Below are 56156 nucleotides of genomic sequence, written 5' to 3' on the forward strand. Positions count from 1 at the left end.
CGGCACCTACCACTGCATCACGGTGAACTTCAACGCCACCATCAACCTCCTCAACGGGCAGCGCTGCTGAGCCCGCGCGAAGCGCGCATCCGGCGGTGACCAGGCGCGATCACCGCTCAGAGCTCGAAAGCGAATCCAAAGCCACCCTCTGTAGCCTCTGACGCCCAAGATCACGCTGAAGAGGGAAAACCATGCTCAAGAAGCTCACCGCCACAGCCGCCCTGGTCCTGGGCATCGTCGCGGTTCCCGCGGCCGCGCACGCCGACCCCGCCCCGATCACCAAGTGCTACAGCGGCCAGATGACGGGCAGCTCCGGCGACGGCGGCTTCGCCAGGTGCAACGCGGGCTACGGCTGGGTCCGCGTCCGGATCGAGTGCTGGAACGACTACAGCAAGAAGGCCGTGTACTACGGCTCGTGGGTGGGCCGCAACCAGGAGTCCTACGCCTGGTGCAACAGCCGCTACCCCAACCTGGGGAAGATCGGCCACGAGAAGAGGAACCTCTAGCCCGGTGCGGGAAGGGCCGTGGCGATGAAGTCGAGGACGCGCCTGAGCCCGTCCCGGAACTGGTCGTCACGGCTCAGGTGCGGGTGACGCGCCTCCATCACGATCTTGGTGAAGATCGGGTACTCCCCGCTCTTCACCAGCCCCTCGATGTACGGGTAGTTCCGCGTCATCCACTCCGACTCGCTGAGCCCGCTGCGGCGGACCTCCCTGGCCGAGCTGATCTCCTCCCGGACGACGCCCTCGATGTAGCTGTTCAGCATGGCCATGAGGCCGAGGTTCTCGTCGATGGAGACGAAGGGGTCGAGCACTCCCATCATCCGTTCGATCAGGAGCAACTGGTTGGGGCCGAAGCTGGGAAGTGACCGCTGAACGGCGCCGATCCAGGGGTGCCTCAGCCACATGGCCCGCAGCCCGTCGGCGTAGCGGGTCAGGTCGGCCCGCCAGTCTCCTGAGGGCATGCCCGTGACGTCGATCTCGCCCTGCATCCGGTCGGCCATGAGCTCGACCAGGTTGTCGCGGCTCGGAACGTACCGGTAGAGAGACATCGCGCCGGCGCCGATCTCGGCGGCGATCCGCCGCATGGTGGCGGCCTCCAGCCCCTCGGTGTCGGCGATCCGGATCGCCGCATCGGTGATCTGCGCGCGGCTGTAACCCGGCTTCGGCCCGCGGGCCGGGCGCTCGGGCAGCATCCAGATGTTCACGTACTCGGCGTCGGTCACCGCTCCACCCTTCCCTACTTGCGTACATGGTACCCAGTAATTTACGCTGGCCGCGATAATCGCGTACAACGTACCCAGTGGAGAGGTCATGGCTGATCCGATCGTGCTCGCCGAAGGACTGCGCAAGTCCTTCGGCGACACCCATGCGCTGCGAGGGCTGGACCTGAGCGTCCCGAAAGGAACGGTCTGCGGCGTGCTCGGCCCCAACGGCGCCGGGAAGACAACCGCGGTGCGCATTCTGGCGACCCTGTCCGATCCCGACGCCGGGCACGCCCGCATCGCCGGATACGACGTCGTGCGCGAGGCCGACAAGGTGCGCGCCAAGATCGGGCTCGCGGGCCAGTACGCCGCCGTGGACGAGAAGCTCACCGGCCGCGGCAACCTGCGCATGTTCGGCCGTCTCTCCCACCTGTCCCGGGCCGGGGCGCGCCGGCGAGCCGACGAGCTGCTCGACCGCTTCGGCCTGATGGACGCCGCCGATCGGCAGGTCAGCGGCTACTCCGGCGGCATGCGCCGCCGCCTCGACCTGATCACCAGCCTCATTCTGCGCCCCGAGGTGCTCTTCCTGGACGAGCCCACCACCGGCCTGGACCCGCGCAACCGCGGCGAGATCTGGGACAGCATCCGCGAACTCGTGGCGGACGGCACGACCGTGCTGCTCACCACCCAGTACCTGGACGAGGCCGACCAGCTCGCCGACGACATCGCCGTCGTCGACCACGGAAAGGTGATCGCCACCGGCACGCCCGACGAGCTGAAGGCCACGATCGGCGACCGCCTCGACGTCACCCTCGAAGACCCCGCCGCGACGCCCGCGGCGGCGACCGTCCTGAACACCCTCGCCGGCAGCGAGCCCACCGCGACCGACGGCCGGCTCACCGTCGCCCTGCCCCCCACCGGCCTCCGCCTCGCCGACATCGTGCGCGGGCTCGACCACGCCGGAGTCGCCGCCGCCGACGTGAGCCTGCGCCGTCCCACCCTCGACGAGGTGTTCCTGCGCCTCACCGACCGCAAGGAGCCCGTCCGATGACCGCTCTCACCTCGTCCCTGGGCCGCCTGCGCTGGACGCTCACCGACGGGCTGACCCTGGTCGGCCGCGAGCTGGGACGGCTGCGCAACAATCCCGGCGAACTCGTCGTGGCGCTGATCTTCCCGGCCGTCATGGTGGTGCTGTTCGGGTACGTCTTCGGCAGCGCGATCCAGGTGCCGAACGGCGGCGACTACCGCGAATACCTCATGCCCGGCCTGTTCGCGATGGTGACCTTCTCCGCGGTGATGGGGGTCATGACGCGCATGGCCGGCGACGCCTCCCGCGGCGTGATGGACCGCTTCCGCTCCATGCCGATGGCGCGCCTGGCGGTGCCGTTCGGGCAGACCGGCGCCGACCTGCTGATCGGTCTGCTGATGCTGGCCATCATGGTGGGCGCGGGCCTGCTGGTGGGCTGGCAGCCGCACAACGGCCTCATCCCCACGGCCCAGGCGTTCCTGCTGATGATCGTGCTGCGGTACGCGCTGAGCTGGGCAGGCGTCTACGTGGGCCTGGCGGTGAAGAACGAGCAGGTCGCCGACGCGATGGTGCCGCTGTTCCTGCCGTTCACGATGCTGTCCAACGCGTTCGTCCCGACCGGCGGCATGCCGGGCTGGCTGCGCTTCCTGGCCGACTGGAACCCGGTCAGCGCGCTCACCGCCGCCTCCAGGCACCTGTTCGGCAATCCGGGCGCCCCGTCCGGGGACGTGGCCTGGCCACTGGCGCATCCGGTGGCCACCGTCCTGCTCTGGTCGGCGGCGCTGCTGGTGGTGTTCGTCCCGCTGTCGCTGCGCGCGTACTCACGCCGGGGGCGGTGACGCGTGGTGATCAAAGAACGTGTGATGGTCGAAGAAGCGGACCGCGATACGGCGGTGCGCCGCGTGCAGGAGGCGTACGCCCAAGGACACCTCACCCACCAGGAGATGAACGAACGCCTGCACCAGGCGCTCACCGCCGCAACCCCCGGCCAGCTCGCCGCCGCGCTCCCGGACGGCGAGGAGCGGGCGGGCACGATCGCCGCCGTCAGCGGGCTCATCCTGCGGCGCGGCGCCTGGCGCGTGCCCAGGACGCTCAAGGTCGAGTCCGCGCTGGCGAAGGTGCGCCTGGACCTGTCGCGCGCGATCATCGACCATCCCGTGGTCGACATCGAGCTGCGGCTCGGCACCGGCGCGGCCCTGATCACGGTCCCCCGCGACGCGACCGTCGACCTCGACGGCCTGGCCGCCGGGTGGAAGGACCCGCGCTACAGGGCCGGGCGGCACGGCACGGCAGGACCGACGATCCGTATCTCGGGCGCCATGGGCCTCGGACGCCTGACGATCCGCCACGCCCGCCGCTGAACCCATCGGCCAAGGGTGCGAGCAGGTTCTTGGCCGATCGGACAAGGTTCGGCGCCATCTCTTCACGCACTGTTGAGCCCATGGACAATTCGTGGGGCTCGGTGCGCATCCACCGCGACCCGTACGGCACCCCGCTGCTCGACGCCACCAGCGAACCCGCCGCCTACTTCGGCCTCGGCTACGCCCAGGCGCAGGACGACCTGCCGGGTGTGCTGCGCCAATACCGGCTGGTCCGCGGCGAACTCGGTGAGCCGGAGCGCGACGCCAACCAGCGTCGCTGGCAGGTGCTCGAAGAGGCCAGGCGCGGGTTCGACAGCCTCCCGGCCGACCTGCGCGAGTGCTATGTGGCGTTCGTCGCCGGGATCGCGGCGTGGATGGACGAGCACCCGGCCGACGTGCCCGCGTGGGCGCCGCCGCTGGAGCCCGCGCTGCCGATCGGCGTCAACCGCACGGTGATGCTGTACTGGATCATCGTCGACGCCGTCACGGCGCTGCGCGCGGCGGGCCTCACCCCGGCGGCCCCGGCCTCCGAACTGGACCTCGCCCTGGTCCCGCCCGGCTCCAACGCCTGGGTGCTCAGGCCGTGGCGGACGGCGGCCGGGGAGACGATCCTGGTCAGCGACCCGCACCTGCCCTTCGGCGGCGCCTTCGAGATGTACGAGGCCGTCGTCAAGGGCGGCGACCTGCACTACACCGGGTTCGGCTTCCTGGGCGCGATGCTGCCGCCGCTCGCCCACAACGCCGACGTCGCCTGGGGCCTGACGACCGGCGGGCCGCGCGTGTCCGACGCCTACCGCATCGAGGTGGACGGCGACGTCTACCGCTACGACGGCGAGACCAGGAAGGTCCTGGAGTACGGGGGCCATCCCCACGTGCTGCACAACGGCGTGATCGCCCCGGTCGTGGCCAGGGACGACGCCGCCGTCTACGTGGTGTGCACGCCGTACATGGGACGGGCGGGACAGACGGAGCGGCAGTTCATGGCGATGCTGCGGTCCCGTGACACCGGCGAGCTGCGCGCGGCGCTCGACGCCTGCGACTTCCCGCCGCAGAACCTGCTGGCGGCCGGCTCCGCGGGCGACTGCTTCTACCTGCGCACCGGCCGGGTGCCCGTGCGCGGCTTCGAGGAGCGGGGCGTGCTGGACGGCAACACCTCGGCGACCGCCTGGCAGGGAGTCCGCCCGGCGGCCGAGCTGGTGCAGCTGGCCAACCCCGTGTCCGGATACCTCCAGAACTGCAATACCGCGCCCGACACGGTGGCGCCCGACCCGGCGCTGTCTCCCGAGCACTGGCACCGCGACGCCTTCAACGATGAGGCGGGCCGCGACACCAGCAGAGGCAGGCGCAGCGTCGAGCTGCTGAGCAGGGCCTACGCCACCGACGTCGAGGAGGTGACCGCGTGGGCGATGGAGGACCGCTGGATGGACACCCCGCTGTGGCAGGCCAAGCTCGCCGACGCCGCTGCGGCCGACCCCGCGCGCGTCGCCGGGTGGCCCGGCGGGCATCGCCTGCTGCTGCGCAGGCTGCTCGGCTTCGACGGGCACGCCGGTCCTGACTCGGTGGACGCGATGGTCTGGCTGGCCTGGCGTTCGGCGGGTGAGGATCCGCTCGACGCGCTGGAGAAGGTGGCGCCGGCCGTACCGGAGGAAGCGTATGGCGCGGCGCACGAGCTCGCGCCCGGGGTGCCCGGTCGCGGGGGCGCGCTGCTGGAGCTTGAGGTGCCGCTGCGCGCCACCTACTTCTCCGGCGGGCGGGCCTATGCGGGCGGTCCCTGCCTGCGGATCGTGGCTTTCGGCCCGTACGGCATGCGGTCGTGGAGCGTGTCGATGCCCGGCCAGGCCGAGCTGTACGGCCGCGGCGAGGTCAAGCCGATCGTGTTCGACCCCTCATGAGGCTCTATCCCGTCCTCGCCGTCGGCATGCTGGCGATCACCGACGCCTTCGTCAACCAGGCGCTCAGCGTGCTCGCGCCGGACATGACCAGCTCGCTCGGCGTCTCGGCGAGCGCGCTCGCCACGTTGATGGCGATCCAGCTGCTGGCCGTCGGAACCGCGCCGTTCCTGATGGCCGCGCTGGTCGGCGGCCGGCCGCGGCGCGCGGTGATCTCCATCGTCACCGGCTTCGTCTGGAGCCTGTCGACGATCGCGATGGCGTTCGCGAACAGCGTGTGGATGGTCGGCGTGCTGCTCGTGCTGAGCGGCCTGGCCAACGGCAGCCAGCTCGCGCTGCACTCGCCCCTCCTCGCCGACCTGTACGAACCCGCCGTCCGCGGCCGGGTGCTCGCCCTGTACGGCGCCGCCACCCCCGCCGGGGCGATCCTGAGCCCGCTCACCGTCTCGGCGCTGGCCGGATGGCTGGACCTGGACTGGCGGGCCGTGTTCGTGGTGCTCGGCGTGGTCTCGATGCTGGGCTGCCTGTTCGCGCTGCGGCTGCGCGATCCGGGCATCGGCCGGTTCGAGGCCCCGGCGGGCGGCGGCGGGCTGCTGCGGTCCAGGACGTTGCGGCGGGTCTTCGCGTGCTTCGTCGCGTTCGGCATGCTGCTGGTGCCCGCGGCGACGTTCCTGTCGATCCATCTCAAGGAACGCTGGGGGCTGGAGACCGAGGCGCGCGGGATCTTCACCGCGGTCTGCTCGGCCGCGACGATCGTGGTGCTGGTGACGCTCGGGCGGCGGCTCGACGGGATCTTCACGTCGGACCCGCGCCGGGTCCCCTACGTGATCGCCGTGCTCCTGGTCTGCTGCGGCTCGGCGTTCGCGCTGGGGGTCAGCGCGCCTAATGTGGTGTTGTGCCTGATCGCGTTCTTCGTCGGGCTGATGCTGACGCCGCTGATCCTGCCGATGATCACGCTGATCATGGTCTCGGTGACCGCGCCCGCGCAGCGCAGCTACACCGCCAGCTTCTTCGGCATCAGCCTCGCGGTGGGCGGGCTGGCCGGCGCCTGGCTGATCGGCTCCGGCGGCGCCCTCGGGATGGCGATTCCGGCGCTGGTGGCGGGCCTGATCATCGCCTCGGCCGCGCGCACGATCCAGCATGATCTTGTCCCGGTGAAGAAGGAGAATCTCAGTGTCTAGTGTCTTCGGCGACTCCAGGTACGCGACGCTGCCGGACGGGCGGCGGCTGCACCACGTGACCCAGGGCTCCGGCGGGCCGGTCGTGGTGCTCGAGTCCGGGCTCGGGGCGACCCGCACCGAGTGGGGGCTGGTGCTGCCCGCCCTGGCCAAGCACACGACGGTGGTGGCCTACGACCGGGCCGGGCTCGGGCGCAGCGACCGCGACCCGGCCCGGCGCGACCTGGAGCGCATGGTGGCCGACCTCGGGCACCTGCTGGATCACCTGGGGGCGGGGCCGTACATTCTGGCCGGTCACAGCCTGGGCGGGCCGATCATCCGCAGTTACGCGGCCGCGCACCCCGAGCGGGTGGCCGCGCTCGTGCTGATCGACCAGGCGGCCGAGGACCTGGACATCTACTACGCGCGGCGCACCAGGGCCGTCGCCCTCGCCCTGCAGTCGGTGCTGATCGTCCTGTCCCGGCTCGGCGTCAAGACCATCACCTCGGAGGTACGCCGAATCCTGCGCCTGTTCCCGCCGGACATGCGGGCCGAGGCGGTGGCCGAGATGACGCGTGCGTCGGAGCTGCGGGCCACCCGGGCGGAGTACGAGGCGCTCGCGGAGGGGCTCGCCCCCCTGCGCGACTCCACCCGCCCGCTCCCGCCGGTGCCCGTGACGGCCATCAGCGGCGCGCTGGCCCCGACCGCGATGGAGCGGCGCGTGCGGCCGGACCTGATCGCCAGCCATCGGCGGCTCGTCGCGGCCCTGCCGTACGGCAGGCATGTCGTGGCGGGGAAGTCCGGGCACATGGTCCCGCAGGACGAGCCCGAGCTGGTGATCGAGGAGATCGTCCGCCTTCTGCCGTGAGGTCAGGCGGCCGGGTCGATGGTGACCCGGAGGTGTTTCATCAACGGCTGGTCGCTTTGGGTGCTGTGGTCGGTGATGGAGCACAGGACGTTCATCTCGGGCATGTATCCGGCGCAGCAGCCTTTGGGCAGGTTGTGCTGGACGGCGAGGTAGCCGTGCAGGGAGCGGGTGGTGCCGTCCCTGGCGGTGCTGGTGACGTCGACGGGATCGAACTGGCCGATGCCGTGTTCGCGCATGTCGTCGGCGTTCATGAAGACGAGGGTGCGCAGGTTCTTGATGCCGCGGTAGCGGTCGTTGCCGGAGTAGATCGTGGTGTTCCACTGGTCGTGGGAGCGCATGGTGCCCAGGATCAGCGTGCCGGGCGCCGGGACGACGTCGGGCAGCCGGGCGGTGGAGAACTCCGCCTGGCCGGAGGGCGTGAGGAAGACCAGCTCGCGGGCGGGCTGCTTGATGCGGAAGCCCATGGGCAGGCGGACCCGGCGGTTGAAGTCCTCGAATCCGTCCAGGACCTGGGCCATGGTGTCGCGGATGCGGTCGTAGTCCTCGACGTACCAGTCCCAGGGGGTGTCGCTGTGCGGGAGGGCGGCGCGGGCCAGGCCCGCGATGATGGCCGGCTCCGACAGCAGGTGGTGTGAGGCGGGGCGCTTCATTCCGACCGACAGATGCACCATGCTCATCGAGTCCTCGACCGAGGTCTGCTGCACGCCGCCGCGCTGCACGTCCTTCTCGGTGCGGCCCAGGCACGGCAGGATGAGCGCCCGGCGGCCGTGGACGAGATGGCTGCGGTTCAGCTTGGTGCTCACGTGGACGGTCAGCTCGCACGAGCGCAGCCCGGCATGGGTGTAGGGGGTGTCGGGCGCGGCCATGGCGAAGTTGCCGCCCATGCCGACGAACACCTTCACCTCGCCCCGGTGCATCGCCTCGATGGTGGTCACCACGTCCAGGCCGTCGGCGCGCGGCGGGTCGATGCCGCACACCCGCGCCAGCCGGTCCAGGAACTCCTTGGGCGGCCGGTGGTCGATGCCGCACGTCCGGTTGCCCTGGACGTTGCTGTGCCCGCGCACCGGCGACGGCCCCGCGCCCTCCCGGCCCAGGTTGCCGCGGAGCAGGAGCACGTTGACGATCTCCCGGATGGTGTCGACGCCGTGCTCGTGCTGGGTGACGCCCAGGCACCAGCTGATGATGCTGCGGTCGGCGCCGCGATACACACGCGCGGCCCGCAGGATGTCGTCGCGGCCGAGACCGCTCTGCCGTTCGATCTCCTCCCACGGCGTGGCCGCGCACAGGGCCTTGTACTCCGCGAACCCGGTCGTGTGCCGGTCGACGAACTCCTGGTCCACGGCCCCGGGATCGCTCTCCGCCCGCTCCAGCGTCGCCTTGGCGATGCCGCGCATGAGCGCCATGTCGCCGCCGCTGCGTACCTGGAGGTTCAGGGTGCTGGTGCGGGTCGCGCGGAACAACGCCATCTGCGTGAACTCGTGCGGGATGATCGTCCGGGTGGCGCCCGCCTCGATCATCGGGTTGACGTGCACGATCTGGGCGCCGCGGCGGTAGGCCTCGGCGAGGCTGGTGAGCATCCTGGGGGCGTTGGAGGCCGCGTTGACCCCCATGACGAACAGCGCGTCCGCGCTGTCCCAGTCCTTGAGGTCGGCGGTGCCCTTGCCGGTGCCGAGCGAGGCGTGCAGGGCGCGGCCGCTGGCCTCGTGGCACATGTTGGAGCAGTCGGGCAGGTTGTTGGTGCCCAGTTCGCGGGCCATGAGCTGGTAGAGGAAGGTGGCCTCGTTGCCCAGCCGGCCCGAGGTGTAGTAAGCGGCCTGGTTCGGGTCGTCCAGTTCGCGGACCGTCCGGCCGAACAGCTCGAACGCCTCCTCCCAGCTGATGGGGACGTAACGGTCGGACGCGGCGTCGTAGGACATCGGCTCGGTCAGGCGGCCCTGGTCCTCCAGCGCGAAGTCGCTCCACCGCGACAGCTCGCTCACTGTGTGGGCGGCGAAGAACTCCCGGCCGACCCGCTTGCCGGTCATCTCCCACGTGACGTGCTTGATCCCGTTCTCGCAGATGTCCAGATGCAGGCCCTGGGTGTCCGGCCACGCGCACCCCGGGCAGTCGAAGCCGCCGTTCTCGTGGTTCATGCGCAGCACGGCGCGGGGGCCGTCGACGAGTTCGCGCTCGTGCACCACGAACTCGGTCACGGCCTTGGCCGCTCCCCAGCCGGCGGCCGGGTGGTGGTAGGGACGGGACTGCGGCGGCCCCTCTGGCACCGGTCCAACGCTGGGCTCTTCGCTCATTTCACCAGTTAAGCCCAGTGCCCGGTTGCTACCCGAAAGTCTGGTTAATTCCATACTTCGTGGATCGCGTTTCCATGGCAGGAGTTTGCCTTTCCAGGCCGCCGCGCACCTGGAGAAGCGCGGCATGTCCGCCGAGGCGGCGCGCGACCTGACACGACCACGAGTGCGGGAGTTCCTGGGCTAGGAGCTCGGGCGGGGAATGGGTGTGCAGGGCTTCACCGTGCTGCCCGCCTTGGCCAGCCAGGTGCCGAGCTGCCAGGGAGCGGGACCCCCGGGCGTCTCCGAGTACTCCAGCACGACCGTCTCACCTGGCCGGATGTGCTCGGGGGAGATCAGGAGCTCCCGTTGGGAGAGCACCCGGGTGGCCTGGAAGGAGCGCCACGTCCGCACCTCACCGGGCGTGGGCGTTCCCTCCGAGTCGTAGGCCGCGTCCACGCTGTCGAACCGGGGCGTCTCGGCGCACCACGTGTTCGTGGGCAGGAACGTCACGTCGGCCGTGACGCCGGCCGCGGCGAGGTCGGCCTCCAGCGCTCCGGGGTCGCGCAGTTCGTTGACGGCCACCGTGATCGTGCCGTCCGGGTTCGTGGTCACCGCGTAGGCAGGGGTGCCGGTCACCACGATCAGCGGGGTGGCCACGACCGCCGCCGCGGCCCCCGCCGCGACCAGCAGCCGGGGGGCGGTGAAGCGGCGTCTGGGGCGCATGCCGTTCAGCAGCCGCCGCCTGGCTCCGGCGAGATCCTCGTGGGTGCCGGGCTGGACGGTCGCCCACATGCTCTTGAGTTCGTTCATCGTCATTCTCCTTGTCCTGGCCGCAACGCTTGGCGGATCTGGGCTCGGGCCCGGTTGAGCCGGGAACCGACGGTGCCCAGCGGGATGGCGAGCGCGTCGGCGATCTCCTGGTAGCTCAGCTCGGCCCAGGCGACCAGCAGCAGCACGTCGCGATCGACCTGTTTGAGCTTCAGCAGCGCCCGCGCCAGCGGCAGGTTGACGGCCAGCGTGTTGACGCCGTCCTCGACCTGCGTGTTCGCGGTCTGCGCCGGGTGCACGCCGGTGCGGAGGTAGGCGCGGTAGAGGCTGGTCTCGGTACGCCGCCGCTTGCCGATCACATTGGAGGCGATGCCGTACAGCCAGGGGCGGGCGTCGGGGCGGCCCCGGTCATATGCGCCCCGACGCTGGAAGGCGGCCAGGAAGGTGTCGGCGACGACGTCCTCGGCCTCGGCGGGCCCCAGCCGCCTGGTCACATAGCGATGCAGTAACGGTGCATACCTATCGAAAAGGTCGGCGAAGACCTCCGGCTCGGTCAGCGATCTCTCGATGAGAGCCGCGTCATCCAAGGCCGCGTCATCGACGTTGACGTCTTCGCGGGCGAGTGTCATGCATGTCGGCCTTTCCTGGTGTGTACGGTCACCTGTACTTACCGCGCCAGGCCGAAAAGCTTCACCCCGCCGGCCGGACGGGATGCCGTCGAAGGTCCCGGCCGGCACCGGGGCGGGGATCGCGGGCAACGCCTGCGGCAGAAGAAGCACCCGCACAGGGTCACGAAGTGGCCCTAACGGCGACCCACCCCTCACTGGTTGTCCCCAAAAAGGAATGGCCCTTAAGGCTTTTGGGGCTTTTGATGCTTTAGGGCCGCACAGACGCGAGCAGATACGCTGGCCCGCAGGAGGGCGGTGTGATGTCACATCCCTGGCGGGGCTGGTGCTTGATCCGGCCCGGCCTTCTGCTTTTCGGCGGCACCGTCGGCAGGAACGACCTGCACGCGCACCACGCGGTCCAACTGATCGTGTCCGCGCAGCCGTTCACGATGGGCGACGCCCACGGTGGAGAGCTGACCACGCAGATCGCGATCGTCCCGCCCGACATCCGCCACGCGGTGCGCAAGGGGGCGCACGAGGCCCTGCTCGCGCTCCTGGATCCCCGCAGCTCGCCCGGCCGTTCCCTGCTGGCGCGCTTCGGGGCGGGATCCACGGCGTCGCACTGGGCGCCGGTTCTCCAGGATCCGCCGGTCCCGGCCGAGGGCATCCTGCCGCTCATGTTCGCCGCGCCGGCGGCCGGTCATGCTCGCTCGGCCGAGGCGGCGGCCGCGCTGCGGACGGTGGAGGGGTGGACCGGCCACAGCGCGGCCGCGGGCGCCCGCCTCCACCCCGCGGTGGAGGCGGCGATCGCGGTGATCCCCACGCTTCTGCGGCGCGGACCGGTACGGCTGCGCACGGTGGCGGACGCGGTCCACCTGTCGCCGAGCCGGCTGGCGCACCTGTTCGGCGCGCACGTGGGGATCCCGCTGCGGCCGTACGTGCGGTGGCTGCGCCTGCAACAGGCCATCGGCCTGGTGGCCAAGGGACAGACGTTGACGACGGCCGCGCACAGCGCCGGCTTCACCGACGGCCCGCACTTCACCCGGGTTTTCCGCGACACCTTCGGGACGACGCCCTCGGAGCTGGCCGCCGCGATCGACTGGCTGCCCTGAAGCCGGTGCCCTGAGCTGGTGAACGGTCCCCGCAGACGCTCACCAGCTCGCTAGCGCAGCTCGCGCTTGAGGATCTTGCCGGTGGCCGAGATCGGCAGGGTCTCGCGGAACTCGATGATCCGCGGGTACTTGTAGGCCGCCATGTTCTCCTTGGCCCAGCCGATGAGCTCGTCCCCGCTCGCCGTAGCGCCGGGCGCCAGGATGACGTACGCCTTGACCTCCTCGCCGTGCGAGTCGTGGGGCACGCCGACCACCGCCACCAGCGAGATCGCCGGGTGCGTCATCAGCACCTCCTCCACCTCGCGCGGGTAGACGTTGAAGCCGCCCCGGATGATCATGTCCTTGGTGCGGTCGATGATGGAGTAGTAGCCCTCCTCGTCGCGGGTGGCGATGTCGCCGGTGCGGAACCAGCCGTCCCGCATGACGTCCGCGGTCTCCTCGGGCCTGCCGTAGTAGCCCTTCATGATGTTGTGCCCGCGGACGGCGACCTCGCCGGGGCCTTCGCCCTCGATGGGGTTCCACTCGTCGTCCACCAGCCTCATCTCCACGCCCCAGATGGGGAAGCCGATGGTGCCGGGCTTGGTGGGCCGGCTGAGCTGGTTGAAGCTGGCCGCCGGGGAGGTCTCCGACAGGCCGTAGCCCTCCAGGATGGGGATGCCGAAGGTGGACTCGAAGTCCTTGAGCACCTCGATCGGCAGGGAGGCCGCCCCGGACACCGCCACCCTCAGCGTCTTGGGCACCTCGTCCCCGTCGCTGTGGATCTTCGAGAGCATCGCCCAGTACATGGTCGGCACCCCGGCGAACATGGTCACCTTCTCCCGGCACATGAGTTCCAGCGCCGCGCCGGGGTCGAAGCGCGGCAGCAGCACCAGGGTGCCGCGCCTGCGCAGGCAGACGTTCATGACCGAGACCTGGCCGAAGGAGTGGAAGAGGGGCAGCACCGCCAGCGAGACGTCGCCTTCGGGGTCGGCGGGGAACATCCCGTCGCTGACCATGGTGTTGATCAGCAGGTTGGCGTGGGTCAGCACGGCGCCCTTGGCCTGGCCGGTGGTGCCGGAGGTGTAGAGGATGGCCGCGGTGTCGCCGGGCTCGGTCTGGACCGTCTCGAACTCCGCGGACATGCCGCCCAGCGCCGCCCAGAACGACTCGCCGTGCTCCGACTCGGTGGCCAGCGGCGTCGTGGGCAGCACGATGAACTGCTCGCACCCGTCGGTGGCGTCGAAGGCCTCCCGCCCGCGCGCGCCCATGGGCAGCTCGGGCGTGCCGTCGAAGCAGAAGAGCGCCTTGGCGTCGCTGTCGGCCAGGTGGTAGGCGATCTCCCGCGGCTGCAGCAGCAGGTTGAGCGGCACCACGGTCGCCCCGGCCTTGAGGATGCCGAAGTAGACGAAGGGGAAGTAGGGCACGTTCGGGCAGAGCAGCGCGACCTTGTCACCCTTGCCGATCCCCCGAGCGACCAGGAGGTTGGCCACCTGGTTCGCGACAGAATCCACCATCGAGTACGGCAGGCGCAGGTCCCCGAAGACCAGGGCGGTGCGGTCCGGAACATGGCGGGCACTGTCTTCCAGAATGATCGACAGATTGAGCATCGCGACCCTTTCCTCGATGCCAAGACACGGAACTTCGTACGGTCCAGAATGCCGCGAGGGTGGGGGAAGCACTTGTACGAACGTGCCGTCCTGTGGGCCAGGCGCCATCCCGAGTGCCCGGGGATCGTCAACCTCGACGGGCCGCGGTCGGCGGAGAACGATCCCGGCAACTACCCGGGCATGGACCCCGTGGCGCGGGACGAGGCGCTGGCCCGGCTCAAGGCCGCGTTCGACGCGCAGGCCGCGAGCATGGGACGGCCGCTGCCGGTCGAACTCCTGCCCATGGTCCCCGCCCGCGCCCGCGTGGAACGCGACGGCGAGGTCTACGCCCGGCCCGGTGCCGATCTCCTCGAAGCGGTGCGGTACGCCCCGGAGTTCCGCGACACGATCCCGCCGCTGCGCGAGGTGACCTGCCCCGCCCTGGTCACCGAGTGGCTGCGGCCGTAGATCAGGTGGAGGAGCGGCCGCCCGCGGTGGTGCCGAGCACGAAGCCGACATGGAACGGGCGATGCCGGAAGCACACGGCTAGGCCGCCGCGGTGATCCCCCACGTGCCGGTGAACAGGTCGCCGGGCTGGAGGACGACGAGGTCCGTACGGCTGGCGAAGCCGTTCGGCGGGCAGGTCATCGGCTCGGCGCCGAGGCCCCTGCGGCGTTCAGGGCCGGGCACGGAGTCGGCGGTGTAGAGCTCCAGCCACGGGTGGGCGCGGTCCGTCCAGAGCGAGGTGGTGCGGGTGGTCCCGGTCAGGTGGACCCAGGCCCGGCCGTCGGCGTCCCGCTCCAGGTCGGTGAACGCGCGGTCGATCCGCAGGTCGCCGAGGGTACGCGGGGTGCGCAGGTCGAACGGGGTGCCGTCGACGGGCTCGGCCGGGCCACGCGGGATCATCATCGCGTCCACCGGCAGGTGCCTGCGGCCGGGCGCCTGGACGGCGCAGCCGTCGATGGGCTCCCCGACGGTCAGGTACGGGTGCGCGCCGTGGGCGTACGGCGCCGCCGTCTCCCCGTCGTTGAGCGCGGTGACCCGGATGGTCAGACCGGACCCGGCGTCGAGCGCGTACTCGGCCCGCAGCGCGAGCCGGAACGGGTAGCCGGGGCTGCCGAGCAGCCTGCACGTCAGCGCCACCGCCTCCGGCGTCTGGCTCTCCAGGTTCCAGGGCAGCCACCGGACCAGGCCGTGGATCGCGCAGTCGAAGCGGGGCTCGGAGATGTCGAGCTGGAGTTCGCGCCCCTCCCAGGAGTAGCGGCCGCGCTCGATCCGGTTGGGCCATGGGATCAGCAGCTGCCCGAAGGCGGCCGGGGCGACCTGCTGCGGGCCGTACGTCAGGACGAGGTCCTGCCCGTCCAGCCGCAGGACGCGGAGCCCGGCGCCGGACTCGGTCACCACGGCGGTGTAGCCGCCGGCCGACAGCGTGAACTGCCCGCCGCTCACAGCAGAGTGCATGTAGCCCTACCTACCCGCGCCACAAAACAGGAAATGTCCGCATTACTGCAAAGAAGATGCCCGGTTGCGGGGGTTACGCGAAGTTTCTCCTAAGCTTCCCAGGTGGCGAAACGGGCATGGATTCTGGTCATCGCGGCACTGGCGAGCTTCGCGAGCATCTACGTGGCGGCGGGCTCCTGGCTGGCCGTGGTGGTCTGCGTGGCGCAGCTGGCGTTCGTCCGGTGGCGGCACGGGTGGATCCTGGCCGTGGTCGTGCTGGGCTCGTACGCGGCGGTGCTGGGGTTCGGCACCTCGGTCGGCATCCTCGGCTTCGCCGGCGGCGCGCTGCTGCTGACCCGGCTGCGCCCGCTCGCCGTACTGGTCGTGGGCAGCGCGGCGGTGCTGGGCAACGCCGACGGGGCGATCAGCGCGATGCTGATCGCCCTGGTCGTCTACGGGCTCACGACGCTGATCGGGCAGGTCGAGGAGATCACCGCCACCCGGCTGGCGCTGGCGATGTCCGCGGCGGCCGAGGAACGGCTGCGCATCGCCGCCGAGCTGAACCAGGGCCTGGGCCGGGCGCTGGCGACGATCGCGGCCGGCGCCCGCGCGGGCGACCCGCAGGCCGAGACGGCCCGAGCCTCGCTGGCCGAGGCGCGGGCGGCGGCGGCCGGTTACCGGGCGATGTCCCTGGCGCCGGAGATCACCACGGCCAGGGCGATGCTGTCCTCGGCCGGGATCGCCGTGGAGGTACGCGTCGGCCACGAGGAGCCGCTGGGCCCGGCGGGCGCGCTGCTGGCGGCGGTGCTGCGCGAGGCCGTCACCGACGTACTGCGTCAGGCCACGGCGAGCCTCTGCGTGATCGAGACCGGCCGGGTCTTCCTGCGCGTGACCAGCGACGGCGCCCGCACCGCCGACGACGCGTTCCTGGACGACCTGCCCGCGCGCGTCGAGGAGGCGGGCGGCAGGCTGGTCACCCGGCTGACCGACGAGGGACGGCTGAGCGTGGAGGCGACCCTGCCCGACCTGGGCAGGCCGCGTGCCGACCACGACTCCTACCGGCTGTCGGTGGTGCTGGCCGCGGCCGTCCTGCTCGGTTTCGTGGTCAAGGGGCTGATGCAGACCCCCGCTCACCTGCTGGCCCCGGCCGCCGCGCTCCTGGCCGTGATCGTGGTGCTCCAGCTGACCTCGGTGAAGGGCCGCCACATGGGCCGGCTGGCGGCGCTGACCGCTCTGACCTATCTCCCGATGCCGTTGCTGGGCCGCAGCTGGCTGGGCGTCCTGGGATTCCTGGCCGGGCCGGTGCTGCTCTCGTTCTCCTGGCGGGTGGCGGTGCCGCTGGCCGGGCTCGTCGCGGCCAGCGCGGCGGTGGCGAGCCACCTGATGGGCCTGCCGGTCCCGGCGCTGGTCAACTACACGCTGAGCACGCTGGTGACCGCCATGGTCCTGTACGGCCTGATCAAGCTCGCCCAGATACTCAAGGAGTCACGCGACTCCCGCGACGCCCTGGCCCGCGCGGCCGTCGTCGAGGAGCGGCTGCGCGCCGCCCGCGACCTGCACGACCTGCTCGGCCACAGCCTGGCCGCCATCCTCATCAAGTGCGAGCTGGCCCGCCGCCTCGGCAACCCGGAAAGCGAGCTGCGCGACATCGCCGAGATGGCCGAGCGCGCCCAGGCCGACCTGCGCTCGGTCTCCGGCGACCACCGCGACCTGCTCCTGCCCGCCGAGGCCGACAACGTCCGCGCGGTGCTGACCGCCGCCGGAATCGAGGTCACCATCGAGCTGTCCCATCCGCCGCTGGCGGCCGCCGCCGAGACGGTGCTGAGCACCGTCCTCAGGGAGGCGGTCACGAACGTGCTCCGGCACAGCACCGCCCGCCACTGCACCGTCACCACCACCGCCGACGGCCACCGGGTACGGCTGCGCGTCCGCAACGACGGCGTCAAAGGCGGCCCGATCCGCAGGGGCTCGGCCGGGATCGGCAACCTCACCACCCGCCTGGCCGCCCTCGACGGCACGCTGTCCACCACGCGGGAGGACGGCTGGTTCACCCTGGAGGCGGCGCTGCCGTCAGATCCAGCCGGACTCGCTCGCGATGCGGACGGCGTCGGTGCGGTTACGGGCGTTGAGCTTGGCCACGATCGCCGTCAGGTAGTTGCGGACGGTGCCCGCGGTCAGGTGTAGCCGTTCCGCCACCTCGGTGGCCTCGGCCCCACCCGCGACCAGGCGCAGCACGTCGACCTCGCGCTGGGTGAGCGGGTTGTCGGCCAGGTCCCAGGCGGTCACGGCCAGCGAGGGGTCCAGGACCCGCCCGCCTCCCGCCACGGTGCGGATGGCGGCGGTCAGCTCCTCGGGAGGCGCCGTCTTCAGCAGGAACCCGTCGACCTGGGAGGCCAGGGCGCGGCGCAGGTGGCCGGGCTTGCCGTACCCGGTGAGCATGAGGGTGCGGCAGGCGGGGAGCTTGCCGCGGATCGTGGCGGCGGCGTCCAGGCCGTCGATGGTGCCGGGCATGTCGATGTCGAGCACGGCCACGTCGGGCCGGTGAACGAGCGCGGCGGCGACGGCGGCGTCCCCCGACTCGACCGCTTCGACGATCTCCAGGTCGGCCTCAAGCCCGAGCAACGCCACCAGGGCGCCCCTGATGACGTGCTGGTCCTCGGCCAGAAGTACGCGAATCACGGGGTCATGTCTACCAGTGTCCGCTTTATGACGAGGTCATGGTGACCCGGTGAGCACGTCTCTGTCCTGCGACAACGCCCGCCAGCAGGCTTGGACCCATGACGGACGTAGTGCGGTTGGACGCGGTGAGCAAGGTGTACGGAAAAGGGCAGAACGCGGTGGCGGCCCTGCGCGAGGTGTCGGCAGGCATCCCGCGTGGCAGCTTCACCGCGGTGATGGGCCCCTCGGGTTCCGGTAAGAGCACGTTCCTCCACTGCGCGGCGGGCCTGGACGTTCCGTCCTCGGGTTCGGTACGGCTCGGCGGCACGGAACTGGCCGGCATGAGCGAGACCGCCCTGACCGAGCTGCGCCGGGGCCGGGTGGGCTTCGTCTTCCAGGCGTTCAACCTGGTCTCCTCGCTGACCGTGCTGGAGAACATCACGTTGCCGCTGCGCCTGTCCGGTGAGAAGGCCGACGCCGCGTGGCTGGCCGAGATCGTGCGCCGGGTGGGGCTGGACGGGCGTACCGGTCACCTGCCGGCCCAGTTGTCCGGCGGCCAGCAGCAGCGGGTGGCCATCGCCCGCGCCCTGGTGGTGCGGCCCGAGGTGGTCTTCGGCGACGAGCCGACCGGCGCCCTGGACACGATGACCGCCCGCGACGTGCTGGTCCTGCTGCGCGAGGTGGTCTCGGCCCTGGGCCAGACCGTGGTGATGGTGACCCACGACCCGGTCGCCGCCTCCTACGCCGACACCGTCCTGTTCCTGGCCGACGGCCGGATCGCCGACTCGATGACCGCGCCCACCGCCGAGAAGGTGGCCGAGCGCATGACCAGGCTGGGAGCGTGGAAGCGATGATCTCGCTGGCATGGAAGACCCTCCGGCACCGCAAGGCCGGGTTCGCGGGCGCGTTCGTCGCCCTGTTCTGCGCCGCCGCGCTGGTGACGGCGTGCGGCATGCTGCTGGAGACGGGCCTGCGCGGCGCACTGGCTCCGGAACGGTACGCGGGGGCACCGGTCATCGTGGCCGGTGACCAGTTCGAACGCCGCGTCGTCGACAAGGGCGACGGCGAGTCCAAGGTCAAGGCCAAGGCGCTGTCGGAGCTGCGCTGGATCCCCGAGAGGCTGGCCGCCGACCTGGCCGCCGCGCCCGGCGTGGAGAAGGTCGTCACCGAGGTCACCTTCCCCGCCGGGGACGCGCTGGGCCATGGCTGGGAGTCGGCGGCACTCACGCCGTTCACGCTGAAGAGCGGCCGCGCGCCGGAGAAGGCGGGCGAGGTCGTCGTGGACGCGAGCTTCCGCGGCGAGAACTTCACCGCCGCGGGCAGGACCTACCGCGTCGTCGGCGTGACCCACCAGGCGCTGCCCAGCGGGCGCACCGTCTTCTTCAGCACCGCCGAGGCCCGCCGGCTGGCCGGGCGGCCCGGCCTGGTCAGCGCGATCGGCGTGTTCCCGCGGGTCCCGGTCACGGTCAAGGGCGCGCTCGCCTACACCGGCGACGAGCGCGGCGCGGTGGAGTTCCGCGACGGCGACAACGCCCGCATCAAGCTGATCAGCATGGGCGGCGCGATGGGCGGCACCTCGCTGCTGGTGGCGATCCTGGTCGTGGTCGGCACGTTCGCGCTCTCCATCCAGCAGCGCCAGCGCGAACTGGCCCTGCTGCGGGCCGTCGCGGCCACTCCCCGGCAGATCCGCCGGATGCTCGGCGGCGAGGCGCTCGCGGTCAGCGCCCTGGCCGGGGTGCTCGGGGCGGGGGCCGGGATCATGCTCGGGTTCTGGCTGCGCGGGCGGTTCGTGGCCCTGGGTGCCATGCCGGACAACCTGCACCTGGTCCTCAGCCCGTTCCCGATGGCGGCGGCCGTGCTCGCCACCGTCGCGGCGGCTTGGGCGGCGGCGCGCGTCTCGGCCCGCCGTACCTCCAAGATCCGACCGGTCGAGGCGCTCGGCGAGGCGGCGATGGAGAAGCCGGGACTGCCGGTCGGACGTCTGATCGCCGGGCCGGCCGTGCTGGCGGGCAGCGTCGTGCTGACGATCCTGCTGACCACCCTGGACACCGAGGCCGCGGCCGGCCCGGTCACCATGCTCACCGCGCTCGCCTGGACGCTGGCCGTCTCCCTGCTCGGCCCGCTCATCGCCCGCGCCGTCACCGCGCTGCCCCTGCGTGGTCCCGGCGCGGGCGGCTACCTGGCCGCGCGCAACCTGCGGGCCGGTACCCGGCGCATGTCCTCGGTGATCACACCGCTCAGCCTGATGATCGCCATGACCTGCACCATCCTGTTCGTGCAGACCACGCTGGGCGCCGCCGCCCAGGAACAGGCCGTCGCGGGGACCAAGGCCGAGACCGTGCTCGGCCCCGGCGCCTCCGCCACCGCCGCCCGCGAGGTGCCCGGCGTGCGCGCCGTCACCGAGGTGCTGCGCACCTCCGTCAGAGTCGACCTTGAGCGGTACGGCGCGCAGGCCGTCACCCCGCAGGGCCTGGACCAGACCATGGACCTCGGCGTGGTCGCCGGCTCGATGACCGGCTTCGGCGAGAGGTCGGTGGCGCTCAGCACCAAGGCGGCCGGCTGGTTCGGCGTCACGGTCGGCGACCGGCTCGCGCTCACGCTCGGCGACGGCACCCCGGCCGAGCTGACCGTCGCCGCCGTCTACACGCGCGGCATGGGCTTCGGCGAGCTGACACTGCCGCACGCGCTGGTCTCCAAGCACGTGGACGACCCGCGCGGCACCCTCCTGGTCGCGGGCGGCGACCGGGCAGCGCTGGCCGGGGCGGGCCCCCTCCTGTCCCCCGCCGGGAACTCCTCCTCCGGCGGCGCGGCCGTCAACTACGTGGCCATGGGCCTGATCATCGCCTTCTGCGCCATCGCGGTCGTGAACACGCTGGCCATGTCCACCTCGGCCCGCTCCCGCGAGATGGCGCTCCTGCGCCTGGTCGGGACCACGCGGCGGCAGGTGCTCGGCATGCTGCGCCAGGAGACGGCCGCAGCCGTGCTGGTCTCGGTGGTGCTGGGCACGCTGATCTCGGCGATCACGCTGGCCGCGACCGGCCTGGGCATGACCGGCTCGCCGGTGCCGTCGGTGCCGCCGCTGGGCTACCTGGGCGTGATCGCCGGGGTGGCGGCGCTGGCCCTGGCCGCCACCGCGATCCCGGCCCGGCTGGCGCTCAGGGAGCACCCGGCCGAGGCGATCGGCGGCCGCGAGTAGCGCCGGAGCCCCGGCCTCCGATGAGGCCGGGGCTGTTCACTCGGCGGGGGCCTGCGCGAGAGACAGGCTGTTGCCGTCGGGGTCGAGGACGTCCACGTGGCGGACTCCGTTGCCGTAGGTCTCCACGGGATCGTGCTCGATCCCGTGGGCGGCCAGCCGGGCCAGGATGTCGTCCAGGTCGGTCACGCCCAACGTGATCATGGTGCCTCCCACCCGCGCCGCCCGCACCTGCCGGTCGTCGAGCACGACCCAGGCGTTCTCACCGACCTGCCACAGGAGCTCCTCGCCGATGATCTCGTCCGCCGGCCGCCCGAAGAACACCTCGAACCACTTGCGCGAGGTTTCCAGGTCACGCACGCACACGACGCTGTACAGGTCCATCTGACCCGCTCCTTCCGATCGTCTCGACAGTGAGACCCCGCCCGCGGGCGAGACTCATCGCGCCGCGCCCGGCCCGGGGAGCAGGTCGACGTCGCCGGCGTGCATCGGCTCGCCGCAGTGGGCGCAGCGCAGGTCGGCCTGGCTGATCTCGCCGCAGGCGTGGTGCCGGTAGAGCACCGGCGGACCGGCCTCGCCCGCCAGCCACCGGTCCCCCCACCCGGCCATGACCATGAGCACGTCGACCAGCTCGGCCCCTTTGGCCGTCAGGTGGTACTCGTGGCGCGGCCGCTGATCGTAGGGGCGGCGTTCGAGGACGCCGTGGCCGACCAGGTGGTTGAGCCGTTCGGTCAGCACCTTGCGCGAGATGCCGAGATCAGCCTGGAGCTGCTCGAACCGGGTGAAGCCCGCCCACACGTCGCGCAGGATCAGCGGCGACCACGGCTCTCCGATCACGTCGAGGGTACGCGCGATGGAGCAGGCCATATCCCCGAACTTGGTGCGTTGCATGACATCAGTCTACCGATTGGAGTTCCCTAAAGGAACTTAGACTGTTAGAGTCTCCTCAAGGAACTCAAGAAGGAGTCGTCACGATGAGCGAGCTCGACCCCGGCGTCCGCCGAGCCTTCGACAGCACCTCCGTCGCCCACCTGGCCACCGTCCTGCCGGACGGCTCGCCCCACACCGTCCCGCTCTGGGTCGCCACCCACGGCGACCGGATCGTCTTCCTCACCGGCCCGCACTCGCGCAAGGCCCGCAACCTCCACCGCGACCCGCGGGTGGCACTGTCCATGGCGCCACTCGACAACCCGTTCGAGCCTGTCATCGTCCGCGGCCGGGTCGTCGAGTGGCTCGACGGCGACGTGGCCTGGGAGATCATCGACCGGATCTCGATGAAGTACCTCGGCCGGCCCTACCCCCGGGACGAGGAACGCGTCGTCGGCGTCATCGAGCCCGAGCGGCAGACCGTGGGCGTCGGCTGACACCTTGATCGCCTCGCGGCGGCTGGATAGGTTGGGGCGCTTTGACTGGTTCGCCCCCCAAGGATGGCCATGCGTCGCTACCGCTTCGGCAAGATCGCGGCCCTGATCGCGCTCGGCTATCTCACCGTGGTCGCGGTGCTCTGCGCCCTCACGCCGGCCACCCCGCGCAATGGTCTCCTGTGGAAAGTCGTCACCCGCGACATGTTCACCGAGAGTCTCTTCCGCTCCGGCATCCCGTGGGGACTGACCATCGCCCTGGTACTCATCGGGGCGCTCCAGGCGTGGGCCCTGTGGCAGGTGCTGCGTGGACGGGCGCGCGGCGAGCTGACGGACCGGGGCAGGAAGGTCGGCCTGCTGCGGCTGGCCCTCTACCTCAGCGTCGGCACCAGCCTGCTCGACCTCGCCAGCGTCCCGCTGATCATCACGCGGGAGATCTACTGGGTCTGGACGGTGACGGGGATCTTCTCCGGCCTCCTGCGCATAGCCGTCGCGTGGCTGTTCTTCCTGGTGCTCCGTGACACCGCCTCCCGCGGGCTGCGGCTGTTCTCGCTGGTCACCGGGGCCCTCGTCGGCGTGCTCGGCATCGGGCAGAACATCACGGAGGTCCTCGGCCTGGAGGTGGTGACGCAGTACCTCACCCTCGCCGGCATGTCCGGCTACATCTGGACGGCATGGGCGGTGTCGATCCTGATCGCCCAGCACAGGGACCCCCGCTGGAGCGCGGCGACCGTCCGGATCGGGATCGCCGCGCAGGTGGTGTCGGTTCTCCAGCCCACCGGGACCGTGTCCTTCGGTTACTTCGGATCCGAGTTCCCCTCCATCCTCCTGGTCTATTCGCTCCTGTCCGCCATCGGCGTCCTCGGGCTGGTGTGGGAGGCCAGGACCGCCCACGAACTGGCCGGCCCCCTGCCGCAGGCCGCTGTTCCCGCGCCGGAGCGGTCGGCGGCCCGGCGATGGCCGCTGCCCGCCGTGGCGGTCGTGCTTCCGCTGATCCCCGCCGCCGTCAACCTCGCGCAGGGCAGGTACCTCTGGATCGGCCCCAGAGGCGCGATCGAGCAGTTCGTCCGCGAGGAGAGCGGGCAGGCCCTGACCTGGCTCGGCCTCGACGTCTTCGTCGGTGCCGGCGGCCCCGCTCTGCTGATCCTGGTCGCGGTGCTGCGCCGGACCCGCCTTGCCGTACAGGTGGTGTCGGTGGCGCTGGCCGTCGCCGCGTTCGTGGGCCTGGTCAGCGCGCTCACCGCCGTGACGCCGGTGCCGGGGGAGTTCCGCTACGAAGGCGAGCAGATCTATCCGGAGGGGATGTTCTCCCCGGCACCGGACGGGGAGATCTTCTTCGGCATCTCACCGTTGTTCTACAGCGCCGCCCTGCTCGGGTCCGCGCTGCTCCTGCGGTTGCTGTATCCAGTCGCGCCCGCCCCGCGCGCACGCCACCACGTCCTGCTGGCCGGGCTCGCCGCGGTCGTCGCGCTCGGCTTCGTGCCCGCCGCCGACCAGGCGCGGGGCCCGGTCACCACGGCCGAGGACTGCCGGCCGTACCCGGGCGGGAGGCTGCCGGAAGCGCCGGAACTCACCCGCGACCAGCGAATCGTGTGCTCCCTCCGGCAGGGAAGCCTGATCAAGGTCGGCGCCACCGCGTCCGACGCCAGGGTCCTCGCGTACGCCCGCCGGTTGTGCGACATCTACACCCGCAACGATCCCGAGGAGGTCGCCCGGCTCAAGGCCGCGGACGGGCTGCAGCGCGACGACCTCGCCCACCCGCTCGCGGAGATCTGCCCCAGCGCGAACATCGTCGTCAAGGCGGCGGCCGCCGAGCAGGACCGGGAGTTCCAGGAATGGGAGGCCGCGGCGCAGCGCATGTGCGACGCCACCCCGCGCCATCGCCCGCTCATCGAACCGGCCCACGCGACCCGCATGAAGGAACCCCAGCTGACCGACTACGGGGTCGTCGAGACCTACGAGCCGACCGGGCCCGACCAGGACCCGGCCGAGGACGGCCTGCTGGAGAAGGCTCAGGACGACGGCCTGGTGGCCTCCCTCCCCGGCCGCCTGATGGTCCTGACCCACTCCGACTTCGACATCTGCGTGACCGTGGAGACCTACACCTGCCGCCCGCCGGTGGAGACCAAGGGCTGGGACCACGTGGCCGAGGTCGGCTACGAGAGCCCCACCGGCGACATCGTGCTCAGGGACGATCTGAGCGGCACCGAGTTCCCCGACCTGTCGCTCAACGGCCGCGCGGGCCACTACCGGATCCGCGTGCACTACGACTGGTTCAAGGGCAAGGACGGCCAGGAGGGCCAGAGGCTGCTGATCATGGCGTACCCGGGGAAGGGGAGTAAGCCGGTCACCTACCGCGAGCCGCCCAAGCGGTGACGTGCTCCATGGGGAACGCTTGCCTCGCGCACGGGTTCCGCAAAAGACCCATACGGGGAGGAGTCGATCGCAGAATTCGTCGGCAGAGGAGGGCTGATGGCCACGGTCATGAAGGCCGAGTCGGTGGGACCGGTGGATGTCGCCGTCATCACGTTCGGCGGGGAGCACTTCGACCCCGGCGTGGTGTCCGCGATCCGGGAGATCCAGGACAAGGGCACCGTCCGGGTCGTCGACCTCAGCTTCGTCCGCAAGGCGGCCGACGGAACCGTGTCGGCGGCCGAGGTCGCCGACACCGACGTCGCGGCCGAGTACGCGGGACTCGCCGACGAGGAGCTCGACCTCCTGAACGACGAGGACCTGCGCCTGCTGGGCGACGCCCTCGATCCCGGTACGGCCGCGCTGGTCGTCGTCTGGGAGAACACGTGGGCGGCCCAGCTCGGCGCCGCCCTCCGGGCCTCCAGCAGTCAGGTCTCGACGCTGGAGCGCATTCCCCGGCAGGTCGTCCTGGAGGCCCTCGCAGCTCTGGAGGATGAGCGATGATGCTCCGACGTCGAGTGGGCAGGCCCGGTCTCATCGGCGCCATGGCGCGTACCGCGGTGATCACCGGTACGGCGACCGCGGTCAGCGGCGGCATCCAGCGCAGGCAGGCCAGGCGCATGGAGGAACAGGAGGCCGCGTCCGCGGCCCAGGCCCAGGCACCGGCACCGGCACCGGTGCCCGCCACGGACCCGGCGGAGCGGATGCGGCTCCTGCGGGAGCTCGGCCAGATGAAGGCCGACGGGCTGCTCACCGAGGAGGAGTTCGCCGCGGAGAAGGCCAGGATCCTGGCCTCCTGACCCGGACCCTGAGCCTGTCCAAGAGAGGCGGAAACCGCCGACAATGACATCGGGCTGCCGCTCATAGTCGCCAGGGGAAAGGACCGGATGATGCCGCAGAGACCGAGGGTCGTGATCGTGGGGGCCGGGTTCGCGGGGCTGGGCGCCACGAAGGCGCTGGCCAGGACGGGCGCGTTGGTGACGCTGGTCGACCGCAACCCGTACGCGACCTTCCAGCCCCTTCTCTACCAGGTCGCCACGGCCGGGCTGGGCGCCTCTGACGTGACCTATCCGATCCGCACCTTCGCCGCCAAGTGGCCCAATGTCCGGACCCGTCAGGCCGCCCTGACCAAGGTGCTGCCGGACGAGCGGCGGGTGGAGTTCGAGGACGGCAGCGGCCTGGACTACGACTATCTCGTGCTGGCCACCGGCGTGACCACCAACTGGCTCGGCATCGACGGGGCACAGGACAACGCGCTGCCCATCTACTCGCTGCGCGACGCGGCCGCGCTGCGCGACCGGCTCGGGCGCCTCCTGGAGGACACGGCGCTCGGCCGCCGCAAGAGCACGCACGTCGTGGTGGTGGGAGCGGGCGCGACCGGGGTGGAGATGGCGGGCACGCTGGCCGAACTGCGCCGCCGTACGCTGCCGTTGACCCATCCCGAGATCAAGCCGGGCCAGACCAGCGTGACGCTGGTGGAGCGGTTCGACCACGTGCTGGCCCCGTACAAGTCACGGCTGCGGAACGCGGCCGCGGCGGCGCTGCGCAGGCGGGGGGTGAAGCTGCGGCTGGGGTGCACGGTGGCGGCCGTCGAGCCGGACGCGGTGGTGCTGAACGACGGCACGCGGCTGCCGAGCGACCTGACCGTGTGGGCGCTCGGCGTGACCGCGCCCACGCAGGTGGCCGACTGGGGCCTGCCGCAGAGCGAGGGCGGCCGGGTCGCGCTCACCGAGGCGCTGAACGTGCCGGAGCACCCGGAGATCTTCGTGGCCGGCGACCTTTCCGGGCCGCCCGTCCTGCAACCGCAGCTCGCCCAGCCGGCGATCCAGATGGGCCGGCACGTCGGCAGGCAGATCGCCGCGGCCATGCGCGGCGAGCCCGTCCGGCCGTTCTCCTACGACGACCCGGGGATCATGGCCACCGTGGGCAAGGCCGAGGCCGTGTTGCAACTGCCCAGCGGGCTGACCGTGCACGGGCTCCCCGCCTGGCTGGTGTGGATCTTCGTGCACCTGGCGTACCTGCTGGGCGGCCGCAACCGCGCCAGCGTGCTGCTCAACTTCTTCTGGCGGTACGCCGGGCCGCGCCGCAGCGCCACCAGCGTCTCCCAGTAGTTCCGGCCAGCGCGAGGTCAGTCTCCCTCGTACGGCAGGACCTCGTCGTAGGAGATGACCAGGTGGCGCGGCCCCCGCAGGGTCGAGCTGGGACGGTACGGCGGCGGGTCGGTCACCAGGCGGGGGTTCACCAGGCGCTTGGCGAGCTGGCGGAGCGCGATCTGGGCTTCCAGGCGGGCCAGCGGGGCGCCGAAGCAGTTGTGGATGCCGCCGCCGAAGCCGAGGTGCTGGATGTAGGGCCGGTCCGGGTCGAAGCGGTCGGGGTCGTGCACGTGCGCGGGGTCGCGGCTTCCCGAGGCGAGGGCCAGAATGATGCTCGAACCCTTGGGGATGGTGACGTCGGCCACCGTGATGTCGTCGAGGGCGACGCGCTGGGGCAGGAAGTGCACGGGCGGCTCGAAGCGCAGCAGTTCCTCGACGGCGCCGATGACCAGGTCGGGCTCGTCGCGGAGCCGTTCGAGCAGGCCGGGGTTGCGCAGCATGGTCAGCATGCCGTTGGTGATCAGGTTGACCGTGGTCTCGTGCCCGGCGATCAGCAGCAGCACCGCGGTCGTCATCACCTCGGTCTCCGACATGGATCCCTCGGGACCGTGGTAGGTGACGAGCCCGGACAGCAGGTCGTGGCGCGGATTCTCGCGGCGCGACTGGGCGAGTTCGCCCAGGTAGCCGGCCAGCGCGAGCCCGGCGGCCTGGCGGCGCCCGGCCCGCTCCTCCATGCTGCCCTCGCCGGGGCCGAGGGTTTCGACGATCTCGTCCGCCCAGACGTGGAAGCGGGACTCGTCCTCGCGCGGGACGCCGAGCAGGCGGCAGATGACCGTGACGGGGAACGGGTAGGCGACGTCGTCGACGATGTCGGCCTGGGATTCGCCGGCGATGCCGTCGATCAGCTCCTTGACGAGCTCGTGCAGCTCCCCGCGCATGCTCTCGACCACGAGCGGGGAGTGCGGCGGCCCGAAGTGGCGCATCGTCAGCCCCCTGAGCCGGTCGTGCTCGGGCGGATCGACGCGGATGAAGGAGGGCGGCAGCTGATCTGCGGCCGGCGGGTGGGCCAGGTTCCGCGCGTCCGAGCTGACCCGCGGGTCGTGCAGCAGCGCGACGATGTGCTCGTAGGTGTTGACGACGTAGGCGCCGTCCTCCAGCCGCACCACGGGTGTCTGGCGGAGTTCGGCGTACAGCGTGTACGGGTCCGCCCTGTTGGCGAACTCGTGAATCTGGTCGTAGATGCGTGCCGGCTCCACGGATGTGCCCCCGTCTGGTCGTCGTTACTGGTGCCGGACGAGCGTGACGCGCCGCTCGGCCGGGTCGTGGCCGGTCACCACCACGGTCGCGCCCTCGGCGGGCGCCAGTCGCGGCGGCCCCTCAGCCGGTACGGCCCGCAGTTCGTCGGGCCTGCCGACCATCTGGAAGTCGGGCGGGAACGGCGCCGCCCGCTGGATGAGGTCGCGGTAGAAGTCCAGCCACATCGCCTGGTCGAAGGTGACGGCGGCGGTGATCCTGCCGCGGTAGCCGTACACGGCGACGAAGCGGCGCTCCTCCACGGAGCCCTGCGCGATCACGACCTCGTCGGCGATGGTCGGCACGCCGACGGACTTGATGTTGACGCCGAACTGGTTGGACCAGAAGACCGGCAGCGACAGGTGCGGCCAGCGGTGCGCCTGGTCGCTCAGCATGTTGTGGGCGGCGATCTCGGCCTGGGCCACGGCGTTGCCCCAGTGTTCGAGCGCCATGAACTGGTAGTGGTACACCGGGTGCGGGAAGCGGGCCACGTCACCGGCGACGAACACGTCATCGGTGACCAGGCCGTTGATGTCGACGGCGCGGCAGCCGGCGTCGGTGGCCACGCCCCAGGGTCCGGCCGCCAGGCCCGAGCCGGCCAGCCATTCGATGTTGCGGACCGCGCCGAGCGCGACCACCGCCATGTCGGCCTCGACCGTGGTGCCGTCCGACAGCCTGGCCCCGCGCACCCGGCCGTCGGCGTCGCCCTCCAGCGCCTCGACCCTGACCCCGCAGCGCAGGTCCACGCCGGCGTCGCGCTGCATGCGGGCGGCGACGTCGCCGATCACCTTGCCGAGCGCGCCGGCGAGCGGCGCCGGGCCCGCCTCCACGACGGTCACCGCCACGTCGAGGTCGCGGCAGACGGAGGCGACCTCCGATCCGGTGAACCCGGCCCCGATGATCAGCACCCGCCTGACGCCCGCGGCCAGCCGTTCCCTGATCCGGTGCGCGTCGTCCAGCGTGCGCAGCACGTGCACCCCGTCGAGGGCGGCCTCCTGCTCGTCCGGCCACGGCCTGGCCCGCACGCCGGTGGCGATCAGCACCTTGTCGAAGTCGATCTGCCTGCCGTCGGCCAGCCGTACCTGCTTGGCGGCCAGGTCTAGGCCGGTCGCGGGCGTTCCGGAGAGAAACTCGACCTCGATCTCGCGCAGGTGGGGCAGCGCGGTGTGCTCGACCGTGATCGTGCCGGTCAGCACCTGTTTGGACAGCGGCGGCCGGTCGTACGGCTCGTACGGCTCGTCGCCGATCAGCGTCAGCCTGCCCTTGAAGCCGTCCCGGCGCAGGACGCCCGCCGCCCGGCCCCCGGCCAGGGAGGCGCCGACGATGACGATGTGGCCGTCGCGCTTGAACGCGTCGTCGCCGTGCGAGGTGGCGTAGCTCAGTTCCGGTTCCCTCGTCCGGTGCTGGGTGGCCATCCTGTCGATGTGGATGGCCTGCACCGGACAGGCCGCGGCGGCCTGAAGGACGCGTTCCCGCTGGGCGGCCTCGGGGTCGGGGTCGTACATGAGCGCCTCCGGGCCGTGCATCGTGAACACGGCCGGGGCCATGAACGCGCACTGCCCGTACCCCTGACAGCGCGTGAGGTCCACGACAACTCTCACAGCCACACCCCCGTCGATCCGGTACGGCACACGCCGCCAGGCGGATGTACCCGGCTCTTCCTCCGCGATAAGCGAGGAAAAGTCATGGATTGGGTCAGGAAGTGGCCCTAGCAGCTCTGGTCGCGAGGCGGCAGGTGCCCGCCGGTCAGGAAGTCCGTGACCGCCCGGTCGCCGCAGGCGTTGCCGTTGGCCAGGTAGACGCCGTGGCCGCCGGAGTCGACGCCGACCATGCGGGCGCGCTGCCCGAACGCCTCGCGCATCCGCAGCGCCCCGCTGTACGGGGTCGAGGGGTCGCGCAGGTTCTGGATCAGCATCACGTTGGCGGGGCCGCGCGAGCCGACCTTCACCGGCCGCTCGGCCGGCTTGTACGGCCAGTACGCGCACGGACCGAGGTTGACCGGCATGCCCGCGGTCAGCGGGAACTCCTCCCGGTTGCGCTTGACCTGCCGCTCGTGCCGGGAGATCGAGTCCGGCCACTCCACGTCGTTGCACATCGTGGCCCCGGCGTGCGCGGCGGTGTTCTGCATGGCCGCCTCCGGCGGGGTGTTCGGCGGGGGCAGTTCGGCGCCGGTGCGCGCGGCCTTCATCAGCCCCGCCAGCACGGGGAAACCCGCATCGGAGTAGAACGCGTTCAGCATCGTCTCGCGCAGCAGGTTGCCGGTGAGCAGCGGCGGGTTGGCGCCCGTCCAGGGCAGCGGCTCGCGGTCCAGCCGCGCCGCCAACTCCAGGAAGGTGCGCCGGACCGCCCCGGCGTCGGCGCCCAGCCCGTACTCGCCCTCGCGGGCGGCGGCCCAGGCGGCGAAGTCGGGGAAGCGGTCCTCCACGCCGACCGCGTAGTTGGCCAGCCACTGCCGGGCCACCTTGCGCGGGTCGGGGTCGTCGTTGCTGTCGAGGACCACCCGGTCGGTACGCTCGGGGAACATCGTGGCGTAGACGGCCCCCGCGTAGGTGCCGTAGGAGACGCCCCAGTACGACAGCTTCTTCTCCCCCAGCGCCCGGCGGATGGCGTCGATGTCCCTGGCCTCGTTGCGGGTGCTGATGTGCCGGATCAGCGGGCCGCCGTTGCGCGCGCAGGCCTCGGCGATCCGGCGCGACCAGGCCGCGTTCCCGGCGATGCCGCCGTCGGCGTCCGGGTACGGCTTCAGCCTGGTCACGTCGAGGTCCCAAGGCTCAAGACCGCACGAGACCGGCGAGCTCCGGCCCACTCCGCGCGGGTCGAACCCGACGATGTCGAACCGGTCGAGCACCGCCCGCGGCAGCTTGTTCACCTGGACGCTCGGCCGGTTCAGGCCGGGGCTGCCGGGCCCGCCCGGGATGATCAGCAGCACTCCGCGGCGCGTAGCGGGCTGGGCGGTCCTGATCCGGGAGATCGCCAGCGAGATCCGCGGCCCGCTGGGATCGCCGTAGTCCATCGGCACCTTGAGCGTGGCGCATTCCTGACGCGGGTCGACTCCCTTCCCGGCGGGACAGGCGGCCCACTGCGGGGCGGCGGTCGCGGCCTGTGCGGGAAGCGCCAGGCCCGCGGCCAGGAGGGCGGCGGCGGACAGCGTCACAAGGTTTCTCATGCCGTCGACTCTGCCGAAGCGCAGGTCAGCGAGACAGAGACCCCGTCACCAGCCACCCATGACCTCATCACGAAGCCGACAGAAACCCCGAAATCGGCTAGCCGGTGGTGTCCGTGATGCGGTAGCCGACGTTGGGGATGGTGCCGACGACCGGGGGTTCGCCGAGTTTGCGGCGGAGCCTGCCGACCGTGACCGGGACGACGTTGGAGAAGGGATCGGCGTGCTCGTCCCAAGCCTGTTCGAGGAGGTCCTCGGCGGAAAGGACCGCCGGGTGCGCGCGCATGAGCGCCTCCAGCACCGCGAACTCCCTGGCCGACAGGTTGAGCGGGCGGCCGTCGCGGGTGGCGGTGTGGCGCAGGGTGTCGAGCTCGATGCCCGCCGCCCGGTACGTCCGGGAGCGGGGGGCGGGCTGGCGGCGGGCCAGGGCGCGGATCCTGAGCACGAGTTCGGGGAAGTGGAACGGCTTGGGCAGGTAGTCGTCGGCACCGAGGCCGAGGCCGGTGACCCGGTCGCCGGGGGTGCCGGCCGCGGTCAGCATGAGCACCATGGCGGGGTGGCCGCCGTCGGCGATCATCCGGCACAGCGTGTCGCCGTGCAGGCCGGGCAGGTCGCGGTCGAGGACGACGACCTGGTACGGGTTGAGGTCGAGCTTGGCGGCCGCCTCCCGCCCGTCATAGGCGATGTCCACGGCCATGCCCTGGTCACGGAGCCCTTCGGCGATGCCGTCGGCCAGCGCCCTCGAGTCTTCGACGACCAGGATTCTCATGCGTGGTCCTCGGCCAGGGGCAGGGTGATGACCAGGCGGAGGCCGCCGGCGGCGCGGGCGTACAGGCTGAGACCGCCGTTGTGGGCCTCGGCGATCGCCTTGACGATGGACAGTCCGAGTCCGGTGCCGGTCCGCTCGGCGTCGGGGCGGCGGAAGGGCTGGGTGAGCCGGCCGAGGTCTTCCGGGGTGAGGACGGTTCCGCTGTTCTCGACGATGAGGCGGGCCTGCTGAGGGCCGGTCTCGGCGCTGACGCGGATCCATCCGCCCGGCCGGTTGTGCCGGACCGCGTTGTCGACGACGTTCCCGATCATGCGGGTGAGCAGGGTTTCGCTGCCGGTGACCCAGGCCCGCGGGCAGGGGCGGTGGTCGACGTGGAGCGGCAGGGCGGCGATGGTGTCGGCGTGCCGCCGGAGGGCGGCCGCCGTGGTGGTGCTCAGGGCGACGCGGGACCGGTCGTCGGAGGGGCCTTGCTGGGTGCGGGCGAGGATGAGGAGGCTCTCCAGGAGCGCGTCGACGTGGTCGAGTTCGTTGCGGATCCGGTCGCCGAGGCTGACGAGTTGCGGGGGCAGCGGGCCGGGTTTGGCCATGGCCACGTCCAGCCATACCCGCATGGTGGTCATCGGGGTGCGCAGTTCGTGCGAGGCGCTGGCGGCGAAGCGGCGCTCGGACTCGAACGACCGCTCCAGCCTGGCCAGCAGCTCGTCGATCGTGTCGGCCAGTTCCTTCAGGTCGTCGTCGGGACCCTGGAGGCTGAGGCGTTCGTGCAGGTTGGTGGCGGAGATCCGGCGCGCGGTGGTGGTGATGGCGCGGACGGGCGCCAGGAAACGTCCCGCCACCAGCCAGCCGAACAGCAGCGAGACCACCGCCATGATGGCCAGGGCGACGCCGGCCAAGGTGAGCAGCTTGCCGAGGTCGGAGCTGTGGGTGGTGGCGGCCGGCGCGCCCGGGACCTGGACGGTGGTCGTCGTCTCGCCCTGCCACAGGCCGACCGTCAGGATCAGCAGGACGGCGCCGGAGGCGACGAACAGTCCCCAGTACGACAGGGCCATGCGCATGCGGATGGCGGGCCGTCTCCGCAGGCTCTTCACCCTGCCCACAATGCCGCATCCCACATGACAGCGGCATAACAGGCGGCGTTGGGCCGGTGTCATCCCCCGCGGCGTACAAACGGCGCCATGGACAGAACGACGCTGAGCGCGGAGTGGGCCAGGTTCAGGACCGGACGCGGCTGGATGCTCGGCATGGTGGCCTCCACGCTGGTCACCGTGTCGCTCGGATTGCTGGTCACCGGGAGCGCCGGCACCACCTGCGTGACCGCGCAGGGCGAGGGCCACTGCCCCCCGCCTTTGCTGGGACCAGACGGTACGGCGGTGGCCGACAAGTACTACTTCGTACACCAGCCGCTCCAGGGGGACGGCAGCATCACCGCCCGCGTATCGGACATGACCGGCCAGATCCGGCTGCCGGACGCCGTACCCGGGGTGCGCAACGTCAAGGAAGGGGCGGTGGTGCCGTGGGCGAAAGCCGGACTTCTCCTCCGGCCGACCCTCAAGCAGGGCACGCCGTACGCCGCGGTCATGATCACCGGGAAGCACGGCGTGCGGATGCAGCACAACTTCACCCACGACGTGGCCGGCGCTCCCGTCGATGGACCGCGGTGGCTGCGGCTGACCAGGTCGGGCGACACCGTCACGGGCCACGAGTCCGGCGACGGCAGGACGTGGACCGAGGTCAGCACGGTCACGCTGGCAGGGCTGCCGCGGACGGTCGAGATCGGGCTGTTCGCCGCCTCACCCAGCGCGTTGACGGACATGACCGGCCGCTTCGCGCAGGCCACCGCCACCTTCGACCAGATCGCCCTGCGGGGGGCGAACGGTTCGTGGCGCCACGACGACGTCGGCCTCGCCTTGAAGCCCGACGGCAGCCCGCACCACCCGGGGCAGGCCGTCGAGTCGGGCGGCAAGGTCATCGTGAGCGGGGGTGGTGACATCGGGCCCGTCATCATGACCGGCGGCCTGCGCGCCGATCTCACCCTGCTGGGCGGGGTCGCCGGGCTGGTCGTGGTGATCGTGGTGGCGGTCACGTTCTTCACCGCGGATCACCGGCGCGGGCGGGGCGATCCGCGTGCCAAGGCCGTGGTGGTGGGCGCGGTGGCGTTCGTGACCGGGCTGGTGACCTCGGGTGCCGTGGTGCCGGGCGGGCTGGCGCTGATGCGGGCCCACCAGAACCCGGTTCAGCCGATCACCCTGGCCACCACGCTTCAGGTGATCGTGGGCTACGCGGCGCTGACCGCGGCCGTCGCGGTGCTGGCCCTCGGCCTCGCGGCGCTGGTCAAGCGGGGCATCGTCGCCATCGGGCTGGCCGTCGGGCTGGTGGTGGTGCCCTATCTGCTGGCGAGCGCGGGGCTGGTGCCATGGCTGCTGATGATCACTCCGGCCGCCGGGTTCGCGATCACGCAGAGCGTCCCCGTGTTCGCGCACATAGATGTGGACCGGTCGCTGCTCGGCGGGTACTACCCGCTTCCGCCCTGGGCGGGGCTGGCGGTGATCTGTGGATATGCCGCCCTCGCTCTTTGGACGGCTCACCGATCCTGTCGGTGAGCGGTGATACCTCTGACGCATGCCCACCGTCACCTTTCGCGATGAGACCGCGACCGGCAAGGCGTCAGCCGAGTTCGCGCTGCCCGATCTGCCGGAGATCGTCACCGCCCGCGAGCTCGTACGGCTGCGCGTGCGTGAGGAAGTGGCCCGCCACGACGCGGCCCCGTCCGCCCGGTTCGACGGCCTGGTCCGTCCCGCCGGCACCACGCGCCTCGGCTGGGAGCGGCAGGCCGACCTCGCCGAGCGGGCCTTCCGGCGCAACGGGTTCCTGCTCCTGGTCGGCGACCGGCAGATCGAGGATCTGGACGAGACGATCGACCTGCGCGTCGATCCGGTGGTGTCGTTCATCAGGCTCATCGCGCTGGTGGGGGGCTGACCGGAGCGTCCTGGATCTCCACCGGGCCGGTCTTCCCGCCGTTCGAGGAAGAGGGCGTCGCGGTGGGCACGCGCACCGTGCCGCGGCCGGCCACCAGTGCCACGACCGTCTGGATGGCCGCGGCCACGCACATCAACAGGATCGGTACCCGCCAGCCGGAACCGACGGTGCGCAACAGCCCGAACGCCACCGGCCCCACGGCGGCCAGCAGGTACCCGATCGACTGCGCCATCGCCGACAGCGCGCCGGCCTCGGCGGCGTCCTGGGCGCGCATGCTCATGAACGCCAGCGCGAGCACGAGGCAGGCTCCCCCGCCCAGCCCCAGGACGACGCTCCACAGCAACGCCCATCCCGGCGCCACGAAAAGCCCCAGATAGCCGCCGAGCATGACCGTCGAGCAGATCGCCGCCAGCGCGCGCTGGTCACGTGCCCACCGCAGCGCGGCGGGCACCGCCAAGCTGGTCACCACCGCGACCGCCTGGAACACGAACAGCAGCCATCCCGCCGCTGCCGCGCTGAGCCCACTGTCCTGAAACACCTGGGGCAACCAGGTCACGACCACGTAGAAACCCAGCGACTGCAGTCCCATGAACGCCGTGACCGCCCACGCCAGCCCGGACCCCCACGGCAGCCGGTGCGCGCGCAGCGGCTGCGCGCCGAGCCGCGGCGCCCGCACCTGAGGAGCCCACAGCAGGACGGCCACGAGCGCGAACACGACCCAGCAGCCCAACGCGGTGTACCAGCCGCCGGGCGCGACCTCACTGATCGGCACCGCCACCCCCGACGCCACCGCGGCCACACCGCCCATCACGGTGGCATAGGCACTCGTCAGCAACCCCACTTTGGCCGGAAAATCACGCTTTATCAGGCTCGGCAACAGCACGTTGCCCACGGCGATCCCCGCCCCGATCAGCACCGTCCCCCCGAACAGACCGGCCGCCGCCGGCACCCACCGCAGCGCGATCCCCAGCGTCAGCACCACGAGCGCGCTGCCGAGCAGCCGCTCGGCTCCCCACCGCGCGGCCAGCCGGGGCACCATCGGGGACAGCACCACGAACGCCAGCAGCGGCAGCGTGTTCAGCAACCCCGCCACGGCCGGGGCCAACCCCAGATCAGCCTGTACGCGATCCAGCAACGGCCCGACACCCGTCAAACTCGCCCGCAGGTTGGCCGCCACGACCAGCAGCCCCCACACCAGCAACCTCTTCTCCATGCGGACCACGATCAGGCCACACCAGGCCAGGCAACCAGCCCGTGCCCAGGCTGGCCCCCGAAGGGCCACCCTGAGATCAGGCCAGGACCGCCCGGTAACCTGTCGACGTGGGGACGCCATTGGGGAACTTCATCCGGGCCAAACGCGACAGCATCCAGCCCGAATCCCTTGGCCTGCCGGAGCGCGGCCGCCGCCGTTCACCGGGTCTGCGCCGCCTCGACCTCGCCACGTGGGCCGGCATCAGCGTCGAATACCTGACCCGCATCGAGCAGGGCCGCGACCGCAACCCGTCTCCGTCCGTCATCAACGCCCTCGCCGGCGCGCTCCGCCTCGACCTCCCCGAGCACAACCGCCTGCGCTACCTCGCGAAGATCACCGGCGACGAGTGTTCCGTCGACATCCGCCCCGTGCCACCGCCCAGAGACGTACGCCCGTCCGTCCTGCGGACACTCCGCCTCCTCGAACCCGGTGTCGCCATCGTCACCAACCGCCTGGGCGACATCCTCGCCCACACCACCGGCTACCAGTCGGTCGTCACGGGGACCGGACTGCTCGACACCGCCCGCCCGAACCTCATCCGCTACCTGTTCACCGACCCGCGCGCCCGGACGTTCTTCGCCGACTGGGACGACATCGCCAACGAACAGACCTTCGACCTGTGGCAGGCGCCGTCCCTCGAAAATCTCGAATGGCTCACCGCGGAACTCACCCCCATCGCCGGCCCGGATTTCACCCGCCGCCTCAACCGTCATCTGATTCCGCGACGCGGAGTTCTCCGCCTCGACCACCCGGCCGGACACCGCCTTCGCCTGCACCGCGAGACACTCGAACTGCCCGCGGAGTCCCAGCAGATGGTCGTCTTCCTCCCGGCCGACCATCAGACGACCAGGGCCATCGACCAGCTCAAGGCAGCACGACCCATCAAAGGGTCATGACCGATCGTTCTTATTTCGATCTGCGGGCCGGCTCGGCGGCGGTGCGCCTGCCGCACCACAGGGCGATCAAGCGGCGTCCAGAGCTTCGGTGATCTTGCGGGCCATGTCGGCCAGGGTGGGGCTGGGCTCGCCCTTCCCGCTCTGGGCGCCCGCCTCGATGGCGACGAGAACGGTGGTGCGGAAGTTCTCGGCCTCTGCCGGAGCCTGCTCCTTGAGCAGGTTCATGGCCGCCGTCAGGGCGGGGAGCACCTGGTCGGCGAGTTCGGCGACGGTCTTGCCGTACTTCACGCCCTTCGGCGCCTTGGCCAGCACGTGCCCGACCGGGCCGGTCGCCGAGATCAGGGCGAGGGAGCCGTGGGTGCCGACCTTGTGGGCCGAGCCCGCGGCGCCCGCGGCCGACATCAGCGAGACGGCGCCCCACGCGGCGAGACGGAGGGTGAGCTTGTCCTGGTCGGAGAAAGTGACGGACATGATGGTGTGCTCCTTCGAATCCGGGAGGGCCGGTGGATCCCGGCCCGTTCATGAGCTGAACGATCGCCGACCGCTCTGATACCAGGCCGTCGCCGCCCTGACACAGCCGCTGACACACCCTCCGCCGGCTGGAGCGCAACGGATTCATCGAGAAGTTCCCCGAGCGGTCGCCCGGCAGGCCCGCCGGCCTGACGACCACCGGGTCCGGGGCATCGTCGACTCTTCGTCTATGAAACGTCTACCGGCCTCCCCCACCATGGCCTCCGTCCAGATCAGAACCGTGGGGGGTCAACGATGAGGCCGATGCGTTTCGGCGTGCTCGGAACTGTTGAGGCGTGGCGGGGGGATGATCGCCTGGATGTGGGGACACCACGCAACCGGGCGGTTCTCGCCCGGCTCCTGCTGTCGCCCGGGAGGGTCATTCCCGTCGACCAGCTCATAGACGATCTTTGGGAGGGCTGCCCGCCACCGCAGGCGCTGTCCTCCCTGCGGACGTTCATCTGCCGGCTGCGTCGCGTGGTCGAACCGCCCGCCCGGGAACCTGGCCGGCCGTCCGTGCTGATCACCGAGCCGCGTGGCTACGTGCTGCGCGTGGACGAGGCGGCACTCGACTCGGCCGTGTTCGAGCGGCTGCTGCGGCAGGCGAGGGTGGCGGCCGATCCGCGTACCGCCCTCGGCCTGATCGACGAGGCGTTCGGCCTGTGGCGCGGTCCGGCCTACGCCGAGTTCGCGCACACCCTGTGGGCGCGGGGCGAGGTGAGCAGGCTGCAGGAACTCCGTCTCGGGGCGACGGAACACCGGCTCGACACCCTGCTCGCCCTGGGACGGCACGCCGAGGCCGTACCCGAACTGGAGGCGCACGCGCGCGCCCAGCCGACCCGCGAGGAGGGCTGGCGGCTGCTCGCTCTGGGCCTGTACCGCTCGTCCAGGCAGGGCGACGCCCTTGCCGCGCTGAGCGAGGCGCGCCGCTATCTGGCCGGGGAGCTGGGTGTCGATCCAGGTCCCGAGCTGCGCAAACTTGAGGCGGACATCCTCGCGCAGACCTCCGAGCTCGATCTGCCGCCGGCGCCGGTGGCGATCAGGAAGCCGGTCGTCCGCCTGCGCTGCCTCGGCCGCGACGACCAGCTCGCGGCCGCCGGATCGGCCATGGCGGCCGCCGAGTCCGGCACCGGCGGCAGCCTGCTCTTCGACGGCGTCCCCGGCGCCGGCAAGACCCAGCTGCTGCGGGGGGTGGAGGCGCTGGCCGACATGCGCGGATTCCAGACGGCGTGGGCGCAGGCGCACCCGCTTGAGAGCGAGTACGAGTACGGCGTGGCCCGGCAGATCTTCGAGCCGATCCTGTACTGCCTGCCGGCGCAGGAGCGGCGGCGACTGCTCAGCGGGACGGTCGAGCCCGCGGCCGACATCGTCTGGCACAACCGGCCGTCCTCGGGCGGCCCCGACGCTCTGCACGCGCTCTACCGGCTCGCCGTACGGCTCGCGGAGCGTGTGCCGCTGCTGATCGCCATCGATGACCTGCAGTGGTGCGACCTCGGCTCGTTGCGCTGGCTGGCCTACCTGGCCAGGCGCGTCGAGCACGTCCCCCTCCTGGTCACCGCGACCAGGGCGACCGGCGTCCCCGCCGGCGACGATCAGCTGCTCGAATCGTTGTGCTCGATCTTCGGCCTCGTCCGCCTGGGCGGCCTGCCCGGCGAGGCGGCGACGGCCCTCGCCACCGAGCTGCTCGGCGCGGAACCGGAGCCCGCGTTCATCGCCTCGTGCCTGCGTGAGACGGGCGGCAACACGCTGCTGCTCACCGAGCACATGAAGGCGCGGGGCGCGGGCAAGAGGTCCACCTCCATCGAACGGTGGGTGGCCGGCCAGCTGCGCCACGCGGGTCCAGGGGCGACCGCGCTGGCCAGGGCGGTCGCGACGCTCGACCACGCGGCCGAGTTCCATGCTGTGGCCGACCTGGCCGGTCTGCCCGACAGCCAGGCGGCCGCCGCCCTGTCGGCGCTGGCCGGCATGGGAATCCTGACCGACGGGTCCCCTCTGCGCTTCAACCAGCCCGTCGTACGGCAGGCCGTCATCGAAGGCGTGCGGGCCGGTGTCCCGCAGTTCGCCCTCACTCCTTGATGTGGGGCTCCAGTAGCTTCGACCAGGAGTTGGAGAGCTTCTCGTACTCGGTCGGGCACCTCGCGGCCCTCTCCTCCGGCAACCCGTCCTCGCCGACCCAGTCGGCGTAGCCCTTGGGGTCGGAGCCGTAGATCCAGCACATGTAGTTGTACGCCCGCTGCTCGTCCATCGAGTGCTCGTCATAGAACGGCAGCGCGGCCCGGTCCTGGTCGCCGGCCGACGCGAAGTAGTAGTTGATCGTCTGGACGCTCGCGGAGTCGTCGCCGTCGCCCTGGGCCATGATGAACGCGGACAACTGGTCGGCCGCGTCGTCCTCCTTGCCGAGGGCGGGGAGGTCGTAGATGTCGATCACGGCGTGGCCGAGCTCGTGGTAGAGCGTGTCGATGAGGTTGGCCTGGCCGTGCTCGTCGTTCTCCTCCTCGGTCTCGGCCTTGTCGCGGTACCGGGTGAAGCCGTCGGCCACGAGCTCGTAGCACATCGTGATCTTCTTCTCGTCCGGGCTGTAGTAGGCGTTCACCTGATCGCACTGCTCACCGGCCAGGGTGACGTCGTGCGGCAGTTTGAGCATCCCGTTGAGGGTGGTGGCGAAGCCTTCGAGCACCTTGCCCGGCTTCAGCAGCTCCAGTCCCTCGATGGCGACTTCGGTGTCCGCCTTGCCGTACTCGGCGATGAATTTCCCCGAGGATTCCTGTGCGGGGGCGGCCGTCTTGGGGGCGTTCCCTTTGGCCGCCACCGGCTCGTCCGCGCTGCCGCAGGCGGACAGCATGGTGGCGAGGAGCAACGCGCCGGCGCCGATCGTGAACTGATTCCACTTCATCAAGAGTCTCCAGGTCGAAGTTAACCCTTGGATCCTGCAGACACGATCTTGATGATTGATGGACGGACGGTGTGCCGATGACCGGCGGCTCCGTCAATGTGCCGTCAATCGGGGATCGGCAGGCTGCTCGAGGTTGCGCCCGTACAACCACAGCAGCTCGTGGAAGCGGTAGCGGCTCGGGCCGGGCGAGTCGAGCATGCCGACGTCGACGAGGCTCTCGACGATCTCCTCCGCGTCGAGCACGTCAAGACCGAGGACGGCCGCCGCGACAGGCAGCGAGAAAGAGGGAGTCGTGAGGTTCGTCAGCAGTCGGAAGGCGCGCGCCTGCGCCGCGCCGAGCCGTTCGTAGCCGAGGTGGAAGGTCGCCTCGACGGTCATGGCGCCGAGCCGCAGCTCGGACAGGCGGTTTCGCTCGTCGGCCAGCCTCCCGACCAGCGAGGAGATCGTCCACCGCGGCCTGGAGAGCAGCCGCGAGGCGGCGATGCGCACCGCGAGCGGCAGGAACCCGCACAGGACGACCGCGTCCTCCGCCGCCTCAGGCTCGGTGAGGGCCCGCTCCTCCCCCACGATCCGGATGAACAGCCGCACGGCGTCGCGGGGGTGGAGCACGTCGAGATCGACTCGGCGCGTGGTCGGCAGCCCCGCGGGCTTGGCCCTGCTCGTCACCAGGACGGCGCAGCCGCCCGTACCCGGAAGGAGAGGTCTGACCTGCGCGTCGTCCACGGCGTTGTCCAGGATGACGAGCATCCTGCGGTTCACCATGAGGCTGCGGAACAGCGCCGCCCGCTGTGTCGGGTCCTCGGGGATGTCGAGGTCAGGATGGCCGAGCGCGCACAGGAACTCGCGCAGCGCCGCGGCGGGTTCGACCGGCCGGCCTCCGGTTCCGCACAGGTCGATGTAGAGCTGGCCGTCGGGGAACGCGTCGCTGAGCAGGTGAGCGACGTGGATCGCCAGGGCGGTCTTGCCCACGCCGCCCTTGCCGGACAGGCTCACCACGGTGGTCGCCTGCCCGGAGCCGGACTTCAGCACCTCGGTGAGCAGGGCGACCTCGTCGTCCCTGCCGGTGAAGTCGGACAGGTCGGCGGGCAGCTGGGCCACCCGCGGAAGCGCCTCGTCCTCGGATCTGAGGTCGATCCGGGCGGGCAGCAGCTCGGGATCCGACGTGAGGATGCGTTGATGCAGCTCCTTGAGCTCGCCTCCCGGGTCGATGCCGAGTTCCTCCGCGAGCAGCCGCCTGGTGCGGTCGAAGACCTCCAGCGCTTCGGCCTGGCGTCCGCAACGGTACAGAGCCAGCATCAGCAGGCCGCTCAGCGACTCCCGCAGGGGATGCGCGGCGGACAGCACGGTCAGGTCCGCCACGGCCTCCGTCGCCCGCCCGAGCTCGATGTCCAGTTCGAGCTTGGCCTGCTGGGCGCTCAGGCGGCGGTCGCCGAGCCTGTCGCGCTGAGCTTCGGCGTACGGCCCGGCCGTGCCGTCCATGGCGTCGCCCCGCCACAGCCCGAGTGCCGCCACCAGCAGCGCGCGGGCGCGGGCGAGATCGCCTTCCGCGCGGGCCTTCCCGGCTTCGGCGCACCTTTCTTCGAAGACCGACACGTCCAGCGCGCCCTCGGGAACGGACATGGCGTAGCCGGTGCCGACGGAGACGACCGTGCCGGCTTCCAGCACCTTCCGCAGCCGGTAGGCGTAGGTCCGCAGGGTGCTGAGGGCGCGCAGAGGCGGGCTCTGTCCCCAGATCGCGGCGATGAGCGCGTCACAGGTGATCGCCCTGCCCTCCTGGAGAAGGAGGGCGCCGAGCACCGCACGCTGCTGAGGCGAGCCGAGGTTGAGCTCCTTGCCGCCCTGCCAGGCCCGCACGGGACCCAGTACCGAGAAGTACAACGTGTGTGATCGTTCCATACCGCGCCTTCGGAATATTAGTCCGCATGATGCTATTTGTTCTGTGCGGTGACTCGGTGTAGATGAGGTTGGGGGTGGGCTCCACGGTGCTGCGGCCAGCACAGCTACCGGCTGACATCCCTGACTTCACCGGCCGGAAGGAACTGATCGCCGAGCTCGCGGAGCGGCTCACCACCAGCCCGGCCCACGCTCTGACCGTGGTGGCCGTCTCGGGCGCGGGCGGGATCGGCAAGACCACGCTGGCGCTCCACGTGGCGCATGCCGTACGAGCCGCGTTCCCGGACGGGCAACTCTTCGCGAGCCTGCGGGGCGCGGGAGCCACGCCCGTGCGGCCGGAAGACGTGCTCGCCGATTTCCTGCGGGCGCTCGGCCTCAGCGCCAGGGAGATCCCCTCGGGAGTCCACGAGCGGACCGCGCGGCTGCGGTCGGTGCTGTCGGGACGGCGGGTGCTGATCCTGCTGGACGACGCCACGGACTCCCGTCAGCTCGCGCCCCTGATGCCCGGAGCCGCCACCTGCGCCGTGCTGGTGACCAGCAGGTCGTGGCTGGGCGACCTGCCGGGAGCCCACCAGGAGGGGCTCGGCCTCTTCCGCCGGGGAGAGGCGCTGGAGCTGCTGGCTCGTGTGGCGGGGGCCGAGCGGGTCGCCGCCCAGCCCGCGGAAGCGGTCAAGCTGGTCGAGTCCTGCGGGCTGCTGCCGCTGGCCGTACGGATCGTGGCGGCTCGGCTGGCCGCGCGGCCGGGGATGAGCGTGGAGGTGCTCGCGAAGCGGCTCGTCGACGAGCGGCGCAGGCTCGCCGAACTCAAGATCGGCCGCGATGCGGTGGAGTCGTGCTTCGCGCTCGGGTACGAGCCGCTCGACTCCGATCATGCCAGGGCGTTCCGGCTGCTGGCGTTGATGGACGGGCCCGACCTGTCCGTCGCCGCGGCGGCAGCCGTACTGGATGCGCGTCAGGCCGAAGCCGAGAACCTCTGTGAGTCGCTCGTCGACCTGAGCCTGCTGGAGTCGCGCGGGCCCGGCCGCTACCGCTACCACGACCTGGTCCGCCTGTACGCCAGAGGGCTCGCCGAGCGGGTGGACCCGGCGAAGGAACGGGCGGCCGCGCTCGACCGGCTGCTCGACCACTACCTCGCGGGGATCAGAGGAGTCTGCCGGGTCTCGCTGCCCGGGTTCGTCCATCAGGCCGGGCATCAGGGCCCCGAGCTGCCCTTCGCCGACGCCCCCGCCGCCCGCGCCTGGGTGCGCGAGGAGCAGGCCAACGTCAGCGCGGCGGTCGAGCAGGCGGGGCGTTCGGGAACCCGCGTCCTGTCGGAAGAGGTGCCGCTGCTGGCCGAGGTGACGGGTATCACCGAGATCGACGACCGGCTCATCCTCGGCGCCGTGCTGCACGCGCTGGGGCTGGGCGCGCTCCGGGTACGCGGCGTCGACGAGGCGATCAGCCTGCTGTCGGCGGCGCTGGCCGTCGCGGAGGCGCAGGACAGCCCCCGGCTGGCGGCCAGCGCGCACGGCCTGCTGGCCATGGCGCTGGGCGACGCCGGCTTCGTCACCGAGGCCAGGGCCCACGTCACGCGGGGACTCCGCCTGGCGCACGAGATCGGCGACACCCAGGGGATCGGGGTCAACCACCTGGGCGCCGCGGCGGCGGCGTTCCGTTCCGGCGACATGGAGGAGACCATCGACAGCCTGCTCAAGAGCGCTCAGGCCTACCGCGAAGGCGGGCTCCCGCTCAGGGCGGCGTGGGCGTCGCACCGCCTCATGGACGCCTACCGCGCCATGGGCCGCCCGGAAGAGGCGGTGAAGGTCGGCGAGGAGGCGCTGCCGCTCTACCAGTCGATGAACGACCCCTTGCTCACCGGTAGGATCCTGAGCCGCCTCGGCCAGGCGTGGACCGACCTCGGCGACCCGGAACGGGCTCTGCAGTGCTGGCAGGAGGCCGACGCGATCCTCGGCCCCTACGACATGGCCGAGGGGAGAGCCGTCCGCCGCCGGCTCGGCATATCCTGACGCGATTCATCGGCTGGTCATCGGCTGTCTATGGCCTCGGTGAAGGCTGTCGTGACCCATTGCGACAGCACGAAGGAAACAGACATGTCCTGGTACAAGATCGCCCTCAGCGTCTCCGCTCTCACCCTCCTGACCCTGGGGACGGCGGCCTGCGGCTCGGGAGGCTCGGACGGCTCGGACGGCTCGGGCGGCTCGGGTAGCGAGAGCGCCGCCGTGGCCGACACCAAGGGGTGCAAGGAGATGCAGTCCCTCATGGGAAGCACCGTGACCGAGCTCCAGAAGAGGGCCGGGGACCTTGAGGCGATGAAGCAGCTCTACAGCGACAGCGCGCAGAAGATCAAGGCGCTCGACGTCGACGCGAAGGCCAAGGACGCCCAGACCGCGGTCGTCTCCCTCTACGAGGAGCTGTCGGGGATCAGCACGCCGGAGGAGGCGGACACCTACACCGACCAGGCCACCGCGACCGTGTCGAAGCTGAACTCCGCCTGCGCGGCCTGAGGGGAAACCATGTTGAGCAGACGCACCATCATCAAGGGCGCGGGAGCCGCGCTCGCCATCGGGAGCGCGGCGGCGGCCCACGATCCCGGCGACCGCCTCGTGACCAGGCTGAAGTCAGCGGTGAAGGGCACCGTACTGTTCCCCCGCGACCCCGGCTTCGCGGCGGAACACACCGGATACAACAGCGTCGTCCGGCACTCCCCCAGGGCGGTCGTGGTGCCCGCCGACGCCGGCGACGTCCGCGCCGCCGTCCGCTTGGCCGGCGTTCTCGGACTGCCCGTCGCCGTACAGGCCACCGGACACGGCATCAGCGCCGCCGCCGATGGCGGGATCCTGATCAACACCCGGCGGCTGAGCTCGGTGCGGATCAACCCGGCCAGACGCACCGCCAAGGTCGCCGCGGGCACCAGGATGCGGACGCTCGTGGAGGCCGCCGCCGCCCACGGCCTGGCGACGATCAACGGTTCCTCACTCGACGTGGGCGCGGTGGGCTACACGCTGGGCGGAGGTCTCGGCCCCTTCGGCCGCAAGTACGGCTACGCCGCCGACCATGTGCGGGCCATCGACCTGGTCACACCGGACGGCCGCCCGCTTCGCCTGTCGCCGGGCAGGCACGCGGACCTGTTCTGGGCGGTGCGAGGTGGCAAGAGCAACTTCGGGGTCGTCACCGCCATGGAGATCGACCTGGTCAAGGTGGCGACCCTGTACGGCGGCGCGCTCTTCTTCTTCGGAGAGGCGGCCCGGCGGGTGGTGCGCGCCTACCCCGCCTGGGCGGCCAGGCTGCCCGAGGAGATGACGACCACGCTGGCGTTCATGCGCCTGCCCAAGGCACCCACCGTGCCCCCTCCTCTTCAGGACCGGGTGGCGGTACGCCTGACCGTCGCCCACCTCGGACGGGACCAGGAGGCCAGGCGGCTGCTCGCGCCGATGCTGGCCGCCGGGCCGGAGCTCAACACGATGGGCACACTGCCGTACGAGAAGATCGGGACGATCTCCAATGATCCGCCCGTGGCGCCCCTGCCGGTCTTCGAGCGCACCGGGCTGCTCGGAAAGCTGGACGCCGCCGCCGTGGAGCGGCTTCTGGCTCTGGCGGGCCCGGACGTCAAGCTGCCCTTCGGGGTGATCGAGCTCCGGCAGCTGGGCGGCGCACTCGCCCGTCCGGCCGCGGTGCCGAACGCCGTGGGACACCGGGACGCCGCCGCCCTGCTCTTCGTCGCGAACCCGGCGCCGGCGGACCAGGCCGGGGCGGTGCGCAAGCTGCAACAGCAGCTGATGGACGGCTTCAAGCCGCACCTCACGGGAGGCATGGCGGCCAACTTCATGAGCGGCGCCGACCTCGCCCCCGAGCAGGTACGCGCGGCCTACACCCCGGCTGATTACAAGCGGCTGACACGGCTCAAGCGGAAGCACGACCCGCGCAACCTGTTCCGCGTCAACCACAACATCAGACCGGCGTAACCCCGGTGGACGGGGGCGGTTATCTCCCGTCAACCAGGTGTCGACGCACGCCATCCATCCTCTCCTGTCATGACTTATCAGTCTCTCCCACCGGAACAGCCCCCGGTCCCTCCGCTCCCGGAGCAGGAATCGGCCAAGGGCAGCGTGCTTGAGGTCTTCGAGAAGATCGGGTCGGTCGCCGTGCCGATCGCCGTGGGCATGTACGCCATGCTGTATCTGGGGTTGGCCCAGGTCTACATGGTCTTCGGCATCACCCCCGAGCAGGCCGGCCTGGACCAGGCGACGATCTTCGGCCGGCTCATCGGCACCCTGATCCAGCTCTTCCTGGTGGCCCTGCCCGGAGTGGGGTTGCTCGTCGCGCTGGGCTGGCTGCTCAACCTGGCCACCCGCAAGTCGGTCGGCCGGCTGCTGCACAGGCTCCGCGAGCAGCCGTGGATCGCGGCAGCGGCGGGCGTCCTCATCTCGCTCGTCGCCTACTACGCCTATTTCGGCACGCTGTGGGAACTGTCCGGCGGCACTCTCCTGGTGGCCGTTCTCCTTGTCGCGGTCCTCGGACTCCTGGTGCCGTTCCGCCTGATGCGCAGGCACAACACCGGCCGGGCCGGCATGAAGGTGCTCACCGGCGCGTTGCTCGGCATCGGGCTGGGGCTGATGCTGGTCGCCCAGATGGTCCAGGGCGCCGTCGACATCGCCGCCAACGGCAACGGCAACGCCCTGCTGCAGACCGTCGGCTTCCAGAACCAGTGGGCCACCGTGGGCGACGGCGACGGCAAGCCGCTGCACAAGGACAACCCGGACGAGAGGTTCCTGCTCCTGGGCGAGAAGGAGGGCGCCTACGTGCTTTACGACTGCGGCAAGCAGGAAACCTTCCGTCGCTCCGTCGAGGGCACCACGCTCGGCCTGATCGAGTTCGACCCGGACTTCTCCGACCCCGAGACCGGCGAGGTCAAGGCCTGCGGTTACGCGCTGGAGGAGGCGGAGACCGCAGAGCAGTAGCCCTTGGGCAGCGTGGATCCGGTGAGCCCCGACACGGCTCACCGATCCTGCCCGCGGATGACGCTGATAGACCGCCCCTGGACCGGCACGCCGTAACTGCTGCCCGTCCTGCGGGCTTTTTCGACGCGGATCACCTGTCAGACAGCCCGTACGGGCAGGCCCGCCGTACAGGCTGACAACACCGATCTCCTGCCGGACAGGCCAGCGATCCGGGAGCTTGATTCTCGCCGCACAGAGAATCGCCCCCAGCGCTGACCAGGAGTATCGATGAAGCTGCCCTCATCCGCCGCCGGCCTGACAACGGCCGTCCTGCTCGCTCCCCTGCTCGGAGCGCCCGGGATGCCGGCGGCACACGCGGCCGACGCCGGGGCTCTTCCCGCGCTGAACATGGAAGCCACCGTCAAGGCGGCCCAGATCGACCCGCGGCGGGCGGACAACACGTTGACCCCGGGCGCCAAGGCCAGTGTGCTCCTCGTCGAGCGGGCGCTGCGCGACCGGCGTCTCCTCGACGCGAAGTGGGTCGACGGGTACTTCGGCACCACCACGGTCACCGCCTACGCCGGCTATCAGAAGTCCCTCGGCCTCAGCGGTCTCGACGCCAACGGCCTCCCGGGCAGGACGTCGCTCACCAGCCTCGGCGCCGGCCGCTTCAAGGTCACCCGCATCGTCGACCCCGGCCCCCGGGTGTCCTCCGGCGGATTCGTCGTCAACACGCGTACGCGAAGCATGCTGACCGAGGCGAAGCGGCTGCTCGGGCGCGATCTCAAGCTGGATCAGGGTTCGTACAACCCCGGCGGCGACCCCACGTCCGCGGGCACCCACGACGGCGGTGGCGTCGTGGACATTTCGGTGGAAGGGATGAACTCCGCCACCCGGACCGCGGTCGCGCGCGGGTTGCGCCGTGTGGGTTTCGCCGCGTGGGTGCGCAATCCCCAGCAGGATGACTGGCCGTGGCACATCCACGCCGTCGCCATCAGCGACACCGCTCTCTCCGGCCAGGCCCAGAACCAGGTCGGTGACTACTACCTCGGTCTGAACGGCCTCGCCGGCCGTGGTCCCGACGACGGCCCGAAGGTGACCATCCGCACCTGGGAGGAGTACCGGCGCCGGTGAATCCGCCGAACCCCAGCAACCCCGACACCACGGACAGAAGGAGAACAATATGACAACGCTCACCAGGATCCTCGCCGCGGCGACCGCGGCGATGGCGCTCGGCGGAACGGCACTCGCCACCGCGGCCCCCGCCTCGGCCGCGAACCGCAACGGCGTCTGCGAAGCCGGCGAATTCTGCTACTACTTCAACAGCAACAACCAGGGATCCGTCTCCGACTTCACCGGATCCGTCGGCGACTACGCCACCAAACAACCCTCCTGCTTCGACTTCAAGGGACCCGGCGCCGGCAAAGGCAAATGCATCAAGAACTCCGCCGCCTCCGTCTGGAACCGCAGCAGCAAAACCGTCCGCGTCTACTTCAACAGCGGCCACACCGGCAAATTCCAGGACTTCGCCGCAGGCGCCAGAGGCAACCTGAACCCCACCCTCAAGAACCAGAACGCCTCACACCTGTTCGGCCCGGGGTCATCGACGCCCCGCGCCATCATGTCGTTCTCCCTGTACGCGGCCAGCGGCCGGATCTCCACCGGCTATGACGGCTACAAGAACACCCCCGGCCGGCACGAGGGCATCGACATCGTCCGGGGCCTGGGCGCGAACGTCCGCTCCTTGGTGGCAGGCCAGATCATCAACGTCCGGCAAGGGGCGCCCGGCGGGTCAGGGCTTTCCACCATCTCCATCTACATGGCCTCGCTGAACAAGACGGTGATCTACCTGCACACCGATCCGCTGGACTCCCTGCGCGTGGGCCAGCAGGTCAGGCGAGGCCAGCTCCTCGGCACGGAGTCCTGGCACGGGGTGTCGAAGAAGTCGTCCGCGCACACCCACGTCGAAATGCGCCCCGGACGCCACCTGCGGGCGGCCAAGAGCGTCAAGGACTGGGACCTGCAGAACCCGAACCCGGGCCCGTTCTGGAACTCCCAGGGCTACACCGTCAAGTAGTGAGGATGACACCTGTGCTCACCCGAACCGTACGGCTGCTCTCAGCGATGGCGCTCGGCGGGACCATGCTCGCCGCCACCGCGGCCCCCGCCTCGGCCGCGAACCGCAACGGCGTCTGCGAAGCCGGCGAATTCTGCTACTACTTCAACAGCAACAACCAGGGATCCGTCTCCGACTTCACCGGATCCGTCGGCGACTACGCCACCAAACAACCCTCCTGCTTCGACTTCAAGGGACCCGGCGCCGGCAAAGGCAAATGCATCAAGAACTCCGCCGCCTCCGTCTGGAACCGCAGCAGCAAAACCGTCCGCGTCTACTTCAACAGCGGCCACACCGGCAAATTCCAGGACTTCGCCGCAGGCGCCAGAGGCAACCTGAACCCCACCCTCAAGAACCAGAACGCCTCACACCTGTTCCTGACGTCCAAGCCGCCGGTCACCGGGTGCAAGTCCGACGGCACGGACACCAGGCTGCCCACGACGATCCTCGTGTACCGCAAGTCCATCAATCGCGTGGAACGGGTGGACTTCAAGACGTACGTCAAGAACGTCCTGCCCAACGAGTGGGTGTCGAGCTGGCCCAGGGAGTCCCTGAGGGCGGGGGCGCTGGCCGTCAAGAACTTCGGCTGGTACTGGGCGATGCGCTCGAACCGCAAGACCCCGAGCGGCCAGTGCTTCGACGTCTATGACCACACGTCGAGCCAGGTGTACAAGCCCGGTTCCGCGAAGGCGGCGACGAGCGCCGCGGTGGACGCGACCTGGGGCATCCGGCTGACCCGCGGCGGGAAGATCTTCAAGGCCCAGTACTGCTCGACGACGACGGCGTGCGGCAACTGGGTCGACGGGGACTGGATGTCGCAGAAGGGCTCGCGCGACAAGGCCAAGGCGGGCTGGAACTACGCCAGGATCCTCCGGAGCTACTACACGGGGATCGGCATCGGCTCCTGAATCCCCTCTCTGTTCCCCGCCGTGTCGTACGCGGCGGGGAACTACCGTTTGTTGACGATGATCTGGAACGTGACCGGCCGGCTTCCGGGGAACACGACCGTTCCGGAGGCGTCCACCATCTTGAACCGCGCGTAGCACAGTCCCGGCTTCATCGGCGTCGTGATGTCGGTCTGGATCTCGACCATCTCACCGGGTCGCGTGTCCTTGATCGGCACGTCGGCGACGGTCCGGCATTGATCAGCCTGCTGCGCGGGTTCGAGGCGCCGGAGTGAGTACCCCTTCCACCGCACGCTCCCGGCGTTCTTGAGCCGCCACACCTTGGTCAGGATCTCGCCCGTGCCGACGTGCATGCAGTCGGGGAGCGTGACGTCCGCGACGAACACGGCCGCGTCGCCCTTGTACAGCGGCGAGGCGGGCGGCGGATTGCTCGACCGCACCGGGCAACCGGTGGAGGACAGCGCGATCGACGCGCTGACGGCCGGAGGGTTCGGGCCGGGTCCCGCGGGTGTGGAGTCGCGATTGACCACGACCACCACCACGAGGACCGCCGCCCCCAGCACGACGGCGCCCGCCGCCGCGATCACGGCCGGGCGCGTCAGCCGGAACCGCCCGGCGCTCCCCCGCACGGAGACCGGCGGCCAGGGCTTCCGCGGCTCGGTGGCGGGGCCCGCCGAGGTGTCCGCGCGGGGTTCCACGGCGCTCACGGATCTGACCGCCAGGTTCGCCCTTTCCCACTGTTCGCGGTACGCGGCCGGGTCCGCGCCGCACGCCTTGACGAACTCGACGGTGGTCTCCCAGCTCGGGAGCCGGTTGCCCTTGACGGCTTCGTGCAACGTCGTGTGGGAGATCGCCCCGGACCGGCCGGACATTTCCCGAAAGGTGGGTTGCCGACAGAGTTGCGCAGTTCCCGCAGGGACGCCGCGAAGTCCTCGATCGCCTCCGCACGTGCACGCCTGTCGTCCACCGTGCGAAGCTAACAGCACCCACGGTCCTCACTCAACCCACGCCGCGTCCTACCCTGATGTCACGCGCGCTTCGATCCCGTCCAGCAGGCTGCTCAGCCCGAGGTCGAACGCCATCGCGGAGGCCTCGGCGGCGCTACGGCTCAGCCCGCCCTCCGTCCAGGCCCGCGCGATGGAGGGGTAGCGGCCGGCGTCGAAGATCTCCGTCCAGAACGCCTGTCGCGCCGCCCACCAGTCGGGGTCGGACAGGCCGCTGACCTGCTCGGCGTACGCGTGTTCCGCCTGCGCGCCGGCCGCGGCGTCCACGAAGGTCACGATCGCGTCGGTCGCGGCCGTCCTCTGAACGGCGTCGAGGCCGGTGCCCGACAGCGCGGACAGCAGGTACTCCTGCCGGGCCAGCAGGCCGGGGCCCAAGGGCGGACGCACGGTCGAGATCTCACGAAGCCAGGGATGACGCCCGTGCAGCGCCGAGGCCCGGTGAGCGTACAGCTCCACCTGAGCCCGCCAGCCCTCCGGCCGTGGATCCGTGCCGTACGGCAGGGCCAGCTCACACCACGTGGCGTCCACCATCAGGTCGATCAGTTCGGCCTTGCCGGGGACGTGCGTGTACAGCGACATCGTGCCGGCGCCCAGCTCACCGGCGACCTTGTCCATGGTCGTGGCCTCAAGCTGGTCGCGGTCGGCCACGGCGATCGCCGCGGTGACGATCTGCCCGAGCGTGATCTTCGGTGGCCGTCCCCGCGCGGGCCGGTCGCCGCCCGGGGCGGCGCCACGCCACAGCAGCCGCAGTGTCGCGCCGGGATCGCCGCCGCCGCTGCGTTCCATCACATCTCCTCGTGTCCTATTTCCCGTATACGTTACGGTATTGTTTAACCGTAGGCGGTACGGAAATTCGAGAAGGGCTCAGCCGATGCGAGTACTGGTGACCGGCGCGACCGGCAACGTAGGGCGGCTTGTGGCAAAGGGACTGCTCGACGCGGGCGCGGAGGTGCGCGCCCTGACGCGGAATCCGGCCGGGGCCCAGCTGCCCGGCGGCGTCGACGTCATGGCGGGCGACCTCACGCGCCCGCGCACGGTGGAACCGGCCATGACCGGCGTCGACCGGATGTACCTCTTCCCCGAACCCTCCACCGCACGAGAGGTGGTCGCGCTGGCGACGCGAGCGGGGGTGCGGCGCCTGGTGGTGTTGTCGTCGGGCGCGGTGACCGGCGGCTACGACACGACGTTCCACCTGCCCGTGGAGCGGGCGGCCGAGGAGTCCGGGCTGGAGTGGACGCACGTACGCCCGGGCGAGTTCGCGGCGAACAAGCTGCCGCTGTGGGGCCCGTCGATCCGGGCCGAGCGGGTGGTGCGGGACGCCAACCCCGACTCGGGCTGGTTCCCCGTGCACGAGCGGGACATCGCCGACGTGGCGCTCGCGGCGCTGCTGGAAGACGGTCACACCGGCAAGGCCTACGACGTCAACGGACCGGAGCTGATCAGCCTTCGCGACCAGGTCCGCGCCATCGCGGCGGCGATCGGCGAGGAGATCCGCTTCGAGGAGCTCAGCCCGGCCGAGGCCCGGAAGGTGTACCTCGCGCAGGGCGGGTTCGCCGCGGAGGCCGCGGACTTCCTGCTGGGCTTCACCGACTACGCCGGAAACCCGGCCGACCCCGACGCGGCATCGGATTTCGATCCGGCGCAGCTGGGCCCGCTGCCCACGGCGGAGGTCGTCACCGGCCGCCCGGCCCGGACCTTCGCGCAGTGGGCCCGCGACCATGCCGCCGACTTCCGCGATGTCGCCGCGACGAACGCTTGACGGGCTACCGGGTGGCGTTCACGGTCTTGTTGATCCAGTCGGCGTAGGCGGGCACGTTGGTGTAGAGGCCGGGGCCCCGCTCGCAGGAGGGACTCTTGGCGCCGGGGCCGGAGGTGACGCCGATCAACTCCCAGCGTCCGCCGCGGCCGCGCTGGATCTGGGGGCCGCCGGAGTCGCCGTTGCAGGCCATGGCCTTGGGCTTCTGGCTGACCGTGCACAGGCGGGTGTCGTCGGCGTAACCGGCGCCGCACTCGGAGACGGCGCCGCGGCGGGTGTCGAGCTGGCGGAGCTTGCCGGACATCTTCCATTCGGCGGGGTCGGTGCTGAACTTCGTGATGCCGAAGCCCATGATCCGGGTCGGCGTGCCGGGCCCGCCCGCCCGCTTGGCGATCGTGATCGGCTTGACGCTGACCGGCCGGTCCAGGCGTACCAGCGCGATGTCGTTCTTGTTCGGGGCGTTCTGGGCGTAGCCGGGGTGAAGGAACGCCTGTGCGATCTTGCGGACGGTTCCGCCGGACTTACGCTCGTCGCTGCCGATGCGTACCGTCCCCGCCGGGATGGAGCCGATCTCCATGTCGAGGCAGTGCGCGGCGGTCACGACCCACTGCGGGTCGATCAGAGCGGCGCCGCAGGTGCCGTCCGTCAGGCCCACGAGCGGGGCCGTGGTCGGGATGGTGGCCATGAAGGGGTAGGACTCAGTGGGCTTGGAGCCGTTGATGATCGCTCCGGCGCTCCCGGCGGTGGCCGCGAGGCAGGCCGCGCCGGCCAGCGCGACGACGGCGGAGCGGGAGACGATACGGCGGAACGAGGTGGTGCCAGACACGGACAAAGCCCCTTCATCAGTTGTTTGTGGCGCTATGAAGCTATATGTCCGGCTTTTCGTGAGTGATCATGCCAGCAGGCCAACCCGCGGTAGGGGTAGCCCCACCGGCCGGGCGCCTTCTAGTTCTCGTCGCCGAGCCAGTCGAGGTTCTCGGTGAGGAAGCGCAGGGAGCCACGGACCGCCTCGGTCAGGATGTGGTCCGGCCCCAGAACCAGCTCGTGGCCGGGGAGCGCCATCTCGAACTGCCGGAGCGCGCGTTCGTGATCCCCGATCTGCTCGTAGGCGAATCCCAGGTCGCGCCGGGCTCCGAAGGTCTTCGGATCGTCCTCGCCAAGAAGCCTGGCGAAGCCCTCAACGGCCTCCACGTACAGCGGAACGGCCCGTTTCAGGTCATCGACGGATTGATACGCGCTCGCGAGATCCTGGCGAGCGTCCAACGTTTCCGGGTGGTCGCGGCCTAACAGTCTGGAGCTGTCCGCGAGGACGCGCTTGAAGTGGGGGATGGCGCGATAGGGCTGTCTCGCCTGTTCGAAGGCGAGCGCCAGGTCGCGGCGCGCGTCCAGGGTCCTGCGGTGGCCGTCGCCCTGCACCCGCTCCCTGGCGGCCAGGACCTCCTCGAACATCGGCAGGGCGCGGTCGAGCCCGCCGGTCAGCGAGTAGGCGCCGGCGAGGTCGCTCCGGACGTCCAGCGTGCTCGGGTGGTCGGGGCCCAGCGCCCGTTCCCGGTCTTCCAGCAGCTTCTCCAGCAGCGGGACGGCCTTCGTGTACTCCTTGGCGCTCAGGTAGGCGTCCGCGAGTCTCTCGCGGTTGGCGAGCCGGTCGGGGTGCAGATCGTCGAGGACCCTTTCGCTGTCCTCCACGACGGCTTCCAGCATGGCCAGCGCGCCGTCCTCGTCCCCGATCCGCGCGAGGACGTCCGCCAGGTTGAAGCGGGCGAGGAGGGTGTCCGGGTGGTCGGCGCCGTGCTCCCGCTCCCGCTCCTCCAGATTCCTCCGCAGCAGCGCGGCCGCGCGTTCCTCGTCGCCGTTGCGCGAGCAGGCGAGCGCGAGGTTGTTGCGGACCCCCAGGGTATGGCCGTGCGCCGGGCCGAGTACCTCTTCGCACGCCGCGAGGGCCTCCTCGAACAGAGGGATCGACGTCGCCTGGTCGCCCGCGCGGTAGTGGGCGTTGGCCAGATCGTGGCGGCTCTGGAGCGTGAACGGGTCGTGGGGTCCGAGCAGCCGTTCCCGGTCGGCCAGGAGCAGCTCGAACAGGACCGTGGCCTGGGCGTGGTCGTCGGCCGCCTGGTAGGCGAGCGCGAGGTGGCGGCGGCTCTCGAAGGTGCGCGGGTCGTTACGGCCGTGCCTGGCCTTGCGGTCGGCGAGGTTCGCCTTGAGCAGCGCGATGGCGTCACCCAGCTCCCCCGCGTCCTGGCAGGCCACGCCGAGCGCGTCACGGACGTACAGCGTGACCGGATGGACGGCGCCGTAGAGCCGCCGAGCCGACTCCAGCGCACGGTCCAGGAGAGCGACGGCCCGCAGGACGTCGCCCTGCTCGCCGAGGAACACGGACGTGTGCCACAGGAGGAACGGCAGGGCCAGGCCCTCGGCCTCCTTCGGGGTCCTGGACGCCAGCGTGGTGATGTGCGGGAGCAGCGCGCGGACCACCGTCCGGGCCTCCGGGAGACTCGGGTCCGCGGGGAAGGCGAGTTCGAGCAGGATCGCCGCGCGGTCCCTGGCGATGCCGGGCGCCGCCCCCTCCGCCGTCCGGGTGACGTCCTGGACGAGCCGGTGCACGGTCACGTACTCGGAGGTCAGGCTGACCATGTTGTAGGCGTCGAGGCGGCCGAGAGCCTCCTCGACGTCGAGGGAGTCGCACAACGCCCGGGTCGTGCTCCAGCCGTCGCGGTCGCGGCGTTCCCACGGACGCCGCCGCCGGTAGACCGGCTTGGGCTGGGCCAGGGCCCGGAAGACGGTCCGCGGGACGGGTTCCGGGCCGAGCCACG

Annotated in this window: 52 protein-coding genes (2 of these 52 only partly in view); 30 read left to right on the forward strand and 22 right to left on the reverse strand. The window is 71.1% G+C overall.

Annotation, left to right across the window (positions count from 1 at the left end; translation table 11 throughout):
- Both ACIBI5_RS39720 and ACIBI5_RS39725 read left to right on the forward strand, forming a co-directional pair.
- On the forward strand, positions 1–70 hold the end of the coding sequence (locus ACIBI5_RS39720; RefSeq protein ID WP_397254650.1) for a hypothetical protein. 203 nt of this gene lie to the left of the window's left edge; the window shows 70 of its 273 coding nt (coding positions 204–273); the start codon falls outside the window, past its left edge; it ends in the stop codon at positions 68–70.
- Between the two features lie 121 nt (positions 71–191).
- Entirely contained in the window at positions 192–506 is a 315-nt protein-coding gene (locus ACIBI5_RS39725) for a hypothetical protein (protein WP_397254652.1), read from the forward strand.
- On the opposite strand, the gene ACIBI5_RS39730 is transcribed toward ACIBI5_RS39725, so the two are convergent.
- Positions 503–1225 (reverse strand): TetR/AcrR family transcriptional regulator, encoded by a 723-nt coding sequence (locus ACIBI5_RS39730; RefSeq protein WP_397254654.1) that lies wholly within the window; start codon positions 1223–1225, stop codon positions 503–505. The two genes, ACIBI5_RS39725 and ACIBI5_RS39730, sit on opposite strands and share 4 nt — an antisense overlap.
- Before the next feature lie 88 nt (positions 1226–1313).
- On the opposite strand from ACIBI5_RS39730, the gene ACIBI5_RS39735 reads away from it, so the two are divergent.
- The 6 genes from ACIBI5_RS39735 (at position 1314) to ACIBI5_RS39760 (ending at position 7506) form a co-directional block, all read left to right on the forward strand.
- Entirely contained in the window at positions 1314–2255 is a 942-nt protein-coding gene (locus ACIBI5_RS39735; RefSeq protein ID WP_397254656.1) for an ATP-binding cassette domain-containing protein, read from the forward strand.
- On the forward strand, positions 2252–3070 hold the full coding sequence (locus ACIBI5_RS39740; protein ID WP_397254658.1) for an ABC transporter permease: 819 nt from the start codon (positions 2252–2254) through the stop codon (positions 3068–3070). The genes ACIBI5_RS39735 and ACIBI5_RS39740 overlap by 4 nt, the downstream gene beginning before the upstream one ends.
- 24 nt (positions 3071–3094) lie before the next feature.
- Positions 3095–3592 carry a DUF1707 domain-containing protein gene (locus ACIBI5_RS39745; RefSeq protein ID WP_397254660.1) on the forward strand — a complete coding sequence of 166 codons (498 nt, stop codon included), beginning with the start codon at positions 3095–3097 and terminating at the stop codon, positions 3590–3592.
- Between the two features lie 80 nt (positions 3593–3672).
- Positions 3673–5484, forward strand: coding sequence for a penicillin acylase family protein (locus tag ACIBI5_RS39750; protein ID WP_397254662.1), 1812 nt, complete (start codon positions 3673–3675; stop codon positions 5482–5484).
- Positions 5481–6662 (forward strand): MFS transporter, encoded by a 1182-nt coding sequence (locus tag ACIBI5_RS39755; RefSeq protein WP_397254664.1) that lies wholly within the window; start codon positions 5481–5483, stop codon positions 6660–6662. Before ACIBI5_RS39750 ends, ACIBI5_RS39755 begins: the two co-directional genes overlap by 4 nt.
- Positions 6655–7506, forward strand: a complete 852-nt coding sequence (locus tag ACIBI5_RS39760) for an alpha/beta fold hydrolase (RefSeq protein WP_397254666.1) — start codon at positions 6655–6657, stop codon at positions 7504–7506. The genes ACIBI5_RS39755 and ACIBI5_RS39760 overlap by 8 nt, the downstream gene beginning before the upstream one ends.
- Positions 7507–7508: 2 nt before the next feature.
- Here ACIBI5_RS39760 and ACIBI5_RS39765 read toward each other — a convergent pair whose 3' ends face one another.
- The 3 genes from ACIBI5_RS39765 to ACIBI5_RS39775 all read right to left on the reverse strand — a co-directional run bounded on the left by ACIBI5_RS39765 (position 7509) and on the right by ACIBI5_RS39775 (position 11170).
- Positions 7509–9767: an FdhF/YdeP family oxidoreductase gene (locus ACIBI5_RS39765; protein WP_397254668.1), complete on the reverse strand. Its 2259-nt coding sequence runs from the start codon at positions 9765–9767 to the stop codon at positions 7509–7511.
- 207 nt (positions 9768–9974) lie between these two features.
- On the reverse strand, positions 9975–10583 hold the full coding sequence (locus ACIBI5_RS39770) for a hypothetical protein (RefSeq protein WP_397254670.1): 609 nt from the start codon (positions 10581–10583) through the stop codon (positions 9975–9977).
- A 2-nt stretch (positions 10584–10585) separates the two neighbouring features.
- Positions 10586–11170, reverse strand: a complete 585-nt coding sequence (locus ACIBI5_RS39775) for an RNA polymerase sigma factor (RefSeq protein ID WP_397254672.1) — start codon at positions 11168–11170, stop codon at positions 10586–10588.
- A gap of 299 nt (positions 11171–11469) precedes the next feature.
- On the opposite strand from ACIBI5_RS39775, the gene ACIBI5_RS39780 reads away from it, so the two are divergent.
- A complete protein-coding gene (locus ACIBI5_RS39780) occupies positions 11470–12261 on the forward strand; it encodes a helix-turn-helix transcriptional regulator (protein ID WP_397254674.1) in 792 nt (263 codons plus the stop codon).
- Between the two features lie 50 nt (positions 12262–12311).
- On the opposite strand, the gene ACIBI5_RS39785 is transcribed toward ACIBI5_RS39780, so the two are convergent.
- Positions 12312–13847 carry a long-chain fatty acid--CoA ligase gene (locus ACIBI5_RS39785; protein WP_397254676.1) on the reverse strand — a complete coding sequence of 512 codons (1536 nt, stop codon included), beginning with the start codon at positions 13845–13847 and terminating at the stop codon, positions 12312–12314.
- Between the two features lie 72 nt (positions 13848–13919).
- Here ACIBI5_RS39785 and ACIBI5_RS39790 point away from each other — a divergent pair, with 72 nt between their 5' ends.
- Positions 13920–14294: a hypothetical protein gene (locus tag ACIBI5_RS39790; RefSeq protein ID WP_397254678.1), complete on the forward strand. Its 375-nt coding sequence runs from the start codon at positions 13920–13922 to the stop codon at positions 14292–14294.
- A gap of 78 nt (positions 14295–14372) precedes the next feature.
- Here ACIBI5_RS39790 and ACIBI5_RS39795 read toward each other — a convergent pair whose 3' ends face one another.
- Entirely contained in the window at positions 14373–15287 is a 915-nt protein-coding gene (locus ACIBI5_RS39795) for an aldose 1-epimerase family protein (RefSeq protein WP_397254680.1), read from the reverse strand.
- A gap of 102 nt (positions 15288–15389) precedes the next feature.
- Here ACIBI5_RS39795 and ACIBI5_RS39800 point away from each other — a divergent pair, with 102 nt between their 5' ends.
- Entirely contained in the window at positions 15390–17450 is a 2061-nt protein-coding gene (locus ACIBI5_RS39800) for a histidine kinase (protein WP_397254682.1), read from the forward strand.
- Here the strand turns inward: ACIBI5_RS39800 and ACIBI5_RS39805 are convergent.
- Positions 17337–17945, reverse strand: coding sequence for a DNA-binding response regulator (locus tag ACIBI5_RS39805; RefSeq protein ID WP_397105872.1), 609 nt, complete (start codon positions 17943–17945; stop codon positions 17337–17339). The two genes, ACIBI5_RS39800 and ACIBI5_RS39805, sit on opposite strands and share 114 nt — an antisense overlap.
- 98 nt (positions 17946–18043) lie before the next feature.
- Here ACIBI5_RS39805 and ACIBI5_RS39810 point away from each other — a divergent pair, with 98 nt between their 5' ends.
- Positions 18044–18778: an ABC transporter ATP-binding protein gene (locus ACIBI5_RS39810; protein WP_397254684.1), complete on the forward strand. Its 735-nt coding sequence runs from the start codon at positions 18044–18046 to the stop codon at positions 18776–18778.
- Positions 18775–21120, forward strand: coding sequence for an FtsX-like permease family protein (locus tag ACIBI5_RS39815; protein WP_397254825.1), 2346 nt, complete (start codon positions 18775–18777; stop codon positions 21118–21120). The genes ACIBI5_RS39810 and ACIBI5_RS39815 overlap by 4 nt, the downstream gene beginning before the upstream one ends.
- Before the next feature lie 36 nt (positions 21121–21156).
- On the opposite strand, the gene ACIBI5_RS39820 is transcribed toward ACIBI5_RS39815, so the two are convergent.
- Together ACIBI5_RS39820 and ACIBI5_RS39825 are read right to left on the reverse strand one after the other, a co-directional pair.
- The gene (locus ACIBI5_RS39820) at positions 21157–21501 is read right to left on the reverse strand and encodes a VOC family protein (protein ID WP_397254686.1); all 345 of its coding nucleotides are present in this window, start codon (positions 21499–21501) and stop codon (positions 21157–21159) included.
- Positions 21502–21555: 54 nt separating this feature from the next.
- Entirely contained in the window at positions 21556–22008 is a 453-nt protein-coding gene (locus ACIBI5_RS39825; RefSeq protein WP_397254688.1) for a winged helix-turn-helix transcriptional regulator, read from the reverse strand.
- A gap of 83 nt (positions 22009–22091) precedes the next feature.
- Between ACIBI5_RS39825 and ACIBI5_RS39830 the strand changes: the two genes are divergently transcribed.
- The 5 genes from ACIBI5_RS39830 to ACIBI5_RS39850 all read left to right on the forward strand — a co-directional run bounded on the left by ACIBI5_RS39830 (position 22092) and on the right by ACIBI5_RS39850 (position 27001).
- Entirely contained in the window at positions 22092–22481 is a 390-nt protein-coding gene (locus ACIBI5_RS39830) for a TIGR03618 family F420-dependent PPOX class oxidoreductase (protein ID WP_397254690.1), read from the forward strand.
- 69 nt (positions 22482–22550) lie between these two features.
- Positions 22551–24854 (forward strand): hypothetical protein, encoded by a 2304-nt coding sequence (locus tag ACIBI5_RS39835; protein ID WP_397254692.1) that lies wholly within the window; start codon positions 22551–22553, stop codon positions 24852–24854.
- Positions 24855–24950: 96 nt separating this feature from the next.
- Positions 24951–25394: a DUF6325 family protein gene (locus ACIBI5_RS39840; protein ID WP_397254694.1), complete on the forward strand. Its 444-nt coding sequence runs from the start codon at positions 24951–24953 to the stop codon at positions 25392–25394.
- Positions 25391–25690 carry an SHOCT domain-containing protein gene (locus ACIBI5_RS39845; protein WP_397254696.1) on the forward strand — a complete coding sequence of 100 codons (300 nt, stop codon included), beginning with the start codon at positions 25391–25393 and terminating at the stop codon, positions 25688–25690. Before ACIBI5_RS39840 ends, ACIBI5_RS39845 begins: the two co-directional genes overlap by 4 nt.
- 87 nt (positions 25691–25777) lie before the next feature.
- A complete protein-coding gene (locus tag ACIBI5_RS39850; RefSeq protein ID WP_397254698.1) occupies positions 25778–27001 on the forward strand; it encodes an NAD(P)/FAD-dependent oxidoreductase in 1224 nt (407 codons plus the stop codon).
- 17 nt (positions 27002–27018) lie between these two features.
- Here the strand turns inward: ACIBI5_RS39850 and ACIBI5_RS39855 are convergent, their stop codons facing one another.
- The 5 genes from ACIBI5_RS39855 to ACIBI5_RS39875 all read right to left on the reverse strand — a co-directional run bounded on the left by ACIBI5_RS39855 (position 27019) and on the right by ACIBI5_RS39875 (position 33296).
- Positions 27019–28239: a cytochrome P450 gene (locus tag ACIBI5_RS39855; protein ID WP_397254700.1), complete on the reverse strand. Its 1221-nt coding sequence runs from the start codon at positions 28237–28239 to the stop codon at positions 27019–27021.
- 24 nt (positions 28240–28263) lie between these two features.
- Positions 28264–29877 carry an FAD-dependent oxidoreductase gene (locus tag ACIBI5_RS39860; RefSeq protein ID WP_397254702.1) on the reverse strand — a complete coding sequence of 538 codons (1614 nt, stop codon included), beginning with the start codon at positions 29875–29877 and terminating at the stop codon, positions 28264–28266.
- Positions 29878–29984: 107 nt separating this feature from the next.
- Entirely contained in the window at positions 29985–31442 is a 1458-nt protein-coding gene (locus ACIBI5_RS39865; RefSeq protein WP_397254704.1) for an alpha/beta hydrolase, read from the reverse strand.
- Positions 31443–31539: 97 nt separating this feature from the next.
- Positions 31540–32208, reverse strand: coding sequence for a response regulator transcription factor (locus ACIBI5_RS39870; protein ID WP_397254706.1), 669 nt, complete (start codon positions 32206–32208; stop codon positions 31540–31542).
- Positions 32205–33296 carry an ATP-binding protein gene (locus tag ACIBI5_RS39875; protein ID WP_397254708.1) on the reverse strand — a complete coding sequence of 364 codons (1092 nt, stop codon included), beginning with the start codon at positions 33294–33296 and terminating at the stop codon, positions 32205–32207. The genes ACIBI5_RS39870 and ACIBI5_RS39875 overlap by 4 nt, the downstream gene beginning before the upstream one ends.
- A gap of 87 nt (positions 33297–33383) precedes the next feature.
- Here ACIBI5_RS39875 and ACIBI5_RS39880 point away from each other — a divergent pair, with 87 nt between their 5' ends.
- Positions 33384–34808 (forward strand): hypothetical protein, encoded by a 1425-nt coding sequence (locus ACIBI5_RS39880; protein ID WP_397254709.1) that lies wholly within the window; start codon positions 33384–33386, stop codon positions 34806–34808.
- A gap of 19 nt (positions 34809–34827) precedes the next feature.
- A complete protein-coding gene (locus tag ACIBI5_RS39885; protein ID WP_397254711.1) occupies positions 34828–35184 on the forward strand; it encodes a hypothetical protein in 357 nt (118 codons plus the stop codon).
- Here the strand turns inward: ACIBI5_RS39885 and ACIBI5_RS39890 are convergent.
- Positions 35162–36397, reverse strand: coding sequence for an MFS transporter (locus ACIBI5_RS39890; protein ID WP_397254713.1), 1236 nt, complete (start codon positions 36395–36397; stop codon positions 35162–35164). The two genes, ACIBI5_RS39885 and ACIBI5_RS39890, sit on opposite strands and share 23 nt — an antisense overlap.
- 107 nt (positions 36398–36504) lie before the next feature.
- Between ACIBI5_RS39890 and ACIBI5_RS39895 the strand changes: the two genes are divergently transcribed.
- Positions 36505–37332, forward strand: a complete 828-nt coding sequence (locus ACIBI5_RS39895; protein WP_397254715.1) for a helix-turn-helix domain-containing protein — start codon at positions 36505–36507, stop codon at positions 37330–37332.
- Between the two features lie 66 nt (positions 37333–37398).
- Here the strand turns inward: ACIBI5_RS39895 and ACIBI5_RS39900 are convergent, their stop codons facing one another.
- Positions 37399–37803, reverse strand: a complete 405-nt coding sequence (locus ACIBI5_RS39900) for a hypothetical protein (RefSeq protein ID WP_397254717.1) — start codon at positions 37801–37803, stop codon at positions 37399–37401.
- A 303-nt stretch (positions 37804–38106) separates the two neighbouring features.
- Between ACIBI5_RS39900 and ACIBI5_RS39905 the strand changes: the two genes are divergently transcribed.
- On the forward strand, positions 38107–39918 hold the full coding sequence (locus ACIBI5_RS39905; protein ID WP_397254718.1) for a BTAD domain-containing putative transcriptional regulator: 1812 nt from the start codon (positions 38107–38109) through the stop codon (positions 39916–39918).
- Here the strand turns inward: ACIBI5_RS39905 and ACIBI5_RS39910 are convergent.
- Both ACIBI5_RS39910 and ACIBI5_RS39915 read right to left on the reverse strand, forming a co-directional pair.
- Positions 39908–40735: a DUF4344 domain-containing metallopeptidase gene (locus ACIBI5_RS39910; RefSeq protein ID WP_397254720.1), complete on the reverse strand. Its 828-nt coding sequence runs from the start codon at positions 40733–40735 to the stop codon at positions 39908–39910. The two genes, ACIBI5_RS39905 and ACIBI5_RS39910, sit on opposite strands and share 11 nt — an antisense overlap.
- 93 nt (positions 40736–40828) lie before the next feature.
- On the reverse strand, positions 40829–42631 hold the full coding sequence (locus ACIBI5_RS39915) for a BTAD domain-containing putative transcriptional regulator (protein ID WP_397254722.1): 1803 nt from the start codon (positions 42629–42631) through the stop codon (positions 40829–40831).
- A 62-nt stretch (positions 42632–42693) separates the two neighbouring features.
- Between ACIBI5_RS39915 and ACIBI5_RS39920 the strand changes: the two genes are divergently transcribed.
- The 7 genes from ACIBI5_RS39920 to ACIBI5_RS39950 all read left to right on the forward strand — a co-directional run bounded on the left by ACIBI5_RS39920 (position 42694) and on the right by ACIBI5_RS39950 (position 50589).
- Positions 42694–44634, forward strand: coding sequence for an ATP-binding protein (locus tag ACIBI5_RS39920; RefSeq protein ID WP_397254724.1), 1941 nt, complete (start codon positions 42694–42696; stop codon positions 44632–44634).
- An 84-nt stretch (positions 44635–44718) separates the two neighbouring features.
- Positions 44719–45132: a hypothetical protein gene (locus tag ACIBI5_RS39925; RefSeq protein WP_397254726.1), complete on the forward strand. Its 414-nt coding sequence runs from the start codon at positions 44719–44721 to the stop codon at positions 45130–45132.
- Positions 45133–45141: 9 nt separating this feature from the next.
- A complete protein-coding gene (locus ACIBI5_RS39930; protein ID WP_397254728.1) occupies positions 45142–46590 on the forward strand; it encodes an FAD-binding oxidoreductase in 1449 nt (482 codons plus the stop codon).
- Positions 46591–46659: 69 nt separating this feature from the next.
- Positions 46660–47586 carry a hypothetical protein gene (locus ACIBI5_RS39935; RefSeq protein ID WP_397254730.1) on the forward strand — a complete coding sequence of 309 codons (927 nt, stop codon included), beginning with the start codon at positions 46660–46662 and terminating at the stop codon, positions 47584–47586.
- Positions 47587–47853: 267 nt separating this feature from the next.
- Positions 47854–48699, forward strand: coding sequence for a peptidoglycan-binding protein (locus ACIBI5_RS39940; RefSeq protein WP_397254732.1), 846 nt, complete (start codon positions 47854–47856; stop codon positions 48697–48699).
- A gap of 49 nt (positions 48700–48748) precedes the next feature.
- Positions 48749–49642 carry a peptidase inhibitor family I36 protein gene (locus ACIBI5_RS39945; RefSeq protein WP_397254734.1) on the forward strand — a complete coding sequence of 298 codons (894 nt, stop codon included), beginning with the start codon at positions 48749–48751 and terminating at the stop codon, positions 49640–49642.
- 14 nt (positions 49643–49656) lie between these two features.
- Positions 49657–50589: a SpoIID/LytB domain-containing protein gene (locus ACIBI5_RS39950; protein ID WP_397254735.1), complete on the forward strand. Its 933-nt coding sequence runs from the start codon at positions 49657–49659 to the stop codon at positions 50587–50589.
- A 41-nt stretch (positions 50590–50630) separates the two neighbouring features.
- Here the strand turns inward: ACIBI5_RS39950 and ACIBI5_RS39955 are convergent, their stop codons facing one another.
- Positions 50631–51458: an NBR1-Ig-like domain-containing protein gene (locus ACIBI5_RS39955; RefSeq protein WP_397254737.1), complete on the reverse strand. Its 828-nt coding sequence runs from the start codon at positions 51456–51458 to the stop codon at positions 50631–50633.
- 144 nt (positions 51459–51602) lie between these two features.
- Complete coding sequence (locus ACIBI5_RS39960; RefSeq protein WP_397254739.1) at positions 51603–52376, reverse strand: TetR/AcrR family transcriptional regulator; 774 nt, start codon at positions 52374–52376, stop codon at positions 51603–51605.
- Positions 52377–52461: 85 nt separating this feature from the next.
- Between ACIBI5_RS39960 and ACIBI5_RS39965 the strand changes: the two genes are divergently transcribed.
- Complete coding sequence (locus tag ACIBI5_RS39965; protein WP_397254741.1) at positions 52462–53349, forward strand: SDR family oxidoreductase; 888 nt, start codon at positions 52462–52464, stop codon at positions 53347–53349.
- A gap of 4 nt (positions 53350–53353) precedes the next feature.
- On the opposite strand, the gene ACIBI5_RS39970 is transcribed toward ACIBI5_RS39965, so the two are convergent.
- Both ACIBI5_RS39970 and ACIBI5_RS39975 read right to left on the reverse strand, forming a co-directional pair.
- Entirely contained in the window at positions 53354–54172 is an 819-nt protein-coding gene (locus ACIBI5_RS39970; protein ID WP_397254743.1) for a S1 family peptidase, read from the reverse strand.
- Between the two features lie 119 nt (positions 54173–54291).
- On the reverse strand, positions 54292–56156 hold the 3' portion of the coding sequence (locus tag ACIBI5_RS39975; RefSeq protein WP_397254744.1) for a tetratricopeptide repeat protein. It continues 946 nt past the right edge of the window; only the last 1865 of its 2811 coding nucleotides appear in the window; its start codon lies off the right edge, out of view; its stop codon occupies positions 54292–54294.

This window comes from Nonomuraea sp. NPDC050540 (assembly GCF_044457485.1).
In the GTDB taxonomy this organism is placed as follows: Bacteria; Actinomycetota; Actinomycetes; order Streptosporangiales; family Streptosporangiaceae; genus Nonomuraea.

Coding starts and splice junctions, on each gene's coding strand:
- ACIBI5_RS39825 (WP_397254688.1), bottom strand. CDS start 22,008: ATGCAACGCACCAAGTTCGGGGATATGGCCTGCTCCATCGCGCGTACC.
- ACIBI5_RS39815 (WP_397254825.1), top strand. CDS start 18,775: ATGATCTCGCTGGCATGGAAGACCCTCCGGCACCGCAAGGCCGGGTTC.
- ACIBI5_RS39940 (WP_397254732.1), top strand. CDS start 47,854: ATGAAGCTGCCCTCATCCGCCGCCGGCCTGACAACGGCCGTCCTGCTC.
- ACIBI5_RS39850 (WP_397254698.1), top strand. CDS start 25,778: ATGATGCCGCAGAGACCGAGGGTCGTGATCGTGGGGGCCGGGTTCGCG.
- ACIBI5_RS39915 (WP_397254722.1), bottom strand. CDS start 42,631: ATGGAACGATCACACACGTTGTACTTCTCGGTACTGGGTCCCGTGCGG.
- ACIBI5_RS39810 (WP_397254684.1), top strand. CDS start 18,044: ATGACGGACGTAGTGCGGTTGGACGCGGTGAGCAAGGTGTACGGAAAA.
- ACIBI5_RS39750 (WP_397254662.1), top strand. CDS start 3,673: ATGGACAATTCGTGGGGCTCGGTGCGCATCCACCGCGACCCGTACGGC.
- ACIBI5_RS39930 (WP_397254728.1), top strand. CDS start 45,142: ATGTTGAGCAGACGCACCATCATCAAGGGCGCGGGAGCCGCGCTCGCC.
- ACIBI5_RS39965 (WP_397254741.1), top strand. CDS start 52,462: ATGCGAGTACTGGTGACCGGCGCGACCGGCAACGTAGGGCGGCTTGTG.
- ACIBI5_RS39830 (WP_397254690.1), top strand. CDS start 22,092: ATGAGCGAGCTCGACCCCGGCGTCCGCCGAGCCTTCGACAGCACCTCC.
- ACIBI5_RS39925 (WP_397254726.1), top strand. CDS start 44,719: ATGTCCTGGTACAAGATCGCCCTCAGCGTCTCCGCTCTCACCCTCCTG.
- ACIBI5_RS39955 (WP_397254737.1), bottom strand. CDS start 51,458: ATGTCCGGCCGGTCCGGGGCGATCTCCCACACGACGTTGCACGAAGCC.
- ACIBI5_RS39775 (WP_397254672.1), bottom strand. CDS start 11,170: ATGACACTCGCCCGCGAAGACGTCAACGTCGATGACGCGGCCTTGGAT.
- ACIBI5_RS39890 (WP_397254713.1), bottom strand. CDS start 36,397: ATGGAGAAGAGGTTGCTGGTGTGGGGGCTGCTGGTCGTGGCGGCCAAC.
- ACIBI5_RS39845 (WP_397254696.1), top strand. CDS start 25,391: ATGATGCTCCGACGTCGAGTGGGCAGGCCCGGTCTCATCGGCGCCATG.
- ACIBI5_RS39785 (WP_397254676.1), bottom strand. CDS start 13,847: ATGCTCAATCTGTCGATCATTCTGGAAGACAGTGCCCGCCATGTTCCG.
- ACIBI5_RS39745 (WP_397254660.1), top strand. CDS start 3,095: ATGGTCGAAGAAGCGGACCGCGATACGGCGGTGCGCCGCGTGCAGGAG.
- ACIBI5_RS39945 (WP_397254734.1), top strand. CDS start 48,749: ATGACAACGCTCACCAGGATCCTCGCCGCGGCGACCGCGGCGATGGCG.
- ACIBI5_RS39735 (WP_397254656.1), top strand. CDS start 1,314: ATGGCTGATCCGATCGTGCTCGCCGAAGGACTGCGCAAGTCCTTCGGC.
- ACIBI5_RS39755 (WP_397254664.1), top strand. CDS start 5,481: ATGAGGCTCTATCCCGTCCTCGCCGTCGGCATGCTGGCGATCACCGAC.
- ACIBI5_RS39885 (WP_397254711.1), top strand. CDS start 34,828: ATGCCCACCGTCACCTTTCGCGATGAGACCGCGACCGGCAAGGCGTCA.
- ACIBI5_RS39960 (WP_397254739.1), bottom strand. CDS start 52,376: ATGGAACGCAGCGGCGGCGGCGATCCCGGCGCGACACTGCGGCTGCTG.
- ACIBI5_RS39740 (WP_397254658.1), top strand. CDS start 2,252: ATGACCGCTCTCACCTCGTCCCTGGGCCGCCTGCGCTGGACGCTCACC.
- ACIBI5_RS39900 (WP_397254717.1), bottom strand. CDS start 37,803: ATGTCCGTCACTTTCTCCGACCAGGACAAGCTCACCCTCCGTCTCGCC.
- ACIBI5_RS39910 (WP_397254720.1), bottom strand. CDS start 40,735: ATGAAGTGGAATCAGTTCACGATCGGCGCCGGCGCGTTGCTCCTCGCC.
- ACIBI5_RS39840 (WP_397254694.1), top strand. CDS start 24,951: ATGGCCACGGTCATGAAGGCCGAGTCGGTGGGACCGGTGGATGTCGCC.
- ACIBI5_RS39820 (WP_397254686.1), bottom strand. CDS start 21,501: ATGGACCTGTACAGCGTCGTGTGCGTGCGTGACCTGGAAACCTCGCGC.
- ACIBI5_RS39905 (WP_397254718.1), top strand. CDS start 38,107: ATGCGTTTCGGCGTGCTCGGAACTGTTGAGGCGTGGCGGGGGGATGAT.
- ACIBI5_RS39795 (WP_397254680.1), bottom strand. CDS start 15,287: ATGCACTCTGCTGTGAGCGGCGGGCAGTTCACGCTGTCGGCCGGCGGC.
- ACIBI5_RS39835 (WP_397254692.1), top strand. CDS start 22,551: ATGCGTCGCTACCGCTTCGGCAAGATCGCGGCCCTGATCGCGCTCGGC.
- ACIBI5_RS39870 (WP_397254706.1), bottom strand. CDS start 32,208: ATGAGAATCCTGGTCGTCGAAGACTCGAGGGCGCTGGCCGACGGCATC.
- ACIBI5_RS39780 (WP_397254674.1), top strand. CDS start 11,470: ATGTCACATCCCTGGCGGGGCTGGTGCTTGATCCGGCCCGGCCTTCTG.
- ACIBI5_RS39935 (WP_397254730.1), top strand. CDS start 46,660: ATGACTTATCAGTCTCTCCCACCGGAACAGCCCCCGGTCCCTCCGCTC.
- ACIBI5_RS39920 (WP_397254724.1), top strand. CDS start 42,694: ATGAGGTTGGGGGTGGGCTCCACGGTGCTGCGGCCAGCACAGCTACCG.
- ACIBI5_RS39865 (WP_397254704.1), bottom strand. CDS start 31,442: ATGAGAAACCTTGTGACGCTGTCCGCCGCCGCCCTCCTGGCCGCGGGC.
- ACIBI5_RS39880 (WP_397254709.1), top strand. CDS start 33,384: ATGGACAGAACGACGCTGAGCGCGGAGTGGGCCAGGTTCAGGACCGGA.
- ACIBI5_RS39770 (WP_397254670.1), bottom strand. CDS start 10,583: ATGAACGAACTCAAGAGCATGTGGGCGACCGTCCAGCCCGGCACCCAC.
- ACIBI5_RS39725 (WP_397254652.1), top strand. CDS start 192: ATGCTCAAGAAGCTCACCGCCACAGCCGCCCTGGTCCTGGGCATCGTC.